The sequence below is a fragment of the Saccharothrix luteola genome, assembly GCF_020859565.1.
Classification (GTDB): Bacteria; Actinomycetota; Actinomycetes; order Mycobacteriales; family Pseudonocardiaceae; genus Actinosynnema; species Actinosynnema luteola.
The window spans coordinates 335,671-391,189 of sequence record NZ_JAJHUO010000005.1 but is presented as its reverse complement, the minus strand read 5'-3'; the positions used below and the strand labels follow the sequence as shown (position 1 = coordinate 391,189).

Annotated in this window: 62 protein-coding genes (1 of these 62 cut by a window edge); 8 read left to right on the top strand and 54 right to left on the bottom strand. The window is 70.3% G+C overall.

Features of this window, described 5'->3' with window-relative positions:
- From LNK82_RS09360 to eccCa, 11 genes are all read right to left on the bottom strand, one after another.
- A protein-coding gene (locus LNK82_RS09360; RefSeq protein ID WP_230566520.1) for a hypothetical protein crosses the window boundary here: on the bottom strand, nt 1–133 show its start. It extends 335 nt beyond the left edge of the window; only the first 133 of its 468 coding nucleotides appear in the window; it begins with the start codon at nt 131–133; its stop codon lies beyond the left edge, outside the window.
- 42 nt (nt 134–175) lie between these two features.
- Complete coding sequence (glmM, locus tag LNK82_RS09355; protein ID WP_230566542.1) at nt 176–1,510, bottom strand: phosphoglucosamine mutase; 1,335 nt, start codon at nt 1,508–1,510, stop codon at nt 176–178.
- Between the two features lie 117 nt (nt 1,511–1,627).
- On the bottom strand, nt 1,628–2,215 hold the full coding sequence (gene rpsI, locus LNK82_RS47625; RefSeq protein ID WP_372470447.1) for a 30S ribosomal protein S9: 588 nt from the start codon (nt 2,213–2,215) through the stop codon (nt 1,628–1,630).
- A 26-nt stretch (nt 2,216–2,241) separates the two neighbouring features.
- On the bottom strand, nt 2,242–2,685 hold the full coding sequence (gene rplM, locus LNK82_RS09345) for a 50S ribosomal protein L13 (protein ID WP_033436749.1): 444 nt from the start codon (nt 2,683–2,685) through the stop codon (nt 2,242–2,244).
- 291 nt (nt 2,686–2,976) lie between these two features.
- Nucleotides 2,977–3,273, bottom strand: a complete 297-nt coding sequence (locus tag LNK82_RS09340; protein WP_230566518.1) for a WXG100 family type VII secretion target — start codon at nt 3,271–3,273, stop codon at nt 2,977–2,979.
- Between the two features lie 77 nt (nt 3,274–3,350).
- Nucleotides 3,351–3,662: a WXG100 family type VII secretion target gene (locus LNK82_RS09335; protein ID WP_053718448.1), complete on the bottom strand. Its 312-nt coding sequence runs from the start codon at nt 3,660–3,662 to the stop codon at nt 3,351–3,353.
- A 146-nt stretch (nt 3,663–3,808) separates the two neighbouring features.
- Entirely contained in the window at nt 3,809–4,231 is a 423-nt protein-coding gene (locus LNK82_RS09330; protein ID WP_230566517.1) for a hypothetical protein, read from the bottom strand.
- 16 nt (nt 4,232–4,247) lie between these two features.
- Entirely contained in the window at nt 4,248–6,059 is a 1,812-nt protein-coding gene (locus LNK82_RS09325) for a type VII secretion-associated protein (protein ID WP_230566516.1), read from the bottom strand.
- Nucleotides 6,060–6,163: 104 nt separating this feature from the next.
- The gene (locus LNK82_RS09320) at nt 6,164–8,956 is read right to left on the bottom strand and encodes an AfsR/SARP family transcriptional regulator (protein ID WP_230566515.1); all 2,793 of its coding nucleotides are present in this window, start codon (nt 8,954–8,956) and stop codon (nt 6,164–6,166) included.
- Between the two features lie 339 nt (nt 8,957–9,295).
- Nucleotides 9,296–12,040, bottom strand: coding sequence for an AfsR/SARP family transcriptional regulator (locus LNK82_RS09315; protein ID WP_230566514.1), 2,745 nt, complete (start codon nt 12,038–12,040; stop codon nt 9,296–9,298).
- 161 nt (nt 12,041–12,201) lie between these two features.
- Nucleotides 12,202–16,206 carry a type VII secretion protein EccCa gene (gene eccCa, locus LNK82_RS09310; protein WP_230566513.1) on the bottom strand — a complete coding sequence of 1,335 codons (4,005 nt, stop codon included), beginning with the start codon at nt 16,204–16,206 and terminating at the stop codon, nt 12,202–12,204.
- Between the two features lie 307 nt (nt 16,207–16,513).
- Between eccCa and eccD the strand changes: the two genes are divergently transcribed.
- Both eccD and mycP read left to right on the top strand, forming a co-directional pair.
- Nucleotides 16,514–17,908, top strand: a complete 1,395-nt coding sequence (eccD, locus tag LNK82_RS09305) for a type VII secretion integral membrane protein EccD (RefSeq protein WP_230566512.1) — start codon at nt 16,514–16,516, stop codon at nt 17,906–17,908.
- 4 nt (nt 17,909–17,912) lie between these two features.
- Nucleotides 17,913–19,352, top strand: a complete 1,440-nt coding sequence (gene mycP, locus LNK82_RS09300; RefSeq protein WP_230566511.1) for a type VII secretion-associated serine protease mycosin — start codon at nt 17,913–17,915, stop codon at nt 19,350–19,352.
- 213 nt (nt 19,353–19,565) lie between these two features.
- On the opposite strand, the gene LNK82_RS09295 is transcribed toward mycP, so the two are convergent.
- The 3 genes from LNK82_RS09295 to eccB form a co-directional block, all read right to left on the bottom strand.
- Nucleotides 19,566–20,621, bottom strand: coding sequence for a WXG100 family type VII secretion target (locus LNK82_RS09295; RefSeq protein ID WP_230566510.1), 1,056 nt, complete (start codon nt 20,619–20,621; stop codon nt 19,566–19,568).
- The gene (locus tag LNK82_RS09290) at nt 20,621–20,977 is read right to left on the bottom strand and encodes a hypothetical protein (protein ID WP_230566509.1); all 357 of its coding nucleotides are present in this window, start codon (nt 20,975–20,977) and stop codon (nt 20,621–20,623) included. The genes LNK82_RS09295 and LNK82_RS09290 overlap by 1 nt, the downstream gene beginning before the upstream one ends.
- Nucleotides 20,978–21,049: 72 nt before the next feature.
- Nucleotides 21,050–22,690, bottom strand: coding sequence for a type VII secretion protein EccB (gene eccB, locus LNK82_RS09285; RefSeq protein ID WP_230566508.1), 1,641 nt, complete (start codon nt 22,688–22,690; stop codon nt 21,050–21,052).
- 172 nt (nt 22,691–22,862) lie between these two features.
- Here eccB and eccE point away from each other — a divergent pair, with 172 nt between their 5' ends.
- The 4 genes from eccE to LNK82_RS09265 all read left to right on the top strand — a co-directional run bounded on the left by eccE (nt 22,863) and on the right by LNK82_RS09265 (nt 27,434).
- Nucleotides 22,863–24,158: a type VII secretion protein EccE gene (gene eccE, locus LNK82_RS09280; RefSeq protein WP_230566507.1), complete on the top strand. Its 1,296-nt coding sequence runs from the start codon at nt 22,863–22,865 to the stop codon at nt 24,156–24,158.
- Nucleotides 24,159–24,223: 65 nt separating this feature from the next.
- On the top strand, nt 24,224–24,877 hold the full coding sequence (locus LNK82_RS09275; protein WP_238598838.1) for a hypothetical protein: 654 nt from the start codon (nt 24,224–24,226) through the stop codon (nt 24,875–24,877).
- Nucleotides 24,878–25,124: 247 nt separating this feature from the next.
- Entirely contained in the window at nt 25,125–26,687 is a 1,563-nt protein-coding gene (locus tag LNK82_RS09270) for a S8 family peptidase (protein ID WP_230566505.1), read from the top strand.
- A 147-nt stretch (nt 26,688–26,834) separates the two neighbouring features.
- On the top strand, nt 26,835–27,434 hold the full coding sequence (locus LNK82_RS09265; protein ID WP_230566504.1) for a Uma2 family endonuclease: 600 nt from the start codon (nt 26,835–26,837) through the stop codon (nt 27,432–27,434).
- Nucleotides 27,435–27,438: 4 nt separating this feature from the next.
- Here the strand turns inward: LNK82_RS09265 and LNK82_RS09260 are convergent, their stop codons facing one another.
- The gene (locus LNK82_RS09260; protein ID WP_230566503.1) at nt 27,439–28,506 is read right to left on the bottom strand and encodes a glycosyltransferase family 4 protein; all 1,068 of its coding nucleotides are present in this window, start codon (nt 28,504–28,506) and stop codon (nt 27,439–27,441) included.
- Nucleotides 28,507–28,555: 49 nt separating this feature from the next.
- Between LNK82_RS09260 and LNK82_RS09255 the strand changes: the two genes are divergently transcribed.
- Nucleotides 28,556–29,293, top strand: coding sequence for a PIG-L deacetylase family protein (locus LNK82_RS09255; RefSeq protein WP_230566502.1), 738 nt, complete (start codon nt 28,556–28,558; stop codon nt 29,291–29,293).
- The gene (locus LNK82_RS09250; RefSeq protein ID WP_230566501.1) at nt 29,290–30,228 is read left to right on the top strand and encodes a lysylphosphatidylglycerol synthase transmembrane domain-containing protein; all 939 of its coding nucleotides are present in this window, start codon (nt 29,290–29,292) and stop codon (nt 30,226–30,228) included. Before LNK82_RS09255 ends, LNK82_RS09250 begins: the two co-directional genes overlap by 4 nt.
- Here LNK82_RS09250 and truA read toward each other — a convergent pair.
- The 39 genes from truA to rpsL all read right to left on the bottom strand — a co-directional run bounded on the left by truA (nt 30,194) and on the right by rpsL (nt 54,989).
- Nucleotides 30,194–31,009: a tRNA pseudouridine(38-40) synthase TruA gene (gene truA / locus LNK82_RS09245; protein ID WP_230566500.1), complete on the bottom strand. Its 816-nt coding sequence runs from the start codon at nt 31,007–31,009 to the stop codon at nt 30,194–30,196. The two genes, LNK82_RS09250 and truA, sit on opposite strands and share 35 nt — an antisense overlap.
- Nucleotides 31,010–31,068: 59 nt before the next feature.
- Complete coding sequence (gene rplQ / locus LNK82_RS09240) at nt 31,069–31,653, bottom strand: 50S ribosomal protein L17 (protein WP_230566499.1); 585 nt, start codon at nt 31,651–31,653, stop codon at nt 31,069–31,071.
- A 58-nt stretch (nt 31,654–31,711) separates the two neighbouring features.
- The gene (locus tag LNK82_RS09235; RefSeq protein WP_230566498.1) at nt 31,712–32,764 is read right to left on the bottom strand and encodes a DNA-directed RNA polymerase subunit alpha; all 1,053 of its coding nucleotides are present in this window, start codon (nt 32,762–32,764) and stop codon (nt 31,712–31,714) included.
- A 142-nt stretch (nt 32,765–32,906) separates the two neighbouring features.
- Nucleotides 32,907–33,512 carry a 30S ribosomal protein S4 gene (gene rpsD / locus LNK82_RS09230; protein ID WP_053718426.1) on the bottom strand — a complete coding sequence of 202 codons (606 nt, stop codon included), beginning with the start codon at nt 33,510–33,512 and terminating at the stop codon, nt 32,907–32,909.
- Between the two features lie 23 nt (nt 33,513–33,535).
- Nucleotides 33,536–33,943: a 30S ribosomal protein S11 gene (gene rpsK, locus LNK82_RS09225; RefSeq protein ID WP_033436732.1), complete on the bottom strand. Its 408-nt coding sequence runs from the start codon at nt 33,941–33,943 to the stop codon at nt 33,536–33,538.
- A 37-nt stretch (nt 33,944–33,980) separates the two neighbouring features.
- On the bottom strand, nt 33,981–34,361 hold the full coding sequence (gene rpsM / locus LNK82_RS09220; RefSeq protein ID WP_230566497.1) for a 30S ribosomal protein S13: 381 nt from the start codon (nt 34,359–34,361) through the stop codon (nt 33,981–33,983).
- A 222-nt stretch (nt 34,362–34,583) separates the two neighbouring features.
- Nucleotides 34,584–34,697 carry a 50S ribosomal protein L36 gene (rpmJ, locus tag LNK82_RS09215; protein ID WP_010148647.1) on the bottom strand — a complete coding sequence of 38 codons (114 nt, stop codon included), beginning with the start codon at nt 34,695–34,697 and terminating at the stop codon, nt 34,584–34,586.
- A 53-nt stretch (nt 34,698–34,750) separates the two neighbouring features.
- Complete coding sequence (infA, locus tag LNK82_RS09210) at nt 34,751–34,972, bottom strand: translation initiation factor IF-1 (RefSeq protein WP_005166804.1); 222 nt, start codon at nt 34,970–34,972, stop codon at nt 34,751–34,753.
- A gap of 161 nt (nt 34,973–35,133) precedes the next feature.
- On the bottom strand, nt 35,134–35,586 hold the full coding sequence (locus LNK82_RS09205) for a DUF1707 SHOCT-like domain-containing protein (RefSeq protein ID WP_230566496.1): 453 nt from the start codon (nt 35,584–35,586) through the stop codon (nt 35,134–35,136).
- A 41-nt stretch (nt 35,587–35,627) separates the two neighbouring features.
- Nucleotides 35,628–36,101 (bottom strand): DUF1707 SHOCT-like domain-containing protein, encoded by a 474-nt coding sequence (locus LNK82_RS09200; protein WP_230566495.1) that lies wholly within the window; start codon nt 36,099–36,101, stop codon nt 35,628–35,630.
- Between the two features lie 826 nt (nt 36,102–36,927).
- Nucleotides 36,928–37,701 carry a type I methionyl aminopeptidase gene (gene map, locus LNK82_RS09195; protein ID WP_230566494.1) on the bottom strand — a complete coding sequence of 258 codons (774 nt, stop codon included), beginning with the start codon at nt 37,699–37,701 and terminating at the stop codon, nt 36,928–36,930.
- Nucleotides 37,702–37,751: 50 nt separating this feature from the next.
- The gene (locus tag LNK82_RS09190) at nt 37,752–38,303 is read right to left on the bottom strand and encodes an adenylate kinase (protein ID WP_230566493.1); all 552 of its coding nucleotides are present in this window, start codon (nt 38,301–38,303) and stop codon (nt 37,752–37,754) included.
- Complete coding sequence (secY, locus tag LNK82_RS09185) at nt 38,303–39,613, bottom strand: preprotein translocase subunit SecY (RefSeq protein WP_230566492.1); 1,311 nt, start codon at nt 39,611–39,613, stop codon at nt 38,303–38,305. The genes LNK82_RS09190 and secY overlap by 1 nt, the downstream gene beginning before the upstream one ends.
- Before the next feature lie 254 nt (nt 39,614–39,867).
- Nucleotides 39,868–40,467, bottom strand: coding sequence for a LysE family translocator (locus tag LNK82_RS09180; protein WP_230566491.1), 600 nt, complete (start codon nt 40,465–40,467; stop codon nt 39,868–39,870).
- Between the two features lie 185 nt (nt 40,468–40,652).
- A complete protein-coding gene (gene rplO, locus LNK82_RS09175; protein ID WP_230566490.1) occupies nt 40,653–41,096 on the bottom strand; it encodes a 50S ribosomal protein L15 in 444 nt (147 codons plus the stop codon).
- Nucleotides 41,093–41,278: a 50S ribosomal protein L30 gene (gene rpmD / locus LNK82_RS09170; RefSeq protein WP_053715223.1), complete on the bottom strand. Its 186-nt coding sequence runs from the start codon at nt 41,276–41,278 to the stop codon at nt 41,093–41,095. The genes rplO and rpmD overlap by 4 nt, the downstream gene beginning before the upstream one ends.
- A 2-nt stretch (nt 41,279–41,280) precedes the next feature.
- Nucleotides 41,281–41,886: a 30S ribosomal protein S5 gene (gene rpsE / locus LNK82_RS09165; RefSeq protein WP_037329520.1), complete on the bottom strand. Its 606-nt coding sequence runs from the start codon at nt 41,884–41,886 to the stop codon at nt 41,281–41,283.
- A 34-nt stretch (nt 41,887–41,920) separates the two neighbouring features.
- A complete protein-coding gene (gene rplR, locus LNK82_RS09160) occupies nt 41,921–42,319 on the bottom strand; it encodes a 50S ribosomal protein L18 (protein ID WP_230566489.1) in 399 nt (132 codons plus the stop codon).
- Nucleotide 42,320: 1 nt separating this feature from the next.
- Nucleotides 42,321–42,860: a 50S ribosomal protein L6 gene (gene rplF / locus LNK82_RS09155; protein ID WP_053715225.1), complete on the bottom strand. Its 540-nt coding sequence runs from the start codon at nt 42,858–42,860 to the stop codon at nt 42,321–42,323.
- A gap of 17 nt (nt 42,861–42,877) precedes the next feature.
- On the bottom strand, nt 42,878–43,276 hold the full coding sequence (gene rpsH, locus LNK82_RS09150; protein WP_033428586.1) for a 30S ribosomal protein S8: 399 nt from the start codon (nt 43,274–43,276) through the stop codon (nt 42,878–42,880).
- 127 nt (nt 43,277–43,403) lie between these two features.
- On the bottom strand, nt 43,404–43,589 hold the full coding sequence (locus tag LNK82_RS09145; protein WP_033436724.1) for a type Z 30S ribosomal protein S14: 186 nt from the start codon (nt 43,587–43,589) through the stop codon (nt 43,404–43,406).
- Nucleotides 43,590–43,591: 2 nt separating this feature from the next.
- A complete protein-coding gene (gene rplE / locus LNK82_RS09140) occupies nt 43,592–44,155 on the bottom strand; it encodes a 50S ribosomal protein L5 (RefSeq protein WP_123745278.1) in 564 nt (187 codons plus the stop codon).
- Nucleotides 44,155–44,469, bottom strand: coding sequence for a 50S ribosomal protein L24 (rplX, locus tag LNK82_RS09135; protein ID WP_230566488.1), 315 nt, complete (start codon nt 44,467–44,469; stop codon nt 44,155–44,157). Before rplX ends, rplE begins: the two co-directional genes overlap by 1 nt.
- 2 nt (nt 44,470–44,471) lie before the next feature.
- Nucleotides 44,472–44,840, bottom strand: coding sequence for a 50S ribosomal protein L14 (gene rplN, locus LNK82_RS09130; protein WP_033436721.1), 369 nt, complete (start codon nt 44,838–44,840; stop codon nt 44,472–44,474).
- Between the two features lie 67 nt (nt 44,841–44,907).
- Complete coding sequence (gene rpsQ / locus LNK82_RS09125) at nt 44,908–45,189, bottom strand: 30S ribosomal protein S17 (RefSeq protein ID WP_230566487.1); 282 nt, start codon at nt 45,187–45,189, stop codon at nt 44,908–44,910.
- A complete protein-coding gene (rpmC, locus tag LNK82_RS09120; RefSeq protein WP_033428581.1) occupies nt 45,186–45,434 on the bottom strand; it encodes a 50S ribosomal protein L29 in 249 nt (82 codons plus the stop codon). Before rpmC ends, rpsQ begins: the two co-directional genes overlap by 4 nt.
- Complete coding sequence (gene rplP, locus LNK82_RS09115; RefSeq protein WP_053715230.1) at nt 45,434–45,853, bottom strand: 50S ribosomal protein L16; 420 nt, start codon at nt 45,851–45,853, stop codon at nt 45,434–45,436. Before rplP ends, rpmC begins: the two co-directional genes overlap by 1 nt.
- 3 nt (nt 45,854–45,856) lie before the next feature.
- A complete protein-coding gene (gene rpsC, locus LNK82_RS09110; protein ID WP_053715231.1) occupies nt 45,857–46,675 on the bottom strand; it encodes a 30S ribosomal protein S3 in 819 nt (272 codons plus the stop codon).
- A complete protein-coding gene (gene rplV, locus LNK82_RS09105; protein WP_053715232.1) occupies nt 46,675–47,091 on the bottom strand; it encodes a 50S ribosomal protein L22 in 417 nt (138 codons plus the stop codon). Before rplV ends, rpsC begins: the two co-directional genes overlap by 1 nt.
- Before the next feature lie 35 nt (nt 47,092–47,126).
- Nucleotides 47,127–47,408, bottom strand: coding sequence for a 30S ribosomal protein S19 (gene rpsS, locus LNK82_RS09100; protein WP_033384221.1), 282 nt, complete (start codon nt 47,406–47,408; stop codon nt 47,127–47,129).
- 18 nt (nt 47,409–47,426) lie between these two features.
- On the bottom strand, nt 47,427–48,263 hold the full coding sequence (gene rplB, locus LNK82_RS09095; protein ID WP_053715233.1) for a 50S ribosomal protein L2: 837 nt from the start codon (nt 48,261–48,263) through the stop codon (nt 47,427–47,429).
- 22 nt (nt 48,264–48,285) lie between these two features.
- Nucleotides 48,286–48,585 (bottom strand): 50S ribosomal protein L23, encoded by a 300-nt coding sequence (gene rplW / locus LNK82_RS09090; RefSeq protein WP_053715234.1) that lies wholly within the window; start codon nt 48,583–48,585, stop codon nt 48,286–48,288.
- Nucleotides 48,582–49,274, bottom strand: coding sequence for a 50S ribosomal protein L4 (gene rplD / locus LNK82_RS09085; protein WP_230566486.1), 693 nt, complete (start codon nt 49,272–49,274; stop codon nt 48,582–48,584). The genes rplW and rplD overlap by 4 nt, the downstream gene beginning before the upstream one ends.
- A 2-nt stretch (nt 49,275–49,276) precedes the next feature.
- The gene (gene rplC / locus LNK82_RS09080; protein ID WP_230566485.1) at nt 49,277–49,927 is read right to left on the bottom strand and encodes a 50S ribosomal protein L3; all 651 of its coding nucleotides are present in this window, start codon (nt 49,925–49,927) and stop codon (nt 49,277–49,279) included.
- Between the two features lie 52 nt (nt 49,928–49,979).
- A complete protein-coding gene (gene rpsJ, locus LNK82_RS09075; RefSeq protein WP_003938093.1) occupies nt 49,980–50,285 on the bottom strand; it encodes a 30S ribosomal protein S10 in 306 nt (101 codons plus the stop codon).
- 326 nt (nt 50,286–50,611) lie between these two features.
- The gene (gene tuf / locus LNK82_RS09070; RefSeq protein WP_230566484.1) at nt 50,612–51,805 is read right to left on the bottom strand and encodes an elongation factor Tu; all 1,194 of its coding nucleotides are present in this window, start codon (nt 51,803–51,805) and stop codon (nt 50,612–50,614) included.
- Nucleotides 51,806–51,944: 139 nt separating this feature from the next.
- Complete coding sequence (fusA, locus tag LNK82_RS09065) at nt 51,945–54,047, bottom strand: elongation factor G (RefSeq protein WP_230566483.1); 2,103 nt, start codon at nt 54,045–54,047, stop codon at nt 51,945–51,947.
- Nucleotides 54,048–54,144: 97 nt separating this feature from the next.
- Nucleotides 54,145–54,615, bottom strand: a complete 471-nt coding sequence (gene rpsG / locus LNK82_RS09060; RefSeq protein ID WP_053715239.1) for a 30S ribosomal protein S7 — start codon at nt 54,613–54,615, stop codon at nt 54,145–54,147.
- Entirely contained in the window at nt 54,615–54,989 is a 375-nt protein-coding gene (rpsL, locus tag LNK82_RS09055; RefSeq protein WP_030473471.1) for a 30S ribosomal protein S12, read from the bottom strand. The genes rpsG and rpsL overlap by 1 nt, the downstream gene beginning before the upstream one ends.
- Between the last annotated feature and the right edge of the window lie 530 nt (nt 54,990–55,519).

Genomic DNA, 55,519 nt, shown 5'->3' with positions numbered 1-55,519 from the left:
GGCCGTAACCGGGTGGCGGGTAGCCGCCGGGTTGGTGCGGGTGGCCGGGCGGCCGGTTGCGCTTCTTCGTGGTGACCACGATCAGGACCACCACCCCGGCGACGAGCACCAGGAAGATGATGATCAGCTCCATCGGTCCGATGTTCACCACCGGCACACCCCCCCGCGTCTTCGGTCAGTGCACCGAGGAAACCACACCGGCGAGCCGCTGCGCCGCGGACTCCGCGAGCTCGGGCGTGGCCGCCTCGACCATGACCCGCACCAACTGCTCGGTGCCGGACGGTCGCAGCAGCACCCGGCCCGTGTCGCCGAGCTCGGCCGTCACGGCGGCGACCGCCTCGTTGACGGCCGCGTCCTTCGCCACCGCCGCCTTGTCGCCGACGACCACGTTGATCAGCACCTGCGGCAGCCGGTGCATCACGCCCGCCAGCTCGGCCAGCGGCTTGCCGGTCTCCGCCATCCGCGACATCAGCCGCAACGCGGTCAGCAGGCCGTCGCCGGTGGTGGCGTGCGCCGGGAGGATCACGTGCCCGGACTGCTCGCCGCCCAGCGCGAACCCGCCCGCGCGCAGCTCCTCCAGCACGTAGCGGTCGCCGACGGCGGTGGTCTTGAGGGCGATGCCGTGCTCGCGCATCGCCAGGTGCAGGCCGAGGTTGCTCATCACGGTCGCGACCAGCGTGTTGTCGGTCAGCTCGCCGGCTTCCTTCATGCCGAGCGCCAGCACCGCCATGACCTGGTCGCCGTCGAGGTCGTTGCCGTCGGCGTCGACCGCGACGCAGCGGTCCGCGTCGCCGTCGTGGGCGATGCCCAGGTCGGCGCCGTGCTCCACCACGGCGGCACGCAGCTTCGCGACGTGGTTGGAGCCGCAGGCGTCGTTGATGTTCAGCCCGTCGGGCGCGGTGTGGATCTCCACGACCTCGGCACCCGCGCGGCGGTAGGCGTCCGGGGCGGCCACGGACGCGGCGCCGTTCGCGCAGTCCACCACGACTTTCAGGCCGTCCAGGCGGTGCGGCGTCACCTTCAGCAGGTGCTGCACGTACTGGCCCTCGGCGTCCTCGATGTCGTGGACGCGGCCGATGCCCGCGCCGGTCGGCCGGTGGTCGCGGTCGCCCAGCTTCTGCTCGATCTCGTCCTCGACCGCGTCGGGCAGCTTGTGCCCGCCCGCGGCGAACAGCTTGATGCCGTTGTCGGGCATCGGGTTGTGCGAGGCGGAGATCATCACGCCGACGTCGGCGCCGAGCGCCGACACCAGGTAGGCGACCGCCGGTGTCGGCAGCACGCCCGCGCGCAGCACGTCCGCGCCCGCCGATGTGAGGCCGGCCACGACGGCCGCCTCCAGCATCTCGCCGCTGGCCCGCGGGTCGCGGCCGACGACCGCGACCGGCCGGTGCGAGCGGTCGTGCTCGGCCAGCACCCGTGCCGCCGAGGCGGCGATGGACAGCGCGAGTTCAGGGGTCAGGTCCGCGTTGGCGAGACCGCGTACGCCGTCAGTGCCGAACAGCCGAGCCATGATCGCCGTGACCTCCATGCACACAGGACGATGAGGGGGGAAAAACACTGCGGGAGCAGCAGTTCGACGAAGAACTGACTGCTCCCGCAGGATGGTGCTCGCTCGACCCGGGAAAGGTCAGCGCTTGCTGTACTGAGGCGCCTTGCGGGCCTTCTTGAGACCGTACTTCTTCCGCTCCTTGACCCGGGGGTCACGGGTGAGGAAGCCGGCCTTCTTCAGCACCGGGCGGTCCTCGGAGTCGACGGCGATGAGCGCACGCGCGATCGCGAGGCGCAGCGCACCGGCCTGGCCGGTGGTGCCGCCGCCACGCAGGGTCGCGATGACGTCGAACGTCTCCGGCTTCTCCGTCGTCACCAGGGGCTCGCGGATGAGCTGCTGGTGCACCTTGTTCGGGAAGTAGTCGTCCATCGACTTCCCGTTCAGGGTGAACTTGCCGGTGCCGGGGAGGAGACGCACGCGGACGATGGCCTGCTTGCGCCGGCCGACCGTCTGCGCGAGGTGGTGCGCACCCGCGTTGAGGGTGTGCCGCACGACGGGCGTGCCCTCGACCTCGGCGTCCTCGGCTTCGGGGGTCTCGCCTTCGGTGGCGTCGGCTTCGGCGGCTTCCGCCTCCGGGGCCTCGGCCTCGGTGGCCTCCGCCTCGACGGCGTCGGTCTCCACGGCGTCGGTCTCGACCGCGTCGAGCTCGGCCTCAGGGGTCGTCACGTCGATGTCCTCGGTCTGGTGCTCGGTCACTGGGCGACCTTCTTGATCTCGAACGGCTGCGGCTGCTGCGCAGCGTGCGGGTGGTTCGGGCCCGTGTAGACCTTGAGCTTGCCCGCGATCGCGCGGCCGAGGCGGTTCTTGGGCAGCATGCCCTTGATCGCCTTCTCGACCAGCCGGTCGGCGCGGGTGTCGAGCACCTCGCCGAACGAGCGCTGGCTCAGGCCGCCCGGAAAACCGGAGTGCCGGTACACGAACTCCTGATCACGCTTCTTGCCGGTCAACGCCACCTTGTCCGCGTTGATGACGATGACGAAGTCACCGGTGTCAACGTGAGGTGCGTAAGTCGGCTTGTGCTTGCCGCGCAGCAGCGTCGCGGCCTGGGTGGCGAGCCGACCGAGCACCACGTCCTGGGCGTCGATCACGTGCCAGGTTCGGGTCACCTCGCCGGGCTTCGGGCTGTACGTGCGCACGGGTCTACCTCGTCGTCACTTGCGTCTGGGGTCATTGCGGCGGCTGCTCAGGCCAGAGACCCCAGGTGGGCAGAGGACCAGAACACGAGGTACGCATAGTGCGCACCAGTTACCGCACAACAACGTAGGAAGATACCGGTTGGGGTCGGCGCGGGTCAAAACGACCCCTCCCGAACCCCTCCGGACCTGCCTCGACCGACCCGGACCGCACCCTGGCGGACCGGCCGAAACACGTACGCGGGCCCCGGATCCTCGAGGATCCCGGGGCCCGCGGGGGGTCGTGCGGCCGAATCAGGCCCAGCGGCCCTGGTTCTTGGCCTCAGCGGCCTGGTACGCGTCGGTCGCGGACTGGACGGCCGTGCCGATCTGGGCCAGCACCTGCTGGAGACCCGCGGCCGACTCGTCCCACGCGCGCTGCGCCTCCTGGTAGCTCGCCGACGCGCCACCGTCCCACTGCGCGATGACGGGCGTGAGGCGCGACTTCAGGTTGTCGAGCTCGGACTGGATCTTGCCGGCCTGGCTGCTGATGTCGCCCGCTGCGCTGCTCAGCTGCCCGAAGTCAACCTTGATGTTGTTGGCGTCGACCATGATCTCCCCTTGGAAGTGAAGTCAGAAAGAAGAAAGAAAGCGAAAAGATGTGGAACGCGACCTGAATTCGGGATGGATCAGCCGCCGAGCCGGTTGGTGATGGCCGACATCTCCTGCGCCTGCTCCTCTTCCTGCTGGATGTAGGTCGCCGCGCTGCCGTCCATCTGCTCGGCGATGTCCATCAGGGCCTTCTGCAGCTTGTCGGCGTCCTCGCGGAAGCGCTCCATCAGCTTGTTGAAGGCGATCGCCGCGCCACCCTGCCACGCGCTCGACAGGCCGTCGATCGTGTTGCCCAGCTGCCCCAGGACGCCCTGGACGTTGCCGTTGGTGCTGACGATGTCCTTCGCTGCGCCGACGAGCTCTTCATGTCCGGTCGAGTAACCAGCCATTGGGTGCGACCCCCTTGGTCGAAGTGATCAGGCGTTCTCGGTTCGTACGCCTGTTACGACGCAGACCTTGCCACGTCCGGTTCCACGCTGTCGCGACTTCTCCGGAAGTAGTTGCGGTTGTAAACGCGACGGGTCCCGGAACGGGGTCAGTAGAGGATTCGCGCTTGCGAAAAGTCCTCGTCATCGCCCCTTTCGGGGGGAAGTTGGCCGCTCGGGCCGGCCACCGCGCGGGAACCGAGCGCCGGGCGTGGCGGAACTGCATTTGCATTCGCGTCCGTTTGCTCTCGCGATTTCTCCGGCGCGAGCAGTTCCTGCGCGGGGGGCAACTCCTCCACGGGCAGGCCGCGGTGGTGGCGGAACCCGGTGGCGACCCGCTGGACGTCCGGTGACGTGGGCGCGTGCCGGTCGGGCTGGACCTGCCCGGCCTTGGCCTGCTCGGCGAGCCGCTTGTTGCGGTCGCGCTGGGCCGCGTTCTTCGCGCCCGCGGCGTCCGCCGCGCGCCGGCCCCTGGTCACGGCGGCGTCGAGGTCCGAGCGGAACCGGGCGAAGGCCTCCGGGATGCCGGTCATCACATTCCCCACAAAGTCAGCTGGTCACGGTCAGCGTGCGGACGACCTGCTCGCACGCGGGGCGGACCCGGTCGTGCCCGTCCTGCGGGTACTGGCACCCCACGCTGACCTGCACGTCGTCCTGGAACAGCACGTACCAGTCGATGACGGCCGACTCCACCACTTCCCGGTAGTAAACGACATCCTTGGTGGCGAAGTCGGCGGAAGCGTCGAAATCGGACACGTTCGCCCGCTGGTCGTACTGCTCGCGCAACTCGGTCTCGGCCCGTGCCGGGTCCTGGGTGGCGTTGTAGTTGAGCCGCCGCTCCTCCACCGCGATGACGTCCCGGGTCGACTCGGGCGCCTCGGGCTTGAGCAGCACCTTGCGGCTCTCGACCTGGCCGCCGGTCTGCTGCCACCCGCCCGGCACGGTGAAGCTGTAGTCGTACTGCGCGATGATCTTGCCCTCGGTGTCGCCGGACGTGGTCGTGGAGGACGGGGCGGGTGTGGTCGGGTCGCCCGTCGTGGCGTCGCCCCGGCTCAGCACGTACGCCGTGGACGCGGCGACGGCGACGGCCACGACGGCGGCCGCCACGAGCAGCGGCACGCGGCTGCGGCGCGGTGGGGCCTGCACGGGCGCGGGGGTGGGCGGCGGGAAGTACGGCGGCTGGGGGAACCCGGCGGGCGGCGACGCCGTGATCCGCCGGGTGATCTTGCGGGTGTGGTCCTCGGTGATCTTGCGGGTGACGTCGCCCGTGCCGGTGGGCAGCGCGCCGGTGCGCAACGGGTCCACGCTCACCGCTCTGAGCGCGCCGCGGGCCACCACGGTCTCCGGCTGGTCGATGCTCGTCGGCACCACGCCGGACTGCTCCAGCACCAGGCGGGCCACCAGCGGGATGCGGCTGGACCCGCCGACCAGGAACACGCCGGCGAGGCCGCGCGGGTCGAGCCCGGCGTCGCGCACCGCCGTCACCACCAGCGCGGCGGCCCTGGTGAGCGGCGTGCCGATCAGGCGTTCCAGGTCGGTGCGGGTGACGTGGGCGTCGGGGAACGGCGGCGGCATCGGCACGTCGGTGTAGGCGTGCCGGGACAGGGTCTCCTTCGCGCCGCGCACGTCCTGGCGCAGCACCCGGCGCTTGCGGCGGTCGGACAGCTCGCGGCCCTCCACGAGCTGCCGCCACGCGTCCGGGTCGCCGGGCGAGACCAGCGAGCCGACGTGCTCCAGCAGCGCCTGGTCGACGTCCGCGCCGCCGAAGCCGGGGTCGCCCTTGGTGGCCAGCACGCGGAACGTGCCGCCCTGGCGGGCCACCACGCTGGCGTCGACCGTGCCGCCGCCGAGGTCGAGCACGGCCAGCGCCGCGCCGTCCGGGATGGCGTGGGTCGCCGAGTGGAACACCGCCGCCGCGACCGGCTCGGGCACCAGCCGCAGCTCCTGGCCGAGCCCCCGTGCCGCGTGCAGGAGCACCCTGGTGCGGATCGCGCCCCAGTCGGCGGGGTGGGTGAGCACGAGCAGGTCGACCCGGGCGCCGCCGGCCACGCGCCGCGCCTCGTCCACCGCCCTGGTCAGCACGGCCCGGACGACGTCGACCACCGGCAGCACGCTGGTGCCGAGCAGCAGTTCGCCCTCGTCGACGCGGCGCTTGGGGTGCGGCTCGTAGCGGGACGGGTCCACCGCGGCCTGCCGTTCGGCCTCCTGGCCGACGAACAGCGTGCCGTCGGCGGCGGCGAACACCGCGGAGGGCACGATCGGCTGGCCGTCGACCACGACGACCTGCGGTTCCCGGCCGTGCAGCGACATCGCGACGCAGGTGCTGGACGTGCCGAAGTCCACCGCCACGTGCAAGCTCATCCGTCATCCCCCTCGTCGGCCGGGGCGGGCCTGCATATGCATACCTCACCGGACCGACGATCCGCCGCCGGGTCGCCGAGCCGATACCCGATGCCCGGCCGGGGTCAGCCGCCGTCCCCCGCCAGGGCCCTGAGCTCCGCCGCGCGGTCGCTGCCGAGCCGTTCGTAGAGGTCGATCGCCCGCCTCCGGTGCTCGGCGGCCGTCACCCGGTCGCCCCGGCGGTCGAAGACGTCCGCCAGGCCGGCCAGCGCGGCGGCGTGCTCCCACGGGATGGTGGCCTGGTCGAGGATGCCGAGCGTGCGCCGGAAGTAGTCCAGCGCCTCGTCCAACCGTCCTGCCTTCAGGTGGATCTCCGCCGCGACGATCGCCGCCTCGGCGGTGCCGGTGGCGTCGGCCAGCCGCTCCAGGACCGCCAGCGCCCTCATGGCGCTGTCGAGCGCTTCGTCCTCCCGGCCGAGCGCGCTCAACGGCCGGGCGACCTCCATGAGCGCGGCGGCCTCGGTGTGCTCGTCGTCGACCTGCGCGCACGCCTCGATCGCTTCCCCGTAGCGCTCGATCGACTCCTCGTACCGACCCAGCTTCATCAACGACGACGCCGTGTTGCACAGGGTCAGCGCGAGGTGCCCCGTGAAGCCGCGCTCCCGCTGGATCCGGACGCCGCGCTCCCCGTGCTCCAGCGCCTCCTCGTGCCGCCCGAGGTGGTCGAGGCAGGCGCAGATGTTGCCGAGCAGCACGGCAGCGGGCGCGTGCTCGCCGGCCGCCTCCATCAGGGCGTGCGCCTGGCGGAACTGGTCGAGCGCCTCCTCGTTCCGCCCGCACGCCCAGTAGCCGCCGGCCAGCCCGCTGAGGATGCGCGCCCGCGCCCGGTCGTCGCCCCGCCGCAGGGTGGCGTCGAGGGCGATCTCGTGGGTGGAGATCCAGTCCGAGACGTGACCGCCGTGGTAGTAGAAGCCCCAGAGCAGGTACGGGAGCTGCCACGCGTGCTCGTCGAGCCCGGTGCGGGCGGCGTGGCGCACGGCGGCGGCGATGTTCTCGCGCTCCGCCTCGAACCACTCCACGGCCGGGCCGGCGGTGTCGAACCCCGGCAGCTCCAGCGACCCGTCGGTGGTGCGCACCGGCAGCCGCGGCCGGTGCGGGTAGAGCGCCTCATCGCCGGCCTTCACCACGGCGAGGTAGTAGTCGAGCAGCCGCACGATCGCGGCGTCGTCCGGTTCGGCGGTGCCCTGCGCGTACTGGCGGACCAGGTCGTGCAGCCGGAACCGGCCCTGGCGCGGTTCCTCGACCAGGTTCACCTCGACCAGCGCGCCGAGCACCTCGTCCACCACGTGCGCGGGCAGGCCCGACAGCGCGGCGCCGGAGTAGCGGTCCACGTCCTCGCCGATGTGGCGGCCCAGCGCCCGGAACACGCGCCGCTGCACGTCGTCCAACGTCCGGTAGGACACGGCGAACGCGGACGCGACGTCCCGGTCGCCCGCGGCGAACTCGCGCAGCCGCCGCCGCTCGTCGCGCATCCGGTCGATCAGGTACTCGGCGGTCCACGACGCCCGGTGGTTCAGCCTGGCCGCCGCGAGCCGGATCGCCAGCGGGAGGTGGCCGCACAGCTCCACCAGCCGGGTCAGCGCGGCGGGGTCGAGCGTGGTCCGGCCCGCCACCTGCCGGAAGAGGTCGACGGCGACCGGTCCGGGCAGGACCGGCAGCGACAGCGCGTGGCTGCCGTCCAGGCCGACGAGCCTGCGCCTGCTGGTCACGATCACCAGGCAGCCGGGCGTCGACGGCAGCAGCGGCCGGACCTGGAGCGCGTCGAACGCGTTGTCCAGCACGACCACCGCGCGCAGCCCGGCCAGCTCCGAGCGCCACAACGCCACCCGCTCGTCCAGCCCGACCGGCACGCGCTCGCGCGGCACGCCCAGCGAGTACAGCAGCACGGCGAGCGCGTCGAGCGGCTCCCGCGGCTCCTGGCCCTCGGTGTAGCCGTGCAGGTCGATGTAGAACCGGCCGTCGGGGTACCGGTCGGACAGCAGGTGCGCGGCGTGCACCGCGAACGCCGTCTTCCCGACGCCGGCCATCCCGTCCACCGCGCAGACCAGTCCGCGTTCGGCGACCCTCGCGACCGCCGCCAGCTCGTCGGCCCGCCCGGTGAAGTCGGGCAGGTCGCGGGGCAGGTGGTCGCGCAGGCGCACGGCCGGCGAGCCGCCGTCGTCCTCGGTCAGCAGGGCCGCGTGCAGCGCCCGCAGCTCCGGCCCCGGCTCGACGCCCAGCTCGGTGGTGAGGACGGTCCTCATCTCCGCGTAGGCGGTCAACGCCTCGGCACGCCGGCCGGACGCACGCAGCGCCGTCATCAACTGCGCCCAGAACCGCTCGCGCAGCGGGTGCTGCTTGGTCAGCGACCGCAGCTCGCCCACGAGACCGCCGCCGCGACCGGCCGCCAGCTCGGCGTCGAAGCGGCGCTCCAGCACGCCGAGGCGTTCCTCCAGCAGAGGTTCGACCTCGTCCTGGTGCAGGGAGTCCGACGACACGTCCGACAGCGGCGTGCCGCGCCACAGCTCCAGCGCCTCGGCGAACCGGCCCTGCGCGGCCAGGTCGCGGAACTCGTGCAGGTCCAGCGCGTGCGGCTGCAGCTCCGCCAGGTAGCCGCCGGTGGTCGTGCGCACCACGTTGGCCTCGCCCAGGGCTTGGCGCAGGCGCCGCACGACCATCTGCAACGTCGCCTTGGCGCGGTCCGGGTTGGGCGCCTCGCCGTCCCACAGCCGGTCGACCAGCTCGTCGGCCGTCACCGGCTGGTTCGCCCGCAGCAGCAGGACCGCCAGCAGCACCCTGGCCCGCCCGGCGGGGATCGGCACCTGCTCGTCGCCGTGCCACACCTCGATCGGTCCGAGCACCTTGAACTCAGTCCTCACCAGGCTCCCCCTGCACGGTGACGAGTGTACGGCTCGATCACGCGCCGTGACGTGGCGGCGACCGTCGCCTGAACCGGTTCTCGGTGAGCAGGTAGTGAGGGGACTGTGAGGCGCTTCTTGCACAGTGGGGTCGTTCACCGCCGCGACCCCCAGCGGGCGCGGGGCCGGAGGTGCGCCAGGGGGGATCCGGTCCCGGTGGTGGGTGCTCGTCGAGGGGGACGACGCCTGCCCGGCCCACGCCGCGGTGACGACCGGACCCGCGGGCTCCTCCGCTCTCCCCGCCGAGGAGCCCGCGGTGTCGGCCGGCCCATCACCGGCGGCGAGCCCGGTCACCGCCCGTCACGGTAAACCGGCCGCCTTCGCCCGCAGCGCCTCGGCCGCGCCGTGGCCGAGCTCGTCCAGGATGTCCAACGCCGCCTGCCACACCTCGCGTGCCGCGTCGTGGTCGCCCGCCAGCACGTGCGTGTCGCCGAGCCGTTGCAACGTCGCGGCCTCCTCGTAGCGGTCGCCGCTCTCCCGGTACCGCGGCAGCGCCTCGCGGTAGCAGCGGACCGCCTCGTCCAGGTCGTGCAGGCGGTGGTGGACGTAGCCGAGGCTGTCCCACGTCGCCGCCTCCGCCAGCACGTCGTTGACCTCGCGGAACACCACCAGCGCCCGGCCGCAGTCGGCCAGCGCCCGGTGCAGGTCCTCGCCGAGCATCGCGCGGGCCCAGCCGACGGCGTTGAGCGCGCGGGCCGTGCCCGCCCGGTCGCCCAGCTCCTCGAACAGCGCCAGCGCCCGTTCGGCGTGGTGCAGGGCCTCGGGCAGCATCTCCCAGCCCTCGTACAGCCCCGCCAGGTGGCGGTGGATGTGGGCCCGGCTCTGCCGGTCGCCCAGCTCGCTCGCCAGGTCGAGCGCGGCGGTGAGGTAGGCCGCCGACTCGGCGAACCGCCGCAGCGTGATCAGGATCCGGCCGAGGGCCCGGTTGGTCGTGGCGAGCGCGACCCGGTCGCCCAGCCGCCGGGCCGCGGCCAACGCGATCTCCAGGCACCGCGCCTGCTCGTGCCAGAACGACCGCAGCCGGGCGAACGCCGTGGTCGTCCACGCCAACTGCCAGGCGTGGGTGTCGAAACCGTGCGCCGCGGCGTGCCCCACCGCGGCGAACAGCGAAGCCTGCTCCAGGCCGAACCAGGCCAGCGCGTCGACCCGCTCGGTCAGCTCCGTGACCACCGCGCCGGGGGCCGGCTCGGCGATCGGCACCTCCTCGCGCTGCGAGTACAGCAGCCGGTCGGCCGTGTTCGCGGTGTGCAGGTAGTGGTCGAGCAACCGCCGCAGGGCGTCGCGCAGGCCGGCCTGGTCCTCGTGCGCCGCGACCAGGTCGCGCGCGAAGGCGTGCACCAGGTCGTGCAGCGTGAAGCGGCCCGGCACCGGCTCCGCGACCAGGTGCAGCCTGCTCAGCTCGCCCAGGTTCCGGCGGGCGACGCGCAGCGGCACGCCGGCCAGGCTCGCCGCCGCCGGGATCGACACCTCCGGCCCCGCGTGCACGCCCAGCAGCAGGAACATCCGGGCCGCGGCCGGGCTCAACCGCTCGTAGGACCAGGAGAACACCGTCTTGACGCTGGTCGTCGCCTCACCCGTGTCGAGCGCCTCCAGCCTGGTCCGCTCGTCGGCCAGCTCACCGGCCAACGCCCGCAGCGCGAAGTCCGGGTGCGCCGCCGCACGTGCCGCGACCACCGACAACGCCAGCGGCAGCCCCGCGCAGTGCCCGATCAGCTCGCGCACCGCGTCCGGCTCGGCGCCGACCCTCCCCGCGCCGAGCTGCCGCTCCAGCAGCGCGGTCGCCTCACCGTCGGTCAGCACGCCGAGCGGCAACGGCTGCGCGCCCTCGCGCACCACCAGCCCGTCGAGCTGGTTGCGGCTGGTCACCAGGGCCAGGCAGCGGGGGCCGCTGGGCAGCAGCGGTCGGACCTGCTCGCTGTCCGCCGCGTTGTCCAGCACCACCAGCACCCGGCGCTCGGCCAGCAGGCTGCGGTACAGGCCTACCTGCTCGTCCAGCCCGGACGGCACGCGCTCCGGCGCCACGCCCAGCGCGCCGAGGAAACCGCGCAACGCCTCGTCCGGGCTCATCGGCTCGCCCGTCGGGTCGAACCCGCGCAGGTTGACGTAGAGCTGGCCGTCCGGGAAGCGGTGCGCGCTCTGGCTCGCCCAGTGCAACGCCAACGCCGTCTTGCCGACGCCGGCCGCGCCGTTGATCGCCGCGATCACCGCCGTGCCCGCGGCGGCCGAGTCGAGCAGCGCCCACAACGCGGCCAGCTCGCCGTCACGTCCGACGAAGAACCGGGTGTGCGGCGGGAGCTGCCTCGGCGTGCTCAGGGTGTCCTGGGTGTCCGTGCGCACGGCGACCGGCGCGGCGGTGAGGATCCGCTGGTGCAGCTCCTGCAAGCGCGGGCCCGGGTCGACGCCGAGCTGCTCGGCCAGCAGCCGGCGCACGGACCGGTAGGCGGCCAGCGCCTCGGCCTGCCGGTCCGATCGGGACAGCGCTTCCATCAGCTGACCCCAGAACCGCTCGCGCAACGGGTGCTCGCGGGTCAGCGACCGCAGCTCGGGCACCACCTCCGCCGGCCTGCCCGCCGCCAGGTCCACGTCCAGGCGCCGTTCCAGCGCGTCGAGGCGTTCCTCCAGCAGGGGCGCGACGTCCTCGCCGTGCAGGACGTCGGACGGCACGTCCGACAACGGCGCGCCACGCCACAGGTCCAGCGCCTCCGCCAGCCGGTCGCGGTCGACCAGCTCGCGGAACCGGTGCAGGTCGAGCGCGTCCGGCGGCACGTCCGCCACGTACCCGCCGGTGGCGGTGCGCACCACGTTCGCCGGGCCGAGCGACTGGCGCAGCCGGGTCACCACCATGTGCAACGTCGCCCTGGTGCGGGCCGGGTTCAGCGACCGGCCGTCCCAGAGCCGGTCGACCAGGAGGTCCATCGGCACCACGCTGCCCGCGCGCAGCAGCAGGCTGGCCAGCAGCACCCGCGCCTTGCCCGTCGGCAGCGCCACCTGCCTGCCGTCGTGCCAGACCTCGAGGGGCCCGAGCACCTTGAACTCAGTCTCCACGCCACCCCCAATTCGTGCGGGGCGAAGCATAGGACAGCGCACCGACACCGCCCGGACACCGAGAGTCAACTCCCGCTGCCGGCGGACACGCGGAAGGCCCCGCCGGAGCGAGGCCCTCTGCGTCGTTCACGTCGCCGTCTGCGGAGCAGCGGCAATCCGACTCAGTCCGGGTCGATCCACGCCAGCTGGATGCGCTGCTGCCCCAGCTTGCGGGTGACCAGCGTGCCACGGCCGGGAGGCTGCGGCGACGCCTTGAGGTTGCCCACGATCGCCCCTTCCTCCTTCGAGCCGGAACCCACCATGATCGGCGCCGAGATCTCCTTCAGCTTGCCCAGGATCGGGTCGTACATCGCCCGCGACGCGCCACCCATGCGCCGCACCGCGACGATGTGCAGACCCACGTCCTTGGCCTGCGGGATGAACTCCGCCAGCGGCTGCAACGGGTTCTGCGAACCCTGCGGCGCGACCAGGTCGTAGTCGTCCACGACCACGAACAGCTCCGGGCCCTTCCACCAGGACCTGTTCTTCAACTGCTCCTGGGTGACGTCCGGGCCGGGCAGGCGGTTGGCCATCGAGCCGCGGACGTCCTTGATCATGTCCGTGAGCTGCGCCGAGGACACCGCGTAGGACAGCAGGTGGTCGGTCTCGATGTAGCCGAGCATGGTGCGCCGGTAGTCGACCAGCATGATCAGCGCCTCGGACGAGGTGTAGCCGGTCATGATGCCGCGCACGATGGTGCGCAGCAGGTTGGTCTTGCCCGCCTCGCCGTCGGCCAGCGCCATGAAGTGCGGGTCGGCGTCGAAGTCCAGGTACACCGGCGCCAGCTCGTCCTCGTTGACGCCGATCGGCACCAGGTGACCACGGTTCGGCCGCTGCTGCTGCACCTGGGCCATGAAGTCGTGGTACGGCAGCAGGTCGGGCAGCAGGCGGACCTGCGGCGCGCGCTGGCCGCGCCACGCGGCGCTCACCTTCGCGATCATGTCCTGCACGCCCGCCGCCACGTTCTCCGCGTCCGACGACGCGTCGATGCGCGGCAGCGCGGTCAGGAAGTGCAGCTTCTGCGGCGACAGACCGCGACCCGGACGGCCCGGCGGCACGTTGACCGCGACCTTCCGGTCCACCTCGGACTCGCTGACGTCACCGAGGCGCAGCTCGAACCGCGTGCCGAGCAGGTCCTTCATCGCGGGCCGGATCTCCGCCCACCGGTTCGCCGCCACGACCACGTGCACGCCGTAGGACAGGCCCTGCGCGGCCAGCGCCTGGACCATCGGCTCCAGCGCCTCGAACTCCTGCCGGAAGTTCATCCAGCCGTCCACGATCAGGAACGCGTCACCGAAGTCGTCGTCGCGGATCTCGCCGCGCCGCCTGCGGTTGCGGAACTCGACCATCGAGTCGATGCCCTGCGCGCGGAACCGCTGCTCGCGCTCGGTGATCAGGCCGGACAGCTCGGCCACCATCCGTCGCGCCTTGTCCACGTCCAACCGGCTGGCGAACCCACCGACGTGCGGCAGGTTCTCCAGCGACGCGAGCGTGCCGCCACCGAGGTCGAGGCAGTAGAACTGCACTTCCTGCGGCGTGTGCGACAACGCCATGGACGTGATCAGCGTCCGCAGCATCATCGACTTGCCCGACTGCGGACCGCCGACGATCGCGCCGTGGCCCGCGGCGCCGGAGAAGTCCGCCCACAGCAGGTCGCGCCGCTGCTCGAACGGCTTGTCGACCACGCCGAGCGGCACCTGGAGCTTGCCGTTGGAGAAGAAGCCGGGCGCGGTGAGGCCGCGGTCCTCGGTCGCCTGCAACGGCGGCAGCAGCGTGTCCAGCGACGGCGGCTCGTTCAACGGCGGCAGCCACACCTCGTGCGCCGGCGGGCCCTGGCCCACCAACCGCTCGACGATGACCTCGAGCTCCGAGGGCTCGTTGGAGTCCTCTTCCTTCTTCGCCTGCTTGACCGGCTCGACCGGCTTGATCGGCTCCTTGGGGATCTCGATGTAGTCCGGCACGAAGTAGCGCGGTCGCTTGTCGCTGGTCACCGGCGCGGACGGGCCCGCGACCTGCAACCCGGCGGGCCGGTACGGACCGGACACGTACAGCGCCTTGAACCGGGTCAGCGGCGAGCCCTGCACGCCCAGGTAGCCCGAACCCGGGATGGGCGGCAGCTCGTAGGCGTCCGGCACGCCGATCGCGGCGCGCGACTCGGCGGCGGAGAACGTCTTCAGACCGATCCGGTAGGACAGGAACGTGTCCAGGCCGCGGAGCTTGCCCTCCTCCAGCCGCTGCGACGCCAGGAGCATGTGCATCTGCAGCGACCGGCCGACGCGGCCGATCTGGAGGAAGATGTCGATGAAGTCCGGCTTCGCCGTCAGCATCTCGGAGAACTCGTCGATGCAGATGAACAACGCCGGCAGCGGGTCGAGGTCGGCGCCGTTCTCGCGCGCCTTCTCGTAGTCCCACACGTTCTTGTAGTTGCCCTTGGCCAGCACTTCCTGGCGACGCGACACCTCACCGGCGATCGCGTCCTTCATGCGGTCGACCAGGGTCAGGTCGCCCGCCAGGTTGGTGATCGTCGCGGCGACGTGCGGCGCCTTGTCCAGGCCGAGGAACGTCGCGCCACCCTTGAAGTCGACCAGGATCATGTTGAGCGAGGTCGACGAGTGCGTGGCCAGCATGCCCAGCACGAGCGTGCGCAGGAACTCGGACTTGCCGGAACCGGTCGCGCCGATGCACAGGCCGTGCGGGCCCATGCCCTCCATCGCCGCTTCCTTGATGTCCAGCTCGACCTGCTGACCGAACTCGCCGATGCCGAACGGCACCCGGTAGCGGTCGCGCACCGGCCGTGGCCGCCACGCCGCCTGCACGTCGAAGGTCATCGGGTCGCCGGGGATGCCCAGGAACTCCAGCAGCGGCGGGTTGTTGCTCATCGACAGCGGGTCCTCGTCGCTGCCGCCCGCGTCCACGCCGCCGATCCGGTACGGCGACAGCCGCCGGGCCAGCGCCTCGGCCTCGACCACGCTCAGCCAGTCCGGCGCGCCGAACCACTCCACGCCGCTGGCGCTGCGCGCGCCGAGCTTGCCGTCCTCGATCACCAGCCGCAGGCCGCGGCGGGCGGTGAGGTTGCCCAGCGACTCGGACAGGTCGAACAGCGTGACGCCGACCAGGCCCTCTTCCAGGATGATCTGCTCTTCCCGGGTGACGTCGCCGTCGTCGATCAGGATCACGATGTGCGGCTGGTCGGCGGGCGGCGGCGCGTTGCGGGTGAACCGCTGCCGGTCGCGCAACTGCTCGTCCAGCATCTGCTCGACCTCGGCCAGCGAGCCCGCCATCATCCGCATCTGCCCGATGCCGTCGACGATCGCCGGGTGCTGCACGTGCGGCAGCCACTTCATCCACTCCCACTCGGCCTTGGTGCGGCCGGTGGTGACGACGGCGACCAGCAGGTCGTCCGGCGAGTGGAAGGTGACCATCTGGGCCAGCAGGGCGCGGGCCAGGCCGCGCTTCTCCTCGATGTCGCCGAGCAGGCCGACGGCGGCGAAGCCGCGCAGCGCGATCGAGATCGGCAGGTCGGGCACCAGCGAGTGGGCGCGCACGAACCGGCGCAGCGCCAGCGTCGCGATCGGCTCCAACTCCTCGACGGGACCGGTCTGCGGCGGCACGAGCCGCGTGGCCAGGCGCTGCGAGCCGCGGCCCGCGCGCAGGTGGCAGAAGTCCGGGTCGTTCTGCCGGCGCTCCCACATGCGCCGGGTGGTGGCCAGCGACCACAGCATCTGCGGGTCGGGGTGGACCCACTCGCGCTCGGCGCGCTGCTCGTTGGCGGCCTCGCGGGCGCGGTCGCGCATCTGGCCGAGGTAGCGCAGGTAGTCCTTGCGGTCCTCGTTCATCTCGGCCTTCTTCTGGCCGCGGCCACCGCCCATGCCGCCGGCCATCATCCCGATGGTCGAGACCAGCATCATGCCGGGCATGATCATCGCAGCGGGGCTGCGCCCGCTGTAGCTGAACATCAGCACCATCATGCCGACGGACGACACGATCATGACGACGGGCATCGCCTTCATCATGATGTTGCCGGGGATGACCCGCGGCACCTCGGGTGGCGGTTCGAGGTGGACCTCACCGCCGGGTGGGCGGGGAGCAGCGAGGCGTGCCGTGCGCTTGAACTGCAGCGTGCTCACCTAACAGGCACCTCTTCAGCGTCGATCCGTAAACGATCAGCCCGACTGCGCTCGAATCCCGATCCGGGCGTGTGGGCCCGCCACAGTCGCACCGACACTATGGCGCATCGGAACCCCGAACGACGGGGGGTCGGGCAAATCCGCGGCCAACGTGTTGCGACGTGTTGCGCGGAACAGCCCAGCCGGGACGCCCGCTGCCCCCATACTGGGTCCGCTCCTCTCCAGGGGCGGGCCGAAGCGCGTCCGACCGGACCAATAGGGTCGGGACGGACCACAGCACACACTCATCAGGACTTAGGGGGCGCTGGTGGCGACCGGAACGACGGTGTTCAGCCGGGTGACGGTGGTTGCGCCGCGAACGCGTATCGACGTCGCGCTGCCCGCCGACGTCGCGGTGGCCGACCTGCTGCCGATGCTGCTGGACATGGCCAAGGAGGCCACTCCGGACGGTGGCGTGCGGCACGGCGGCTGGGCGTTGGCCAAGCTGGGTGAGGGCCCGCTGGACCCCAGCCGCACGCTGGCCTCGCTCGGCGTGGTCGACGGCGAGCTGCTGCAGCTGCGCAAGCGCAACGAGAACCCGCCGCCCCCGCTGTACGACGACGTGGTCGACGCGATCGCCGAGTCCGATCCGGACAGCTTCCGGCCGTGGACCAAGGACACCGCACGCCGCTACGGCCACCTCGCGGGCGCGTTGGCGCTGATCACGGCCGCGATCGCGGTGCTGATGGCGGGTCCGCTCGCGGGCGGCGGCAACCTCGTGCCGGCGATCTGCGCGGGCGTGGTGGCCATCGCGTCGCTCATCGCGGGCGCGGTCGTGGCGCGGTCCTACAACGCCGTCGGCACGGGCGTGCTGATCGCCTCGGCGGGCGGGCTGCCGATGGCCTACGTCGCCGGCCTCTACATCGTGCCCGGCGAGATCGGCCGGCCGAGCCTGCTGCTGGGCAGCGTGCTGGTGCTGATCTTCGCCTCGGCCTCGATCATGCTGATCGGCCGCGGCATCACGGTGTTCATCGCCGCCGCCACGGCGGGCGCGCTGAGCGGCCTCGCGTTCCTCATCGGCATCTTCGTGGACCACCCGGTGCAGGGCATCGCGGCGGCCACCGCGGCGGTCTCGCTCGCCGCCCTGTCCGTGCTGCCCCGGTTGACGATCCAGCTGGCCAAGCTGCCGCTGCCGACCGTGCCGGGCAGCGCCGAGGACCTCAAGGAGGACACCGGTTTCCCGGAGTACTCCGTGATCGAGCGGCGCACCGCCAACGCGCACGAGTACCTGACCGGCATGATCATCGGCTGCGGCGGCGTCGCCGCCCTGTTCGCCGTGATCGCGGCGGGCGACGGCTCCATCTGGGGCCCGCTGCTGGCGATCGTGGTGACGCTGGTGCTGCTGCTGCGCGGCCGGGCCTACGCCAACGGCGCGCAGGCGGTGGCGCTGCTGGCCAGCGGCATGGTCGCGGGCACCGGCGTGCTGCTCGGGTGGCTGGTGCAGTCCTCGCCCGGCGACCGGCTGCTGTACGTGTTCGGCACCCTCGTGGTGGTCGGCGCGGGCGCGCTGGTGCTCGGCGTGATCTTCCCCAACCAGAAGTTCTCCCCGGTGCTGCGCCGGACGGTCGACGTGCTCGAGGCCATCCTGATCGCCGCGGTGCTGCCGCTGGCGCTGGCGGTGATGGACCTCTACGTGGCCATGCGCCAGCTCATCCCCGCGTGAGGCGATGATGCGCATCCGCAAGATCGCCGCGCTCACCGCGGCGGCCGTGACCCTGCTGACCGCCCCGGGCGCGTACGCCCAGCCGGCGTCGACCACGACGACCCCGAACACGCGGCCGAACTCGCAGCCGCCGCCGGTGGACCGGTCGTTCCTGCGCCCGCCCGAGGCGCCGAAGGAAGACGTCGACTACAAGCCGAAGCAGCTGTGCATCTCCTCCAGGACCGAGGACCGCCCCATCCCGAACAAGCCGTGGGGCCAGATGCAGCTGCGGCTGGAGGAGGCGCACCGGTTCGCCACCGGCAAGGGCATCAAGCTCGCCATCATCGACACCGGGGTCAACAAGAACCACCCGCGACTGGAAGGCCGGGTCGTGGAGGGCGGTGACTACGTGGAGACCGAGAAGCGCGGTGTCCACGACTGCGACGGCCACGGCACCGAGGTCGCGGGCGTCGCGGCGGCCAGCCGGGACGAGGCGACCGGGTTCGTCGGCGCCGCGCCCGAGGTGACGGTGCTGGCGTTCCGGCAGACCAGCAACAGCTTCGAGTTCGACGACCCGACCAACCAGGACGACCGGCAGTCCGCGGGCAAGGTCGGCACCCTGGCGAAGGCCATCGTCTCCGCGGTGGACCAGGGCGCACGCGTGATCAACATCTCGCTGACGGCGTGCGCGCCGCCGGCCGAGCCGAGCAACCAGGAGCGCGAGCTCCAGGCCGCGATCGACTGGGCGGTGAACGACAAGGACGTCGTCATCGTGACCGCCGCGGGCAACATCGACGCGAAGAGCGGCTGCCAGGCCCAGAACGACGGCCAGGCCACGGCCAACGTCAACGTGGTCGCGTCACCGCCGTGGTACGCCGACAACGTGCTGTCCGTGGCGTCGATGAACGCGGAGGGCGGTGTCTCGCCGTTCTCGGTGTGGGGCCCGTGGATCAGCGTGGCCGCGCCCGGCGAGAACATCGTGACGCTCGACCCGGCGGGCAAGGGCCTGACCAACGCGAACTTCGAGAACAACCGGCCCGTCGCGATCCAGGGCACCAGCTTCGCCTCGCCGTACGTCGCCGGTGTGGTCGCGCTGGTGCGCGAGCGGTTCCCGAAGCTGACCGCGAGGCAGGTGATGGACCGCATCAAGGCGACCGCGCAGCACCCGGGCAACCCGAACGGCCGGGACCACAAGGTCGGCTACGGGATGATCAACCCGGTGGCCGCGCTGACCGCCGAGCTGCCGTTCGAGCAGCCGGGCGCGAAGCCGGTGGAGCCGGAGCAGCTGATGACCAACCTGGGTCCGCTGAACCCGCCGAGCAGCACGCCGATGATCGTGGCGCTGTCGGGCACGGGCGCGGGCGTCGGCCTGCTCCTGCTGACGATGTTCATCGTCCACACCGTGAACCGCAACCGCGCCAGGCGGGGCGCTTTGATCGCACCGCCGAAACGCTCAGTCATCTAGCGCCACCACACGACAAGGGCCGCCCTCCGGGGCGGCCCTTCGCTTTCCTCGTCGTGACGTCCGCGTCGCGAGCACACTCGCGAGGTCGCGTCGGTCATCCGGTGCTCATCCCGCGGCAATCACGCTTTTCGATTGTCGCGGGATCAGCGGCGGATGACCGACTTCCAGGCGACCGAGCCGCCGTCTGCGGAGCAGCGGCAATCCAAAACCGCCTCAGTCCTCGCCCAGCACCGGTGGGGCGGACTTCTTGGGCTTGCCGAAGACCTGCTCGGTCGAGCCGGCCAGCTGGACCTTCGACTTGTGCTCCTTGTCGCCGCCCTGCTGCCCGCCGGCGCCCATGCCACCCATCATCCCGGCGCCCATCATCCCCGCGCCGCCCGCCGCCGGACCGGACGGACCGCCCGCCGCCGCGGCAGCCGCCGGACGCGGGCCGGGCTCCGCCGGGCGCGGCTCGGACACACCCGTCGACCCACCCGGCTGCATCCGCTCCGGCGACTCACCGCCGGGGATCCCACCGGGCACACCGCCACCGCCACCCGGCACGCCGCCACCTGACCCACCGGACCCACCGGACCCACCGCCGGACGCGGCCGGCTTCGTCTCGGCGGGCGGAGCGGCCGGCGGCTCCGGCGCGACCGGCTTCACGGGCGCGGTGAACGACCAGTTCTGCTCCGGGTACTTGTGCTCCATCTTCACGTCGGCGAAGTCGTCCGAACCGGACACGCCGTCGCACAGCCGCAGGAACGCCTCCAGCACGTCCCGCACCGACTCGTGCAGCTCCTTCGCCGGGTCGTGCAGCTCGTCCAGCGCCTCCACCACGCGCCGGTCGCCGTCCACCGGCAACGCCGCCGCACCCGACACCGCGTCGGCCGCCTCGGCGAACACCCGGGACATGTCCTCCACGATCCCGCGGATGCCCTCGGCGGTCTGGTCCAGCGCCTCGCCCATCGCGTGCATCGCGTCGGACATGTCGTGCCCGGCCAGTCCGACCTTCTGCATGTGCTCGACGAACGCGTCCGCGTCCTTGCCCTGCCACGCCGAGTCCAGCTTGCCCAGCGGCTTGGTCAGGTCGCGCGTCACGTGCTCGGCGACGAGCCCGGCCCTGCGCCAGCGCTCGGCCTCCTCGTCCAGGTCGGTCCAGTCGCCCAGCACGGGCGCGAAGTAGTCCGCCACGAGGTCGCGCACGCCGAGCCGCCGGCTGATCCCGGACAGGTAGTCCAGCTCCGGCCCCACCTCGGCGGCGATCTGCTTGCCGTCCTTGCCCCGCATCAGCCCAACCCCGCCCGCCGGTCGACCGCCTTGATCAACGCCACCGCGTCGTCGTCCTGGGCGCCGTAGTGCTCGGCCACGTCGTGCAGGCCCTTCGCCGCGGACGCCAGCACCTCGCACGCCCGGTCGAGCTGCTGGTTGAGCAGCCCGGCGGCCCGGCCGTACGCCTCCGCGGTGCGCAGCGTCCGCCCCAGCTCGCCGAAGCTCTGGGGGCGCATCGGCGCCTCCCGCAGCTCGGACCGCGCGCGGGTCAGCTCCTCGGCCGCCTCGTCGACGCGCTTCGCGTACAGCTCCAGCCAGCGCGGGTCGACCGAAACCTGCCGCCCGCCCGCCGGCCCGCGTGTGACCTCGTTCACCCGGACACCTCCTGCACCCTCTGACGGGAACCGGCCCACGCCGGTTCCCCCAAAGGGCTCAGCATTGCGGGCTCAGCTGCCCTGCTTCTTGGCCTTCTCCTCGGGCAGCAGGCCGCTGTCCTTCGGCACCGGGATCGCGTCCCAGCTGCGCGCGGCGTCGTTGCGGTTGAGCTGCGGCCCGTTGGGCAGCAGCCGCAGGATCGACTCCGGTCCGGGCGAGAACCCGTCCGCGCCCAGGCCGAGCGCGCCGCTGGTGGTGACGTCCGGGATGCCGTACTTCACCCCGCGGCCGGTGATCAGGTGGATCGGGCCGCTGTCGAAGTCCTGGGTGGACGTCGCGCTGCGCACCACGGCCGACTTGCCCGGCGCCATCACGAACTGGCTGACGACCTCGCGGGTCGCGCCGACCTGGTTGATCTCCACCGGCACCACGCCCGACGGGATCGGCAGCGACGGCGCGAAGGTCACCTTGGTGTGCTGCGACTTGTTGTCCGAGGTCACGTTCTGCGCCTGCCAGCCGAGGCAGATCACCCGGTTGTTCTGGTTCGGGTCCAGGACCTCGGGCACGTCCGGCGGGTAGTCGGCGAAGTCGAGCTGCTCGACGGTCGGCGCGCTGTTGGTCCGCGCGATGTCGACCAGCTTCGGCTCCGCGCCCTGCGCGTAGGCCGCGCGCAGCAGGTCGGCCGCGGCCCGGCTGATCTTCTGCAGGCCGTCCTTCAGCGCCACGTGGAACTCGGACTCCGCGCCGGAGCGGCGGACCTCGATCACGGCGCCGATCTTCAGGGTCTCGCCCTGGACGTAGGTCACGTTCTGGCCGCGGCCCGGGATGTCGGGCGCCACCAGCGGCTTCGCCTCGGGGATCGCGTTGAGCAGGCCGGTGCTGATCGCGCGCGGCTTCTTCTGGCTCAGGTTCAGCGCGGTGCGGACCTCGGCGTTGGTGAGGTCGACCTTGGCGCGCACGGTGGACGTCGAGGTGATCTTGGAGTTCACCGGCGCCTTGTAGATCAGGTACGCCTGCTTGTCGTCGGTGCCCGCGCGCACCAGCAGGGCGCGGTTGTCGTCGAGCAGCTCGCCGCCGCCGCTGTACCCCGCGAGGACGGTGGTGGTGAACTTGCCCGGCGCGGACGGGTCGTTCAGCGACTCGTCCAACGTCAACGTGTCGCAGACCGACCAGTCCGCCCCGATCCGGTCGGCGGGCTTCGGCAGCACGTCCGGCCCGTCGGGGATGCCGGTCAGCCGACCCTTGGGCAGCTTGGCCAGTGCCTTCTCGCTGACCAGCTTCGGGTCGCCGCCCGCGACCTGCGGCCCGGCGTTCACCTGGCCCGCCGCCGCGTCACCGCCCGCGACCGCCGCCTGGCCCGTGTCCGGGTTGGACCGCTGCAGCAGCAGCAGCCGCGCGGACGCGAGGTTCGTCATCGGGATCAACGTCTTCGTCGTGCCGACCGTGTGCACGACGTAGACCTGGCCGGTCTCCTTGGAGATGGCGATCTGCGTCTGGTCGTCGACCTGCGGGTCCGGCGAGAAGAAGCCGAAGATGAGGAAGCCGAGCAGTCCGATGACGCCGAGCAGGACGCCCACCGCGGTGGCACGCGAGTGCGTGCGCATCGGGTCGTGCAGCATCACCGCGTCCCGGCGCACTAGGGCGGACTGCATCCTGCGCAGCACGAAGCGGTAGGCCTGGACCTGTGACTTGGTGGTGGGTGTTGATGCCATTCTCGGCTCGCTGCTCTCCCAGTCGCGGTACGGTCTGCACGATAGCCGGACGGCGGGTGGTCCGTGTGCGGGTTGGTCAGACCCGGTCGGTCCCACCCGGCGCACGCCGACGGAAAGAGAACCAGAGCGGATGTCCGTGACCACCCCACATCCGGGCCAGCCCAATCCCGCCATGGCTCGCGCGCAGGCAGCGGGCGGTGCCGTGCGCGCCGCACTGCTCCGGGCGCGTCGCCGCACGGCGGGTGCGAGCCTCGGCTCCCTGCCGGTCGCCAACCTGGTTGTGCTCGAGGTCGGCGTCGCCATCGGCCTGGTCCTGCTGGCCGTCGGCGCCACCGGCGACGAGGTCGCACCCGTGCCGATGTACGTCGCCGGCGGCATCGTGCTGATCGCGTTGATCATCGCGTTCACCAGGTCGCGGGGTCGCTGGCTGACCCAGTGGATCGGCCTGGTGGTGCGCTACAGCTTCCGCTCGCACGGTCGCACGGCCAAGCGCACCGGCCCGGTGGAGATGAAGCCGCCGTCGGAGGAGGAGTCCTCGGTCATCGGCCCGGACGACCCGCGGGTGGCGTTGCTGCGCCTCGCGGTGCCGGACCTGGTGGTGGCCCGGGGCGTCGACCACGAGCGCCGTCCGCTCGGCATGGCCTGGCACCAGGGCGCGTGGACCGCCGTGCTGCTGGTCGACCCGGCGCCGGGTCTGATCACCGCGGTGGGCAGCGCGCCGTCGTTGCCGCTGGGCGCGCTCGCGCCGACGCTGGAGGACCGCGGCGTGGTGCTCGACGCGATCTCGGTGATCTGGCACTGCTACCCGGGCAGCGCGGCGCTGCCGACGAACTCGCCCGCGCTCAACTCCTACATGGAGGTGCTCGGCCCGCTGCCCGCGGCGGCCCGGCGGACCACGTGGATCGCGGTGCGGCTCGACCCGCGGCGGTGCGCGGCGGCGATCCGGGAACGCGGCGGCGGCGTCGTCGGCGCGCACCGGGCGTTGATCGGCGCGCTGTCCCGCGTGCGCAACGCGCTGGAGTCGACGGGTGTGTCGATCCGGCCGCTGGACCCCGACGAGCTGATCCGGGCGGGCATCTCGGCGGCCGAGCTGACCTCGGTGGCCGGGTCGAACAACTCGGTGTCGTTGCGGGAGAAGTGGTCCGGGGTGACGGCGGGCGGCGTCGGCCACGCCAGCTACGCGATCACCGGCTGGCCGTCCAAGGGCATGCGCAACAACCTGAACGCGCTGACCGGAGTGCGGGCCCTGTCCTCGACGCTGTCCATGACGATCTCGCCGAGCAGCGAGCAGGGCCAGGTCGGCCTGCGCGGCATGGTGCGGGTGAGCGCGCGGACGCCGTCCGAGCTGAACCGCGCCGACGACCGGCTCAAGGCGCTGGCCGACAAGCTGGACATCACGCTGACCCCGTTGAACGGCTTGCAGGTCGCCGGGCTGGCCGCGACGCTGCCGCTCGGAGGTGTGGCGTGAGCAACTCCCGCTTGCTGGACTCGCAGGGCAAGGGCGTGGCGCCGGAGTTCCTGGTGTCGCCGCAGATGCTGGACGTGGTGAGCCCGTCGGGCGACCGCGGCGGCATGGTGCTCGGCTCGGGTCTGCAGGGCGAGCCGCTGACGATCTCCGTGCTGCGGTCCGCGCCGACCCGCATGGTCGTGGTCGGCGGGCTGTACCTGGCGCGGCAGATCGCGTTGCGGGCCATGGCGACCGGCGCGTGGATCACCATCGCGACGGGTCGCCCGGCGGCCTGGCAACCGGTGGTGCGCGCGGCGGGCGCGGGCGCGGACGGCCGTCCGTCGCCGTTGGTGCAGCTGCGCAGGCTGAGCCCGGTCGAGCTGCCGCGCCCGTCGGAGGACAGCCCGCTGCTCGTCGTGCACGACGGCGGCCACGTGCCGCAGGAGTTGTTCCCGCCGCGGTCGCCGTGGCAGACCACGATGTACGTCTTGCCGTATTTGCACCCCCAGGCGGCGACCACCGCGAATTCCGCGGACCTCGTGCTGCTGCAACGGCTGCCGGTCGGGCAGGCCCAGTTGGCGTCCCAGATCTGGCGGCTGCCGCCGCAGATGGCGCACCAGCTCACCACTCTCAAGGACGACCAGGTGATCGCCCTCGGCACGAACCTGTGGCGGCCGTTGCGACTGGTCACCACCCCCGGTGAGCAGCAGATCCTCGGTGCGGTCCGGCGCGGCGACTGACCGGCCCGCCACCACGCGTGCCCCTGGACGATTGTCCGGGGGCATGTTTTCTGTCCGGGGTCCAGTCACCCTCGGCAACGATTCGTTCACAGCACGAATAAAACTGTGTACGAGCCGTTCGTCGGTTATTCCGGGCAAATTCTTGCGCCTCACCCGCGAGGCGAACTAGGAACAACTCACCGTGTCCGTTCGGTCTCGGGGGCGACGCCGACCGGACACCCACCCTGCGAAGAGGAGACCCCCTGCCATGGGAGACGTTCGCGCGTCCTGGACGAAACGGTTGGCCGGTGTCGGGCTGGCCACGGGCACGGCGTTCGCGGTCACGGCCGCACTGACCACCTTCACCTCGGCCGCCGCCGAGGGCGAGATCATCGGGTACGCCGCGCCCAACGCGGTCAAGGACAGCTACATCGTCGTGCTGAAGGACGCGAGCACGAGCAGCGTCGCCGCGTTGAGCGACAAGTACCGGGCGAACGTCAAGCACACGTACACGAACGCGCTGCGCGGCTTCTCGGCGACGATGACCGAGCTGCAGGCCCGCAGGCTGGCCGCCGACCCGTCGGTGTCCTACGTGCAGCAGGACGGCGAGGTGAAGATCTCCGCCACGCAGGCGCCGACCCCGTCGTGGGGCCTGGACCGGATCGACCAGGGCGCGCTGCCGCTGGACAACTCCTACACCTACCCGAACGAGGGTGAGGGCGTCACCGCCTACATCATCGACACGGGCATCCGGTTCTCGCACAGCGACTTCGGCGGTCGCGCGGTGACCGGTCGCGACACCGTCGACAACGACAACGACGCCACCGACTGCAACGGCCACGGCACGCACGTCGCGGGCACGGTCGGCGGCACGAAGTACGGCGTGGCCAAGAAGACCAAGCTGGTCGGCGTCCGGGTGCTGAACTGCGCGGGCTCCGGCACGTACGCGGGCGTCATCGCGGGCATCGACTGGGTGACGGCGAACGCGGTCAAGCCGGCGGTCGCGAACATGTCGCTCGGCGGCGGCGCGGACGCCACGGTCGACCAGGCCGTGCGCAACTCCATCGCGTCGGGCGTGACCTACGGCCTCGCGGCGGGCAACGAGAACGGCGCGAACGCGTGCAACGTGACGCCCGCGCGCACCCTGGAGGGCATCACGGTCGGCTCCACGACCAACACCGACGCCCGGTCGTCGTTCTCCAACATCGGCACCTGCCTGGACATCTTCGCGCCGGGCTCGTCCATCACGTCGGCCTGGTACACCAACGACACCGCCACCAACACCATCAGCGGCACGTCCATGGCGACGCCGCACGTGGTCGGCGCGGCGGCCGTCTACCTGGCCGCGAACCCGACCGCCACGCCGGCGCAGGTCCGCGACGCCCTGGTCAACGGCGCGACGAACGGCGTGGTCGGCAGCCCCGGCACCGGTTCGCCGAACAAGCTGCTGCGCCTGGTCGGCTCGACCACCCCGCCGCCCGGCGGCTGCGCGGCCAAGACCAACGCGACCGACGTGGCCGTGCCGGACCTGGGCACCGCGTCCAGCCCGATCTCGGTGACGGACTGCGCGGGCAAGGCCGGCACGTCGGCCACCGTCGAGGTGCACGTCAAGCACACGTACCGGGGTGACGTCGTGGTCGACCTGATCACGCCGAGCGGCGCGGTCAAGCAGCTGAAGGTGCAGTCCGGTTCGGACAGCGCGGACAACGTCGACGCCACGTACACGGTGAACCTGTCGGCGGAGAACGCCAACGGCACCTGGCAGCTGCGCGTGCGTGACGCGTACAGCCAGGACACGGGCTACATCGACAGCTGGACCCTCGACCTGTAACCGGTCACCTGCTCCAGTCGCGACACCGCGGCCCCTCACCACTTCGGCGGTGAGGGGCCGCTTCGCGTTTCACCTGATCAGGCACTGCGTCGCCCCAGTGGGACTGTGCCAGGGTCATAATCAAGTCGATCGTGGAGGTTGGAAGCCATGTCCGCAGCGCTGAAGGAAGAAGTCCTGCCGAACCCGATGATCGGCCCGCACACCATCGAGGAATGGCTCGACCTGCCCTCCCCGGAGGACGGGTCGAGCGTCGAGCTGATCTTTGGACACTTCCACGTGAATCCCCCACCTTCCGGTGAACACCAGGTCGCCACCTACCGGCTGACGAGGCTGATCGACGACGCGATCCGAGCCGCAGGGCGAAAGGACCTGCACATCGCCCCTGGTGTCGGTGTGAAGATCTCCTCCACCCTGCGCACCGGTCTCATCCCCGACGTGGTGATCATGGACAGGATCCCGGCGGGCGCGTCGTTCCCCGCCGAGGCGCTGGTCCTCGCGGTCGAGGTCTGGTCGCCGGGCAACACCCGGAACGAACGGGAGGCGAAGATGATCGCCTACGCCGCCGGCGGCGTGCCGTTCCTCTGGACCATCAGCCGCAAGGGGAACGACCCCGGACTGGAATTGACCGCACACCGGCTGCACGGCGACCGCTATCTGGTGGAGAACACCGTGAAGTCCGCCGGACCCACGACCGTCACCGCCGCGCCGGCCCCGGTCACGCTCGACCTGGCAGACCTGGTCTTCTGACCCGTCACACCCGAGCCGCGCACGACCGGAGCGCCTCCAGCACCCGCGGCCACGTGCAGTGGGTCGGCTCCGTGGTCCGGTTGTGCGCGGCGATCCGCAGGCGTTCCTCCCGGTCGTTCACCAGGCGCGCGATCCCCGCCGCCAGGTCGTGCGTCAGCACCCCCTCCACCCCGTCACGCACGAAGTCCGCCACCCCCGTCCCCGGCCGCGCCACCACCGGCACCCCCGCCGTCCGCGCCTCCAGCGCCGCCAGCCCGAACGCCTCCTGCGACGCCGGGTTCACGAACACGTCCGCACCGGCCAGCAGGTGGGCCACCCCCTGCCGGTCCAGCCGCCCCGGCAGGCTCACCGACCCCATCCCGTGCCGCTCGGCGTACCGCCGCAGGACGGCCATCTCCGGCCCCGCGCCCGCCAGCGTCGCCCGCAGCGGCACGTCGGCCGACACCGAGCGCAACGCCCGCAGCAACGCCATCGGCTCCTTCCGCGCCGCGAGCCGACCCACAGACACCACGTGCACCGCGTCGTCCCGCCGCTGCGTCGGCATCCCCCGCCACGCCGACGGCACGATCCCGTTCGGCACCACCCCCACCGACAGCCCCGGCACGACCGCGCGCACCCGTTCCGCCGCCGCACGGCTCACCGCCGCCACCGCCACCGGCGCGGAACTCCACGACGCCAGCCGGTCCAGCGCCCGGTAGCACCACTGCACCACCGGGTCCCACATGCTGTGCACGACGACCACCGTCGGCAGCCCCAGCCGCGCCGCCGACCGCACCCCCGACCACGCGAACGGCGAGATCGCGCCGACGTGCACGTGCACCACCGACGGCGACAGCGAGGCGATCACGCGGTCGAGGTGCGACCCCGCCCGCGGGTGCACGGGCACGTCCCGCGGCAGCCGCACCGCGATCCGGTGCACCGAGTACGCGTCACCCGGCGACGCGCTCCTGGTGGCCGTCACCACGTGCACGTCCTCACCGGAGCGAGCCTGCTCCGCGGCCAGTCCGGCGACTTGCACCTCGATGCCGCCCAGGCGCGGCAGGAAGCAGTCGGTCACGTGGATGATGGACAAGTGCGCTCCCGTCAAGCCGCCGAACGGACCAACTGACACTCTTGCACCCGTGAGCCGAACGTGCGTCTTCTTCCACGCCCACCCCGACGACGAAGCCCTGCTGACCGGCGGCACGATGGCGCGCCTCGCGCGGGAGGGGCACCGCGTCGTGCTGGTCGTCGCCACCGCCGGTGAACGAGGTCTGAGCGCGCACCGGTCCGATCTCGGCGCCGTGCGCACCAAGGAGGCGCACGCGTCGGCCCGCGCGCTCGGCTGCGCCCGCGTGGAGTTCCTCGGCTACCCGGACTCCGGCCTGGACGGGCGGCACGGGTTCGCCCGCGCCGACGTGGGCGAAGCCGCCGAACGGCTGGCCGAGCTCCTGCACGAGGAACACGCCGACCTGCTCACCGCGTACGACCCGCACGGCGGCTACGGGCACCCCGACCACGTCCAGGTCCACCGCGTCGGCACGCTGGCCGCCGAACTCGCCGGCACACCCCGCGTCTGGGAGGCGACGGTCGACCGCACGTGGCTGCTGCGCGGCCTCCGGCTCGCCCGGCTCGCCCGCCGGTTCGACCTGACCCCGTTCGAGCAGGCCTACACCGCCCGCACCGAGATCACCCACTCGGTGGACGTCCGGCGGTACGCGCACGTGAAGCGGGCCGCCATGGCGGCGCACGCCACGCAGGCCACGGGCGGCGAGTCGACCCGCACCCTCGCCGCGCTGCTGAAACTGCCGCCGCCGCTGTTCAAGGTGGTCCTGGGCACCGAGTGGTACGTCGAGCGCAAACGGTTGCGGGCACGATGAACCGCTGGTCGCGCACCGCCGCGTCGCTGGCGTCGCTCGGGCTGGCGGCGTGGCTGGTGGTCGCGCTCGTGCCCGCGGTGGGCGGCGTGGCGTGGTCGGCGGTCGGCGCTCAGCTGCGCGCCATCGGACCCGGCACGGCCCTCTGGCTGACGGCGCTGTGGCTGGCCGGCCTCTGGGCCTACACCTACGTGCTCACCGGCTCCCTGCCCGGTCTGCGCCACACCCAGGCGTTCAGCCTCAACGCGGCGGGCAGCGCGATCAGCAACGTGCTGCCGTTCGGCGGGGCGGCCGGGGTGGCGGTGACCGCGGTGATGGCGTCGAGCTGGGGCCACTCCGCGCGGGCGATCACCGCCTCGGCGCTCGTCAGCGGGCTGTGGAACGCCCTGTCCCGGGCCGCCCTGCCACTGGTCGCGCTGGCCGTGCAGGGCGCGGTGGTCGTCGGTGACGGCGTGCTGATCGCGGCGCTGGCGAGCGCGGTCGGGTCGGGCCTGGCCGTGGTCGTGGTCGTGCGGCTGCGGTGGCTCTGCAAGCTCCTCGGCCGCCGGGCCGCCCGGTTCCTGCTGCGGCTGCGCCGGCAGACCGGCCAGGTCGTCCGGACCGGCTGGCGGCGGATGACCCTGGGCATGCTCGCCTACCTGCTGCTCCAGGGCGTCCTGCTGTGGTGGTGCCTGGCCGCCGCGGGCGTCCACCTCGGACTCGGGCCGGCGGTGGCGGCGTTCGCGGTGAGCAGGCTGCTCACGCTGGCCGTGGTCACGCCCGGCGGTGTCGGCGTCACCGAGAACGGCACCATCGCGCTGCTGATCGGCCTGGGCACGCCCGCCGCACCGGCCGTCGCGGGCGTGCTGCTGTTCGCGTTCTTCACGTACCTGGTGGAGATACCGCTGGGCGGCGCCGCCTGGCTCAGCTGGTCGGCGCGGCGCGCTCGGGTGCGGTGACCGCGGAGCGCACGTTCCGGGTGACGGCGGCGCGGGCGGCGAGCTCGTCGTCGGCCGGGTAGTCGACCCGGACCAGCGACAACCCGTGCGGCGGCGCGACGGTGACCTCGCTCGACCGCGCGGTCAGCGACAGCAGCGACGCGGGCCAGCCCACCGGCTTGCGGCCCTCGCCGACGGCCAGCAGGGCGCCGACCAGGCTGCGCACCATCGAGTGGCAGAACGCGTCCGCGGACACGTGCGCGGTCAGCACGGTGCCCTCCCGCACCCACTCCAGGCGTTGCAGCTCGCGGATCGTGGTCGCACCCTCACGGCGCTTGCAGAACGCGCAGAAGTCCCGTTCCCCCGACAACAACCGCGACGCGGCGTTCAACGCGTCCAGGTCCAGCGGACGCGGCCAGGCCAGCGTGTCCAGCCGCCGCAACGGGTGCGCCCCGAAGGCGGCGTCGGTGACCCGGTACTCGTAGTGCCGGCGCAACGCGGCGAACCGCGCGTCGAACTCGGCGGGGACCACCCGTGCCGAGAACACCCGGACGTCGGCGGGCAGCGCGCGGGCCAGGCGCTTCGGCAGGCCCGCGACGTCCACCGCGGACGGCAGGTCGACGTGCGCCACCTGCCCCGAGGCGTGCACGCCCGCGTCCGTGCGGCCGGCCACGGTCAGCTGCACGTCCTCGCGCAGCACCGTCGACATCGTGTCCTCCAGCACGCCGCACACCGTGCGGCGGTCGGGCTGGCGGGCCCACCCGGAGAACTCCGTGCCGTCGTAGGCCAGGTCGAGTCGCACACGAACGAGCCCGTCGTCCCCAGCGGGAACGACGGGCTCGTCGGTGAAGTTCGCGTCCGTCAGGACTCGTCCTTCTTGTCTGCCTTCGGGGCCTCGGCAGAGTCGTCTGCGGCGGCCTCGTCCGAAGCGCCCTCGGCGGGCTCCTCGGCGGCGTCCTTCGTGGCGGACTCGGGCGCGTCGGCGTCCTGGTCCTGCACGTCCTCGACCTTGGTCTCCTCGGTCGTGGCCTTGGCCTCGTCCTTGGCGAACTTGGTCTTGCGGGCGCGCTCCGCCTCGGAGGTGACGGTGGACTCCGCGACCAGCTCGATGACGGCCATGGGCGCGTTGTCGCCCTTGCGCGGCATCGTCTTGGTGATGCGGGTGTAGCCACCGGGGCGGTCGGCGAACTGCGGACCGATCTCGGCGAACAGCTTGTGCACGATGTCCTTGTCGCGGATCACCTTGAGGATCTCGCGACGGTTGTGCAGGTCACCGACCTTCGCCTTGCTGATCAGCTTCTCGGCGTACGGGCGCAGCCGCTTCGCCTTGGCCTCGGTGGTCGTGATCCGACCGTGGGTGAACAGGGACGTGGCCAGGTTGGCCAGCATCAGCCGCTCGTGGGCCGGCGAGCCCCCGAGACGCGGTCCCTTGGTGGGGGTGGGCATCGAATTGCTCCTCGGATTTCTTTCTGATCCTCTGCTCCGGCCCGGCCGCTAAGCGACCTCAGAGCTGCTCGGTCTCCGCGTAGTCCTGGCCGTCGTCGTGGGTGTCCACGGCGGTGTCCGTGCCCCAGCCTTCGGCGGGGTAGTCGGACGCGGCGGCCGACGGGTCGAACCCGGGAGGGCTGTCCTTCAGCGCGAGGCCGAGGCCGACGAGCTTCATCTTGACCTCGTCGATCGACTTGGCGCCGAAGTTGCGGATGTCCAGCAGGTCCGCCTCGCTGCGCGAGACGAGCTCGCCCACGGTGTGGATGCCCTCGCGCTTGAGGCAGTTGTAGGACCGGACGGTGAGGTCCAGGTCCTCGATCGGCATCGCGAACGCCGCGATGGTGTCCGCCTCGGCGGGCGAGGGGCCGATCTCGATGCCCTCGGCGTCGACGTTCAGCTCGCGAGCGAGGCCGAACAGCTCGACCAGCGTCTTACCGGCCGACGCGACGGCGTCGCGCGGCGTGATGGACGGCTTGGTCTCGACGTCGAGGATCAGCTTGTCGAAGTCGGTCCGCTGCTCGACACGGGTGGCCTCGACCTTGTAGGTCACCTTCATGACGGGCGAGTAGATCGAGTCGACCGGAATGCGGCCGATCTCGGCGCCGGCCTGCTTGTTCTGCACGGCGGGGACGTAGCCGCGACCGCGCTCGACCACGAGCTCGATCTCCAGCTTGCCCTTGCCGTTCAGGGTGGCGATGTGCAGGTCGGGGTTGTGCACGGTGACACCGGCCGGAGGCACGATGTCGCCCGCGGTCACCGCGCCCGGCCCCTGCTTGCGCAGGTACATGGTCACCGGCTCGTCCTCCTCGGAGCTGACGACCAGCTCCTTGAGGTTGAGGATGATGTCGGTGACGTCTTCCTTCACACCGGGGACGGTCGTGAACTCGTGCAGCACACCGTCGATGCGGATGCTGGTCACGGCCGCGCCGGGGATGGACGACAGCAGGGTGCGGCGAATCGAGTTGCCGAGGGTGTAGCCGAAGCCCGGCTCCAGCGGCTCGATGACGAACCGGGAGCGGGTCTCGTTGACCGATTCCTCGCTGAGCGAGGGACGCTGGGAAATCAGCACTGGGTTCTTCCCTTCTAACCCCGACGCCCGCTATTTGACGTCGTGGAAGCCGGTCGCGGAGACCGGCAAACGCATGCGGCACACCATTTCGTGCCGCCGCGGGACCCGACTGGAGGGGCCGCGGACGGCCCCTCCAGGAGGATCACTTCGAGTAGAGCTCGACGATGAGCTGCTCGGTGACGGGCGTGTCGATCTGCGCCCGCTCCGGCAGCTGGTGGACCAGGATGCGCAGGTTGCTCTGCACGACCTGGAGCCACGCCGGGATCGGCCGGTCGCCGAAGGAAGCACGCGCGGCCTCGAAGGGCAGCGTGGGCAGCGACTTCGGCTTCACGTCGATGATGTCGAACTTCGACACCCGGAAGCTCGGGATGTTGACCTTCTGGCCGTTCACGATGAAGTGACCGTGGCTGACCAGCTGGCGGGCCTGACGACGGGTGCGCGCGAGACCCGCGCGGTACACCACGTTGTCGAGCCGGGACTCCAGGATCTGCAGCAGGTTCTCACCGGTCTTGCCGGGGCGACGAACCGCTTCCTCGTAGTAGCGCCGGAACTGCTTCTCCAGGACGCCGTACGTGTAGCGGGCCTTCTGCTTCTCCTGCAACTGCAGCAGGTACTCGGACTCCTTGATCCGACCGCGGCCGTGCTGGCCGGGCGGGTAAGGACGACGCTCGAACGCCTGGTCCCCGCCGACGAGGTCGACCTTGAGACGGCGCGAGATGCGAGTGGCCGGTCCGGTATAGCGAGCCATGTTGTCTTACTCCTCCCCGTGCCTCAGACCCGGCGCCGCTTGGGCGGGCGGCAGCCGTTGTGGGGCTGCGGGGTCACGTCCTGGATGGTGCCGACCTCGAGGCCGGCGGCCTGCAGCGAACGGATCGCGGTCTCCCGGCCGGAGCCGGGACCCTTCACGAACACGTCCACCTTGCGCATGCCGTGCTCGGCGGCCTTGCGGGCGGCGTTCTCGGCGGCCATCTGCGCGGCGAACGGCGTGGACTTGCGGGAGCCCTTGAAGCCGACGTGGCCAGCGGACGCCCAGCTGATCACGTTGCCCATCGGGTCCGTGATGGACACGATGGTGTTGTTGAACGTGCTCTTGATGTGCGCCTGGCCGTGCGAGACGTTCTTCTTTTCCTTGCGCCGGACCTTCTTGACCCCGGCGCCCGTACGGGACTTGGGTGGCATGTCTGGGTGAACTCCTACTTGCTAGAGACGCGAGGTCTTACTTCTTTCCGGCCTTCTTCTTGCCGGCGACGGTCTTCTTCGGACCCTTACGAGTGCGCGCGTTCGTCTTGGTGCGCTGCCCGCGGACGGGCAGGTTCCGACGGTGGCGCAGCCCCTCGTAGCAGCCGATTTCCATCTTCCGGCGGATGTCGGCCTGAACCTCGCGGCGGAGGTCACCCTCGACCTTGAAGTGGTTCTCGATGTAGTCCCGCAGCTTCGCCAGGTCGTCGTCACCGAGGTCCTTCACCCGGATGTCCGGGGAGATCTCGGTGGCGGTCAGCAGCTCCTTCGAGCGCGTCCGACCGATGCCGAAGATGTAGGTGAGCGCGATCTCCAACCGCTTTTCGCGGGGGAGGTCGACGCCAGCGAGTCGTGCCATACGGCGCTTGCTCCTAACAGTGGTGTCGCTCCAGGTCTGCTCCTCGCCCGATCCCGGGACTGACTCGCTGTGTCAGTTCCGGTCGCTCTCGCGACCGGTGTCCCGGCCCCGGCCTGGAGTCCGGGGGTGTGCCGCGCGCGGTGCTCGTTGCGCGGCAGGTGCGAGGAGGCTTACTCGTGGTCGCGTCCGGTGAAGACTCGACTCGTGCTGGTCGTGCTCCGCTCAGCCCTGGCGCTGCTTGTGGCGCAGGTTCTCGCAGATCACCATGACCCGACCGTGGCGGCGGATCACCTTGCACTTGTCGCAGATCTTCTTGACGCTCGGCTGGACCTTCACGCCTGAGCTTCTCCTGCGTCAGCCGACGCGCCCGTGCTGGGGCGCGTCGGAGGTCACTTGTAGCGGTAGACGATGCGCCCGCGGGACAGGTCGTAGGGCGAGAGCTCCACGACAACCCGGTCCTCAGGGAGGATGCGGATGTAGTGCTGACGCATCTTGCCGCTGATGTGTGCCAGGACCTTGTGACCGTTCTCCAACTCGACGCGGAACATCGCGTTGGGGAGCGGCTCGACTACGCGGCCCTCGACCTCAATGGCCCCGTCCTTCTTGCCCATGTCCTCCGCGTTTCGTGACGGTGGGTGTTACTTCTGGAGTGCGGGCACGCGGCACCCCGACTCCTCCAGGCCCTTGCGAACCCTGGCCACCCTCGGGGAAGAGATCCCCGGGCATGGCGGAACCGGCGCGACGTGTGCGCCACCTGTCCATAGTACGCGGGTCAGCTCGAACGCCCAAATCGGGCCAGGTGGCCGGCCAGCAGGACCAGGCCCCACGGTCCCGCGACCCAGATCCACCAGGGGTGGAGCGCCTCGCCCACGGAGAGGCTGATGACGCCCCAGATGAGGAAGTTGACGGAGCTCGCGGCGAACCAGGCGCCGGACATGACCTTGGCCGCCGTGCCCGTTCGGCTTCGGGCCGGCGGTGGTGACGGTGGTGGTGCGTGGGGCGCGTGAAGGGCGTCGCGCGGGAGGTCCGCGGTGAGCGGGGCGAGGTCGGCGTACGTGCGGGCCTGGTAGGCGGCGCGGGTGCGCTCGTCGAACTCGGCCAGGGTCAGCCTGCCCTCGGCGTGGGCTCGGGACAGCTCCTCGGCGACGGCGGCGCGGTCGTTGTCCGCCGCCCGGAAGGACCCGGCGGTCTCGAAGGGCCCGAAGGACTCGAAGGGCTTGCTCACGTCGCCACCTCCCGGTCCGTCGGCGTGTAACCGTAACGACGTTACCGTTGCGGGTCCGTGCTCCACCACAGGACCCCCAGCACGGCGCCCGGCGGCACCGCGACCCAGAGGAACCACGGGTGCACCAGGCCCTCGCCACCCAGGAGGCTCACGAGCAGCCAGAGGGCGAAGTTCAGGACGCTGACGCTCAGCCAGATCGTGCCGAGCACCTTCAGCGCCTTGCGCCCACCTCCCGTTTTCACCGGTTTGGGTGCCGGCAGCAGCGGTGTGGGCAGCAGCGGTGGCGGCACGACCGGGGTCGGTGACTGGGCGGACGCGTGTGCCACGTTCGGCAGGTCGATGGTGAGGGCGGCCAGTTCGCCCCTGGTCTTGGCCTCCCAGGTGCGCACCACGCGGGCGTCGAACTCGGCGAGGTCGAGGCTGCCGTCGGCGTGCGCGCGGTGCAGCCACTGCTGGACCAGTTCGCGTTCGGCGTCGGAGGCCCGCATGTCCTCGGGCCGCACAGGCTGGGTCACGCCGTCAATCGTGGCGGGAAGGTCGGGGTCGGAACAGGGGGCTAGCCCCCGTTTGCCTGCCGCCGAACGGTAGATCGGCTGGGTGGGGGTGCCGGGGTGGGAACCTTCAGGACTCGAAAAGCTCAAAGGCCTTGAAAGCATGTCCTCGCCGGACGGGCAGATCAGCAGGATGACCCCTGGTTTGGCGGTCCTATGCCGGGTCCGTCGTTGGTCCGGGGCCCGTGTCAACCCACCGACCTCCCTCCGGGCTACCACACGTATCAAGGGGGCCGACATCAGTGAACGACCAGGCAGAGGACCCACAGCCCCCTTGACACGCGCGGTAGGGCAAAGCCAGGTCGGCGGGATGACACGAACCCCTCGTTTTGCAGAAAAGGCCGGCACCGAGCCCATGGTGACGCCGCTCCACACGACCCGCGCCAGGCCCGCCGCTCCCGTCCACTGACAGGCTCTTCCCGAAAAGAAGGGCTTCGTGTCATCCCGCCGACCTGGCAGAGCCCTACCGCACGGGTCAAGGGGGCACCTACCACCCCGACAGGAACACTGGGCTGGAACCGCCCCCTTGACGCGTGTGGTAGCCCGGAGGGAGGTCGGTGGGATGACACGAAACCCGGACCGACAACGGACCCGCAGCCTGACCGCTCTCCCCGTCATCCTGCTGATCTGCCCGTCCGGCGAGGACATGCTTTTCAAGCTTCTGATCTTTACGCCCTCGAACCCCTCGAACCCCTCAAGCCCTGGAACGCCAAACGCCGGTGGCCCCGAGTACGGGCCACCGGCGCAGGCAGGCGGTTCTACAGGATTTCAGTCAGCTACCCGGCCAGAGTCAGTCGTCCAGAGCCGTGAGCACCCAGGGCCCGTCGTCGGTGATGGCCACCGAGTGCTCCCAGTGCGCGGCCCGCGAACCATCAGCCGTGATGACGGTCCAGCCGTCGTCCAGCTCGACCGTCCGCTCGGTGCCGAGCGTGAGCATGGGCTCGATCGCGATCGCCATCCCCACCTTGAGGCGTGGCCCCTTGCCGGGCTTGCCGTGGTTCGGCAGGAACGGGTCCATGTGCATCTTCGTGCCGATGCCGTGGCCGCCGTAGCCCTCCACGATGCCGTACTCGATCCCGTGCTCCTCGCCGGCAAGGATGGTGGCCGACTCGATCGCGAAGGAGATGTCGCCGAGTCGCCCACCGGCGACCGCGGCCTCGATGCCGGCCAGCATCGACGCGCGGGTCGCCTCGGACAGCTTCAGCTCCGCGTCCGTCACCTCGCCGACCGGCAGGGTGATCGCCGAGTCGCCGTGCCAGCCGTCCAGGATGGCGCCGCAGTCGATCGAGATCAGGTCACCCTCGGCGAGCACCTGGGTCCGGCTGGGGATGCCGTGGACCACCTGCTCGTTCACCGAAGCGCAGATCGACGCGGGGAACCCGTGGTAGCCCTTGAACGACGGGATGGCGCCCGCGTCGCGGATGCTCTGCTCGGCCAGCTCGTCCAGCTCGCCCGTGCTGACGCCGGCCTTCGCGTGCGACGCCAGCAGGGCCAACGTGCGCGCCACGACCAGCCCGGCAGCCCTCATGGCTTCGAGCTGGCCGCGGCTCTTGATCTCGATCATGCGGTCCCGACCGGGGACGACCCGACGCAGCGCATCGACAAGTCCACCGCTCACTTCAGGTCGCGCAGCGCGCGGAGGGCGCGCTCGCTGATCTCGTCGACCTCGCCGACGGCGTCGATGCTCACGACGATGTCGGCGTAGTAGTCGAGCAGCGGCGCGGTCTCCGTCCGGTACACCTGCTGGCGGTGCCGGATCACGTCTTCCTTGTCGTCCGTGCGACCCCGGGCGAGCAGGCGCTCGACCACGACGTCCTCGTCGATCCGGAACTCCAGCACCGCGTCCAGCTTCTGGCCCTCGGCCGCCAGCATCCCGCCCAGCACACCGGCCTGGGCGGTGTTGCGCGGGAAGCCGTCGAGCAGGAAGCCGCCGGCGGCGTCCGGCTGCGAGAGCCGGACGCGCACCATCTCGTTGGTCACCTCGTCCGGCACCAACTCGCCCGCGTCCAGGTACTCCTGGACTTCCTTGCCCAGATCGGTCTGCTCGCTGATGTGGGCGCGGAACAGGTCCCCGGTGGAGATGTGCGGCACGCCGAGCTCGCGGCTGAGCGTTTTGGCCTGGGTGCCCTTGCCCGCACCGGGCGGGCCGACGAGAACGAGTCGCACTAGCGGAGGAACCCTTCGTAGTTGCGCTGCATGAGCTGGCTCTCGATCTGCTTCACGGTGTCGAGACCGACACCGACCATGATCAGCACCGCCGTGCCGCCGAACGGGAAGTTCTGGTTCTGGCCCTGACCGGTGAGGTCGAGGAACAGGTTCGGCAGGATGGCGACGATGCCCAGGTAGAGCGAGCCCGGCAGCGTGATCCGCCCCAACACGAAGCGGAGGTACTCGGCGGTGGGACGCCCCGGCCGGATGCCCGGGATGAACCCACCGAACTTCTTCATCTCGTCCGCGCGCTCGTCCGGGTTGAACGTGATGCCGACGTAGAAGTACGTGAAGAAGACGATCAGCAGGAAGTAGAGCGCGATGTGCACCGGGCTGGACTGGCTCACCAGGTGCGTCGCGACGAAGCTCTCCCACCAGTTCGGCGCCGCCCCGTCGGTGGACGCGGTCAGGCGCGAGATCAGGTCGGGCAGGTACAGCAGCGACGAGGCGAAGATGACCGGGATGACACCGGCCTGGTTCACCTTCAGCGGCAGGTAGGTCGACGTGCCGCCGTACATCCGGCGGCCGATCATCCGCTTCGCGTACTGGACCGGGATGCGGCGCTGCGCCTGCTCCACGTAGATGACGCTCGCGATGATCAGCAGGGCCGCGACGCAGACGAGGAAGAACGTCAGGCCACCGCGGTCGAGGATGATCTTGCCCTCGATCGGGATGCGCGCCGCGATGCCGGTGAAGATCAGCAGCGACATGCCGTTGCCGATCCCCTTCTCGGTGATGATCTCGCCGAGCCACATGATCACGCTGGTGCCGGCGGTCATCACGACCACGAGGACGACCAGGTTGAAGATGCTGTCATCGGGGATGACGGGCACTTCGCAGTTCTGGAACAGCTGCCCGCGCACGGCCAGGGCGATGATGCCCGTGGACTGCAGGACCGCCAGCGCGATGGTCAGGTAGCGGGTGTACTGGGTCAGCTTGCCCTGTCCCGCCTGGCCTTCCTTCTTCAGCTGCTCGAACCGCGGAATCACCACGGTGAGCAGCTGGATGATGATGCTCGCCGTGATGTACGGCATGATGCCGAGCGCGAAGATCGACAAGTTCAGCAGCGCGCCACCGCTGAACAGGTTGATCAGGGAGTAGATCCCCTGCTGGTCGACCGACTCGACACACTGTTTGACGTTCTTGAAGGAGACGCCCGGCGCGGGCATGGTGGCGCCCAACCGGTACACCACGACGATCCCCAGTGTGAAGAGGATCTTCTTGCGTAGGTCCGGCGTCGCGAGAGCCGAGCGGAATGCGCCGAGCACGCGAACCTCCATCAGCGTTGCCGCCCCACTGGGGTCGGCATCCTGCGGTGCCGGCTGTGTTGCCGGCACAGTCTTGCGGACATGCCGTCGACCCATCGCCGACGGTGGCGGAAGCGACGGATAGCCGCGACCGACCCGGAGGGCATCCGGGTTCAGCCCGCGACTTTAACAGTCGCTTGGCCGATCGCCGTAGTCAGTCTTCCCTCACACTTCGTACCCGATCGACTACGGTCGCCGGCAAGCCCCCGAATGGATCAAGTTCGGCTGGTCGCCAGCACCCCTGCCATGCCGAGCAGGACCGCCGCCGTGCCCCTGTCCAGCCGGGCCTTGGCACGCCTGGTCAGCCCCGCCTTGCGGATACCCGCGCCCAGCGCCACGTACGCCGTGCCCGCCAGCGCCTCCGCGGCCAGGTAGACCGCGCCGAGGGTCACCAGCTGCACCGGGATCGGGCCCCGCGCGGGGTCGACGAACTGGGGCACGAACGCGGTGAAGATCAGCAGCGCCTTGGGGTTGGTGATCGCCACCAGGAACTCCTTGCGCAGCGGGGTGCCGTTGCGGACCTGGCTCTCACCACCGGTCTCCTTGGTCGTCAGGATGCGCACGGCCAGGTAGACGAGGTAGGCGACGCCGGCCCACTTGATCACCGTCAGGGCGGTGTGGCCGGCGGCCAGGACGGGACCGAGCCCCGCGACGACCGCGCCGACCATCAGGGAGAAGGCCGCAAGGCGGCCCAGGAGCGCCACCACGGCCCGCAACGGCCCGTGGTGGACCCCGTGGTGCATGCCCAGGAGGTTGTTGGCGCCCGGGGTCAGTGCGACCAGCACCGAGGCGCCGAAGAAGACGGCGAGCCACATGGGTGCACGCTAACCCCGCCGCCAACCGGTTTTACGCCCTGCGCGAACAGCGTCTCATCAGCGTCGCGAGGGCCCTTCCCGCTCGGCGGGACGCCCCGCCCGGCGGCCGGCAACCGTCAAAAACCCGGGCACGCGAACGGCCCCGGAGCGGGAGGCTCCGGGGCCGTTCGGCAGTGCTTCGCGCGTCAGAGCACGGTGGTGGTGCCACCGGCGGCGGCGATCTTCTCGACCGCGCTGCCGGAGAACTTGTTCGCCACGACGTCGAGCTTGACGCCGTCCAGGTCACCGTTGCCGAGGACCTTCACGAGCTCGTTCTTGCGCACCAGGCCCGCGTGGATGAGTGCGTCCACGTCCACCCGACCGCCGTCCGGGAACACCCGGGCGATGTCGCCCACGTTCACGACCTGGTACTCGGTGCGGAACGGGTTGCGGAAGCCCTTCAGCTTCGGCAGGCGCATGTGCAGCGGCATCTGGCCACCCTCGAAGCGCGGGGAGACGTTCTTCCGCGCTCCGGTGCCCTTCGTGCCGCGACCGGCGGTCTTGCCCTTGGAGCCCTCACCGCGACCGACACGGGTCTTCGCGGTCTTGGCGCCGGGGGCCGGACGCAGGTCATGGATCTTGATGGTCACGACTGGACCTCCTCGACGACCACCAGGTGGCGCACGGTGTGGATCAAACCGCGCACCTGCGGCGTGTCCTCGCGGACCACCGACTGGCGGATCTTGCGCAGACCGAGGGTCCGGAGGGACTCGCGGTGGTTGCGCTTGGTACCGATGCTGCTCTTGACCTGCGTCACCTTGAGCTCAGCCATGGTCACACCGCCCCTGCGCGGGCGCGGAGCATGCCGGCGGGAGCCACGTCCTCCAGGGGCAGACCGCGACGGGCGGCCACCTCCTCGGGACGCTGGAGGCCCTTCAGGGCCGCCACGGTGGCGTGCACGATGTTGATGGCGTTGTCGGAGCCCAGCGACTTGCTCAGCACGTCGTGGACGCCGGCGCACTCCAGCACCGCGCGGACCGCGCCACCGGCGATGACACCGGTACCGGCCGAAGCCGGGCGGAGCAGCACCACACCGGCAGCCTTCTCGCCCTGGATCGGGTGAGGGATCGTGCCCGCGATGCGGGGGACGCGGAAGAAGTTCTTCTTCGCCTCCTCCACACCCTTGGCGATCGCCGCCGGAACTTCCTTGGCCTTGCCGTAGCCGACACCGACCATGCCGTCACCGTCGCCGACCACGACGAGCGCGGTGAAGCTGAAGCGACGACCACCCTTCACGACCTTGGAGACGCGGTTGATCGCAACCACGCGCTCCAGGTGCGGGGTCTTCTCCTGGGCCGCTCCGCCGCGGCCACCGTCACGGCGGTCGCGGCGCTCTCCGCGCTCGCCCCCGCCGCCTTCGCGACGCGTGCGTCCTGGCATCAGGCGTCCCTCTCAATTCGGTTCATGTGCATTGTCAGAACTCCAGCCCAGCCTCGCGAGCGGCATCGGCCAGAGCGGCGATCCGACCGTGGTAGGCGTTGCCGCCCCGGTCGAAGACCACCTTGCTGATCCCGGCGTCCTTGGCGCGGGCGGCGGCCAGCTGGCCGACCTTCGCCGCACGGGCCTTCTTGTCGCCGTCGATCGACCGGACGTCCGCCTCGACGGAGGACGCCGCCGCAAGGGTGTGGCCGGTGAGGTCGTCGATGATCTGCACGGTGATGTGCTTCGACGAACGGTGCACGACCAGGCGCGGGCGCTCCGCCGTGCCGCTGACCTTCTTGCGGAGACGGAAGTGACGGCGCGTCTTGGCGATGCGGCGAGTGGTCGAGATGTCCTTGCCGACCGTCTTCCGCTTGGTTGCAGTCTCGCTCATGTCACTTACCCGTCTTTCCGACCTTGCGGCGGATCTTCTCGCCCGCGTACCGCACGCCCTTGCCCTTGTACGGGTCGGGCTTGCGGAGCTTGCGGATGTTGGCGGCGACCTCGCCCACGAGCTGCTTGTCGATGCCGGCCACGGAGAACCGGGTCGGGGTCTCCACCGCGAAGGTGATGCCCTCGGGGGCCTCCACCTTCACCGGGTGGCTGTAGCCCAGCGCGAACTCCAGGTCGGAACCCTTCAGCGCCACGCGGTAACCGACGCCGTGGATTTCCATCTTCTTCTCGTAGCCCTGGGTCACGCCGACGACCATGTTCTGCACCAAGGTGCGCGACAGGCCGTGCAGCGAACGGCTGCGACGCTCGTCGTTCGGGCGCTTCACCTCGAGGGTGCCGTCGTCGGCCTTCTCGATGATGATCGGCTCAGCGATGTTGAGCGACAAGGTGCCCTTGGGCCCCTTCACGCTCACAGCCTGGCCATCGATGTTCACGTCGACCCCGGAGGGGACGGTGATCGGCAGTTTTCCGATGCGCGACATTGCCTAGTCCCCCTTCCTCACCAGACGTAGGCGAGGACTTCTCCGCCCACGCCCGACTTGTTGGCCTGGCGGTCGGTCATCAGACCGCCAGAGGTCGAAATGATCGCGACGCCCAGACCGCCCAGCACCTTCGGCAGGTTGGTCGACTTCGCGTACACGCGCAGGCCCGGCTTCGACACGCGGCGGAGGCCGGCGATGCTGCGCTCCCGGTTCGGGCCGTACTTCAGCTCGATAACCAGGTTCTTGGCCACGTCGCCCTGCTCATCGCGGTAGCTCGCGATGTAGCCCTCGCGCTTGAGGATCTCGGCGATGTTGGCCTTCAACTTCGAGTGCGGCATCACGACCTTGTCGTGGTAAGCCGAGTTCGCGTTCCGCAGACGCGTCAACATGTCTGCGATCGGGTCGGTCATCGTCATGGTGACCTGGTCAACCTTTCTCGCTGCGGTTCCCCAGCCAGGGTCCGAGCCGGCGTTGCGGCCGGCTGGTCGTGGACGGGCCTACAGCGAAGTGATGAGACTAGAAAAACCTGCCGCCGAGCCGGACTTACCAGCTGGACTTGTTCACACCGGGCAGCTCGCCCCGGTGCGCCATCTCGCGGAGGCAGATCCGGCACAGGCCGAACTTGCGGAACACCGAGTGCGGGCGACCGCAACGCTGGCAGCGGGTGTAACCCCGCACCTTGAACTTCGGCTTGGCCGCGGCCTTGTTGATCAGCGCCTTCTTGGCCATGATCAGTTCTCCTTGAACGGGAAGCCCAGGAGCTTCAGCAGCGCCCGGCCCTCTTCGTCGTTGGTCGCGGTCGTCACCACGGTGATGTCCATACCGCGGGGGCGGTCGATGGCGTCCGGGTCGATCTCGTGGAACATCGACTGCTCGTTGAGGCCGAACGTGTAGTTCCCGTTGCCGTCGAACTGCTTGCCCGACAGACCGCGGAAGTCGCGGATGCGGGGCAGCGCGATCGTCAGCAGGCGGTCCAGGAACTCCCACATGCGGTCGCCGCGCAGCGTGACGCGCGCGCCGATCGGCATGCCCTCGCGCAGCTTGAACTGCGCGATGGACTTGCGGGCCCGGCGGACCTCGGGCCGCTGGCCCGTGATGATCGACAGGTCCTTGACGGCGCCCTCGATCAGCTTGCCGTCGCGGGCGGCGTCGCCGACACCCATGTTGACGACGACCTTCACCACGCCCGGGATCTGCATGACGTTGGCGTACTCGAACTGCTCGCGCAGCGAGGCGACGATCTCCTCGCGGTAGCGGACCTTCAGCCGCGGCAGCGTCTTCTCAACGGTGGTCATCAGATGTCCTTCCCGTTACGACGGGAAATGCGGACCCGCTTGCCCTCGTCGTTCGTCCGGTAGCCCACACGGGTCGGCTTGCCGTCCGCGTCGACCACCATCACGTTGGACACGTGGATGGGGGCCTCCTGCGTCACGATGCCGCCCGACTGCGCGCCGCGCTCGGTCTGCGAGATCCGGGTGTGCTTCTTGATGCGGTTGACGCCCTCGACCAGGACGCGGCTCTCAGCGGGGTAGGCCTGGATGACCTTGCCGCGAGCGCCCTTGTCCTTGCCGGCGATTACGACGACCGTGTCGCCCTTCTTCACCTTCATGGTCAGAGCACCTCCGGCGCCAACGAGATGATCTTCATGAACTTCTTGTCGCGCAGCTCCCGACCGACCGGGCCGAAGATGCGGGTGCCCCGCGGCTCGTTGTCGTTCTTGATGAGCACCGCGGCGTTCTCGTCGAACCGGATGTAGGAGCCGTCGGGACGACGCTTCTCCTTCACGGTCCGGACGATGACCGCCTTGACGACGTCGCCCTTCTTGACGCCGGCACCCGGGATGGCCTGCTTCACCGTCGCGACGATGATGTCCCCGATGCCCGCGTAGCGGCGGCCCGAGCCACCGAGAACACGGATGCAGAGGATTTCCTTCGCACCGGTGTTGTCGGCGACGCGCAGCCGCGACTCCTGTTGGATCACTTACCTGCTCCTTGACCATTCCTGGCCCGCCAGATTTCCGACCTGACGGGCTCGGTCGTACGACTGGCTACTTGGCCTTCTCGAGGACCTGCACGAGGCGCCAGCGCTTGGTGGCCGACAGCGGCCGCGTCTCCATCAGCAGGACGCGGTCGCCGACGCCGGCGGTGTTCTGCTCGTCGTGCGCCTTCACCTTGGTGGTGGAGCGCATGACCTTCGAGTACCGGCGGTGCTTCTTGCGGTCCTCGACCGCCACCACGATCGTCTTGTCCATCTTGTCGGACACGACGTAGCCCTCGCGGACCTTGCGGTCGTTGCGAACCTCGGTAGTCACTTCGTTGTTCTCGCTCATGCCGCACCCTCACCAGTGGAAACCGCGTCGGGAGAGGCCGAGAGGCCCAGCTCCCGTTCCCGCATCACGGTGTAGATCCGGGCGATCTCGTGCCGGACCGTGCGCAGGCGGCGGTTGTTGTCGAGCTGCCCGGTGGCCATCTGGAAGCGGAGGTTGAACAGCTCCTCCTTCGCCTCCCTCAGGCGCAGCACGAGCTCTTCCTCGGTGAGCTCACGCAGCTCGGAAGCGGTGGTACCCGCTGCCATCAGAACTCACCACCCTCACGCGTAACGATGCGGCACTTCATCGGGAGCTTGTGGATCGCGCGACGCAGCGCCTCGCGGGCCACAGCCTCGTTCGGGAAGCTCATCTCGAAGAGCACCCGACCCGGCTTGATGTTGGCCACCCACCACTCCGGCGAGCCCTTGCCGGAACCCATGCGGGTCTCGGCGGGCTTCTTGGTCAGCGGGCGGTCCGGGAAGATGTTGATCCAGACCTTGCCACCACGGCGGATGTGCCGGGTGATCGCGATACGAGCCGACTCGATCTGCCGGTTGGTCACGTAGGCGGGCTCCAGAGCCTGGATGCCGTACTCGCCGAAGGTGACCCTCGTGCCGCCCTTGGCAGCACCGGACCGTCCGGGGTGGTGCTGCTTGCGGTGCTTAACCCTGCGCGGGATGAGCACGACTCAGCCCTCCGTCTTCTCTTCGGTCGGCGCGGCGGCCTGGTCGCCCGCAGCGGCCCGGCCGGCCTCGGTGCTCGTCGCGGTGGTGCCGCTGGCGCCGGAACGACGCGCCCGGTTCGGGCGGTCGGCGCGGTCGCGGCGCGGTGCGCGGTCGGCCGCCGGAGCGGCGTCACGCTCGCGCTTGGCGCTGATGCCACCGACGATGTCGCCCTTGTAGATCCACACCTTCACGCCGATGCGGCCGAACGTGGTGCGGGCCTCGAAGAAGCCGTAGTCGATGTCGGCGCGCAGCGTGTGCAGCGGAACCCGGCCATCGCGGTAGTGCTCGGAGCGGGACATCTCGGCACCGCCGAGACGGCCGCCGCACTGCACGCGGATGCCCTTCACCTGGGGCGAGCGCATGGCCGACTGGATGGCCTTGCGCATCGCGCGGCGGAACGCCACGCGGTTGGACAGCTGCTCGGCCACGCCCTGCGCGACCAGCTGGGCGTCCGACTCCGGGCTCTTCACCTCGAGGATGTTGAGCTGCACCTGCTTCTTGGTGAGCTTCTCCAGCTCACCGCGGATGCGGTCGGCCTCGGCGCCGCGGCGGCCGATGACGATGCCCGGCCGGGCGGTGTGGATGTCGACGCGGACCCGGTCACGGGTGCGCTCGATCTCCACCTTCGAGATGCCGGCCCGCTCCATGCCCTTGGAGAGCAGCTTGCGGATCTTGACGTCCTCCGCCACGTACTCCGCGTACTGCTTGTCGGCGTACCAGCGGGACTTCCAGTCCGTGGTGATACCAAGTCGGAAGCCGTGCGGGTTGATTTTCTGGCCCACTACCGAGCCCCCTTCCTGTCAGCGCCGGCCTTCGCGCTGGTCTTCTTCGGACGGCTCTCCACCTCGACGGTGATGTGGCTCGTCCGCTTGCGGATCCGGTAGGCGCGGCCCTGGGCGCGCGGGCGGAACCGCTTGAGGGTCGGGCCCTCGTCCACGTAGACCTTCGACACCCAGAGGGTGTCGGGGTCGAGGGACAGGTTGTTCTCGGCGTTGGCCACGGCGCTCTGCAGCACCTTGCGGACCGGCTCAGATGCCGCCTGCGGCGCGAACTGGAGCACGGCCAGGGCCTCGCTGGCGCTACGACCCCTGATGAGCTCGACGACGCGACGCACCTTCATGGGCGTGTCACGGACGTAGCGAGCCCGAGCCACGGCGCGCGGGAACTCCGGCGCTTCGGCTTCGTTACGGGCGTTCATCGCTGCTTCCCCTTGCTCTTCCTCTAGTTCGTCGCCTAGCGACGGCGCGACTTCCGGTCGTCCTTGATGTGGCCCTTGAACGTGCGGGTCGGGGCGAACTCGCCGAGCTTGTGCCCGACCATCGCCTCCGAGACGAACACCGGCACGTGCTTGCGGCCGTCGTGCACCGCGATCGTGTGGCCCAACATGTCGGGGATGATCGTCGACCGGCGGGACCAGGTCTTGATGACGGTCTTCTTGCCCGATTCGTTGAGGGCGTCCACCTTCTTGAGCAGGTGGTCGTCCACGAAGGGGCCCTTCTTAAGGCTGCGAGGCATCCTTCACTCCCTCCCTGCTCAGCGCTTCTTACCGGTGCGACGACGCCGGACGATGAGCTTGTCGCTTGGCTTGTTGCGGCGGCGGGTGCGACCCTCGGGCTTGCCCGCCGGGTTCACCGGGTGGCGACCACCGGAGGTCTTGCCCTCACCACCACCGTGGGGGTGGTCGACCGGGTTCATCGCGACACCACGCACCGTGGGCTTGCGGCCCTTCCAGCGCATGCGGCCGGCCTTGCCCCAGTTGATGTTCTGGTGCTCGGCGTTGCCGACCTCGCCGACCGTGGCGCGGCACCGGACGTCCACGTTGCGGATCTCGCCCGAGGGCATCCGCAGCTGGGCGTAGGGGCCGTCCTTGGCGACGAGCTGCACGCTCGCGCCCGCGGACCGGGCGATCTTCGCGCCGCCGCCGGGGCGGAGCTCGATCGCGTGGATCACGGTGCCGACCGGGATGTTGCGCAGCGGCAGGTTGTTGCCCGGCTTGATGTCAGCCTTCGGGCCGTTCTCCACCATGTCGCCCTGCTGCAGCTTCGACGGGGCGATGATGTAGCGCTTCTCGCCGTCGAGGTAGTGCAGCAGCGCGATGCGCGCGGTGCGGTTGGGGTCGTACTCGATGTGAGCGACCTTGGCCGGCACGCCGTCCTTGTCGGTGCGGCGGAAGTCGATGAGGCGGTACGCCCGCTTGTGGCCGCCGCCCTTGTGCCGCGTCGTGATCTTGCCCGACGCGTTGCGGCCACCGCGGCCGTGCAGCGGGCGGATCAGCGACTTCTCCGGCGTCGTCCGAGTGATCTCGGCGAAGTCGGAGACGCTCGCACCGCGACGACCGGGGGTCGTCGGCTTGTACTTGCGAATGCCCATCTCTACGCAGTCCTCGTCGTCATCAGGCGGCCGGGCCGCCGAAGATCTCGATCGGCTTGCTCTCGGCGGACAGCGTCACGATGGCGCGCTTGGTGTCCTTGCGCTTGCCATAACCGGTCCGGGTCCGCTTGCGCTTGCCCTGGCGGTTGAGCGTGTTGACGCTGACGACCTTGACGCCGAAGACCTTCTCCACGGCAATCTTGATCTGGGTCTTGTTCGAGCCGGGAGCCACCACGAAGGTGTACTTGTTCTCCTCGAGCAGCCCGTAGGACTTCTCGGAGATGACCGGCGCGAGCAGGATGTCCCGGTGGTCGGGGATCACTTCGCGGCCTCCTCGTCACCCTCGGTGGACGTCGCGGTCGCCTCGGCGGAGCCCTGCCCGTGCTGGGCCTTGCTCGCCAGGAACACGTCGAGCGCGTCCTTGGTGAACACCACGTCGTCGTTGACCAGCACGTCGTAGGTGTTGAGCTGGTCCGGCGCGATGATGTGCACGTGCGGCAGGTTGCGCAGGCTGACCCACGAAACCTCGTCGGTGCGCAGCAGCACGGCCAGCACGCGGCGGGCCTCGGTCACCGACTCCAGCACCTTGCGGGCGGCCTTGGTCGACGGCGTGTCGCCCTCGACGAAGCTCGTCACCACGTGCACCTGCTCGGCGCGCGCCCGGTCGGAGAGGGCGCCACGCAGGGCAGCGGCCTTCATCTTCTTGGGGGTGCGCTGGCTGTAGTCACGCGGCTGCGGGCCGTGGACGACGCCACCACCGGCGAACTGCGGCGCGCGGGTCGAGCCCTGACGGGCGCGGCCGGTGCCCTTCTGCCGGTACGGCTTCTTGCCACCACCGCGGACTTCGCCGCGGGTCTTCGTGGCGTGCGTGCCCTGGCGAGCCGCAGCCAACTGGGCCACGACCACCTGGTGCAGCAGGGCCACGTTCGCCTGCGCGTCGAAGATCGCGGCAGGCAGCTCGACGGAGCCGTCGGCCTTGCCCGCCGGGGTGCGGATCTCAACGGAAGTCATGATCAGGCACCACCCTTCGCAGCGGTCTTGATGAACACGGTGCCGCCCTTGGGACCGGGCACGGCGCCCTTGATGAGCAGGAGGCCGGACTCGGCGTCCACGCGGTGCACCTTGAGGTTCTGGGTGGTCACCCGCACGTTGCCCATCCGACCCGCCATCCGCAGGCCCTTGAACACGCGGCCGGGCGTGGCGCAGCCGCCGATGGAACCCGGCGAGCGGTGCTTGCGCTGCGTGCCGTGGCTGGCGCCGAGGCCCTTGAACCCGTGGCGCTTCATGACACCCGCGGTGCCCTTGCCCTTGCTGGTGCCGACCACGTCGACCACCACGCCGGCCTCGAAGACCTCGGCGGTGATTTCCTGGCCGACCGTGTACTCGGCCGCATCCGTGGTGCGCAGCTCCGCCAGGTGGCGGCGGGGCGTGACGCCCGCCTTGGCGTAGTGGCCCGCGACGGGCTTGTTGACCTTGCGCGGGTCGATCGCGCCGAAGGCCAGCTGCACGGCCGAGTAGCCGTCGATTTCCTGGGTCCGAACCTGGGTGACCACGTTCGGCTCGGCCTTGACGACGGTGACCGGAACGATCCGGTTGTTCTCGTCGAAGACCTGAGTCATGCCGAGCTTGGTGCCCAGGAGGCCCTTAACCTGCCTGTCAGACATGGGTCTCGTTACTCTCCGCCCCAAATGGGATCAACACTGCCGCGTCCAACGCTTACTGGATGTTGACGTCGACGCTCGCCGGCAGGTCGATGCGCATGAGCGCGTCCACCGTCTTCGGCGTCGGGTCGAGGATGTCGATCAGACGCTTGTGCGTGCGCATCTCGAAGTGCTCGCGCGAGTCCTTGTACTTGTGCGGCGAGCGGATGACGCAGTAAACGTTCTTCTCAGTGGGCAGCGGCACAGGCCCGACGACCCGAGCGCCGGTGCGCGTCACGGTCTCGACGATCTTGCGCGCGGACGCGTCGATCGCCTCGTGGTCGTAGGCCTTGAGCCGGATGCGGATCTTCTGTCCCGCCATGATGGCTTGCCGTTCCTCTGCTTCTAGTACCGCTGCGGTGCGGGCACCTTGCACGAGGTCACGGGACCTCCGGCGCGCTCCGCCCCCTATTCAGGATTGACACCGAGCGGTGTCACGGTGCCCGGTCCACGCGGTCGGGCGTGTCGCGCCCCAACGCACAGACCGGTCCCACTGATGAAACCTGTGGGATTGTCTTGCTCGATCAAACCCCACTCGTGACGGGGCGGCCGAGTCCAGACTCGAACCGGCCGCCCCGACGAGCAACCCGTCAATGGTCGCACACGCGGGTGCGCAGACCAAATCGGGGGGTGAGAATTAGAGCCAGGTCACTTGATGATCTTGGTGACCGAGCCCGCGCCGACGGTGCGGCCACCCTCGCGGATGGCGAACCGCAGGCCCTCGTCCATGGCGATCGGCTGGATCAGCTTCACGGTCATCGACGTGGTGTCGCCCGGCATGACCATCTCGGTGCCCTCGGGGAGGGTCACGACGCCGGTCACGTCCGTGGTGCGGAAGTAGAACTGCGGGCGGTAGTTGTTGAAGAACGGCGTGTGGCGGCCACCCTCGTCCTTCGACAGGATGTAGACCTGCGCCTCGAACTCGGTGTGCGGGGTGGTGGTGCCCGGCTTCACGATCACCATGCCGCGCTCCACCTCCTCGCGCTTGATGCCGCGGAGCAGCAGCGCGGCGTTGTCGCCCGCGCGGCCCTCGTCGAGGAACTTCTTGAACATCTCGATCGAGGTGACCGTCGTCTTCTTCGAGGTCTCCTTGATGCCGACGATCTCGACCTCTTCGTTGACCTTGATGATGCCGCGCTCGATGCGGCCGGTCACCACGGTGCCACGACCGGTGATGGTGAACACGTCCTCGACCGGCATCAGGAACGGCCGGTCGACCTCGCGCTCGGGCTCCGGGATGTTCTCGTCCACGGCGTCCATCAGGCCGATGAGCTTCTCGCCCCACTCGGCGTCGCCCTCCAGCGCCTTCAGCGCGGAGACGCGGACGACCGGCAGGTCGTCACCGGGGAACTCGTACTCGGAGAGCAGCTCGCGGACCTCGAGCTCGACGAGCTCCAGGATCTCCTCGTCGTCCACCATGTCGGCCTTGTTCAGGGCCACCACGATGTAGGGCACACCGACCTGGCGGGCCAGGAGGACGTGCTCCTTGGTCTGCGGCATCGGGCCGTCGGTCGCCGCGACCACCAGGATGGCGCCGTCCATCTGCGCCGCACCGGTGATCATGTTCTTGATGTAGTCGGCGTGACCGGGGCAGTCGACGTGCGCGTAGTGGCGCTTGTCGGTCTGGTACTCGATGTGCGCGATCGAGATCGTGATGCCGCGCTGCTTCTCCTCCGGCGCCTTGTCGATCTGGTCGAACGGCGTGAAGGGGTTCAGGTCCGGGTACTTGTCGTGCAGGACCTTGGAGATCGCAGCCGTCAGCGTCGTCTTACCGTGGTCGATGTGACCGATGGTGCCGATGTTGACGTGCGGCTTCGTCCGCTCGAACTTCGCCTTCGCCACTGGAATGTCCTCCTGGACTTCTATTGCTCGGCCCGGCGGGTGGGTTCCCACCCGCCGGACTTCACGTCAGGGTCGGTTGTGCGGACCCCGGGGCATCCCCCCGGAGAGCCCGCGTGGTGCTGCGGTGCTCCGGTTGGGGTTACTCGCCCGTAGCCTTCGCGATGATCTCCTTCGCCACGTTCGCGGGAACCTCGGCGTAGGAGTCAAAGGTCATCGAGTAGTTCGCGCGACCCTGGGTCCTGGACCGCAGGTCGCCGACGTACCCGAACATCTCCGACAGCGGGACCAGTGCCTTGACGACACGGGCGCCGCTGCGCTCCTCCATGGCCTGGATCTGGCCACGGCGGGAGTTCAAGTCGCCGATCACGTCGCCCATGTAGTCCTCGGGCGTGGTGACCTCGACCGCCATCAACGGCTCGAGGATCGCCGGGCTCGCCTGGCGAGCGGCTTCCTTGAGCGCCATGGAGCCCGCGATCTTGAACGCCATCTCCGAGGAGTCGACCTCGTGGTAGGCGCCGTCGACCAGCGTCAGCTTGACGCCCACCAGCGGGTAACCCGCCAGCACGCCGTACTGCATCGCGTCCTGGGCGCCCGCGTCCACCGACGGGATGTACTCCCGGGGGATGCGACCACCGGTGACCGCGTTGACGAACTCGTAGAGAGCGCCGTCCTCGGTCTTCTCCAGCGGCTCCAGGTCGATGAGGACCTTCGCGAACTGGCCGGAACCACCGGTCTGCTTCTTGTGGGTGTAGGAGTACTTCTCCACCTTGCGGCGGATCGTCTCCCGGTACGCCACCTGCGGCTTGCCGATGTTGGCCTCGACCTTGAACTCGCGGCGCATGCGGTCCACCAGGATGTCCAGGTGGAGCTCGCCCATGCCGGCGATGATCGTCTGGCCGGTCTCCTGGTCCAGGTTGACCCGGAACGTCGGGTCCTCCTCGGCCAGCTTCTGGATCGCGGTGCCCAGCTTCTCCTGGTCGGCCTTCGTCTTCGGCTCGATCGCCACCTGGATGACCGGCTCGGGGAAGGTCATCGACTCCAGCACGATGGGCGCCTGCGGGTCGCAGAGCGTCTCACCGGTGGTGGTGTCCTTCAGGCCGATGACGGCGTAGATGTGGCCCGCCATGGCCTCTTCGACCGGGTTCTCCTTGTTGGCGTGCATCTGGAAGATCTTCCCGATGCGCTCCTTGCGGTCCTTGGTCGAGTTGATGACCTGGGTGCCGGAGGCCACCTTGCCCGAGTAGACCCGGATGTAGGTGAGCTTGCCGAAGAACGGGTGCGCGGCGATCTTGAACGCGAGCGCGGCGAACGGCTCGTCGGTCTTCGGCGCGCGGAAGGCCGGCGTCTCGCCGTCCTGCAGCGTGCCCTCGACCGGCGGGAGGTCCAGCGGGGCCGGCAGGTAGTCGATCACCGCGTCGAGCATGGGCTGGACGCCCTTGTTCTTGAACGCCGAGCCGCACAGCACCGGGTACCCGGCGCGGTTCTTGACGATCGCGCGGATGCCCGTCTTGATCTGCTCGACGGTCAGTTCCTCGCCCGCGAGGTAGGACTCCATCAGGTCGTCGTCGGTCTCGGCGACGGCCTCGATCAGCTGCTCGCGGTACTCGGCGGCCTTCTCGGCGAGGTCGGCCGGGATCTCCTCGACCGTGTAGTCCTCGCCCTTCTGGACCTCTCCGCGCCAGGTCAGCGCGCGCATCTCGACCAGGTCGATCACGCCGATGAAGTCGCTCTCCGACCCGATCGGGAGCTGGATCGGCAGCGGCTTCGCGCCGAGGCGCTCCTGGATGGTGCGGACGGTGAAGTAGAAGTCCGCGCCGAGCTTGTCCATCTTGTTGACGAAGCAGATGCGCGGGACGTCGTACTTGGTCGCCTGGCGCCAGACCTGCTCGGACTGGGGCTCGACGCCTTCCTTGCCGTCGAACACGGCAACGGCACCGTCGAGGACGCGGAGGTTGCGCTCCACCTCGACGGTGAAGTCGACGTGGCCCGGCGTGTCGATGATGTTGATCTGGTGGTTCTTCCAGAAGCAGGTCGTCGCGGCCGACGTGATCGTGATGCCGCGCTCCTGCTCCTGCTCCATCCAGTCCATCACCGCGGCGCCGTCGTGGACCTCGCCGATCTTGTAGCTGATCCCGGTGTAGAACAGGATCCGCTCGGTCGTCGTGGTCTTGCCCGCGTCGATGTGGGCCATGATCCCGATGTTGCGGACCTTGGCCAGGTCGGTGAGCACGTCCTGTGCCACGGGTGTCTTCCCCTGTCTTGAGCTAGCTGGTAGCAGGCTCACTAGGGCCGGGAGGCGCTCGGCGGGGCTGCTCGGGGCTGCCCCACCGGGCGGCACGTCACCAGCGGTAGTGGGCGAAGGCCTTGTTCGACTCGGCCATCTTGTGCGTGTCCTCGCGGCGCTTGACGCTCGCGCCCAGGCCGTTGCTCGCGTCGAGCAGCTCGTTCATCAGGCGCTCGATCATGGTCTTCTCGCGGCGCTGCCGGGAGAAGGTGATCAGCCAGCGCAGCGCGAGCGTGGTCGAGCGGCCCGGCTTCACCTCGACCGGCACCTGGTAGGTGGCGCCACCGACGCGGCGGGACTTCACCTCGAGGGCGGGCTTGACGTTGTCCAGGGCGCGCTTGAGCGTGACCACCGGGTCGGTGCCCGTCTTGTCGCGGGCGCCTTCGAGGGCGCCGTACACGATCCGCTCGGCCACGGAGCGCTTGCCGTCGACCAGCACCTTGTTGATGAGCTGGGTCACCAGCGGAGAGCTGTAGACCGGGTCGGAGATCAGCGGCCGCTTCGGGGCCGGTCCCTTGCGGGGCATCAGCTCTTCTCCTTCTTCGCGCCGTACCGGCTGCGAGCCTGCTTGCGGTTCTTCACGCCCTGCGTGTCGAGCGAACCGCGAATGATCTTGTAGCGGACACCGGGGAGGTCCTTCACACGACCGCCGCGCACGAGCACCATCGAGTGCTCCTGCAGGTTGTGGCCCTCACCGGGGATGTAAGCCGTGACCTCGATACCGCTCGTGAGCTTCACGCGGGCGACCTTGCGCAGCGCCGAGTTCGGCTTCTTGGGCGTGGTCGTGTAGACGCGGGTGCACACACCGCGCCGCTGCGGGCTGCCCTTGAGCGCCGCGGTCTTCTGCTTGGCGACCTTGTCCTGCCGGCCCTTGCGGACCAGCTGCTGGATCGTTGGCATACGCCGGCTGCTTCTTCCCTTTACGTGCCCGCCGCGTGGGCGACGAGCCCTGTTTACTTGGTCCCTCTCTGCACCCGAGGTCGGGCGTGTCGCCGCTCTCGGCGGTGCCGAAAGTGCTACACAGCGCCCCAGGTCCGCAGGCGACATCCCAGGATGCCCCTACGCGTGGAGGTCACCGCGGCCGGCTTTCCAGCACCACTGGCGCGTAGGCACGCGGAGCGGCCCGACATGGGTCGGGCACGAGTACCAAAGATACCCCGCCTGGTTCCCACGGGTCAAAACGGATCCGCTGCCGCGCCCGACCGAGCGGAGCGGCGCCGCGTGCCGATCAAGTCCGCGGGTTGATTTGTGACGGTCGTCGCAACCGTTCGCTCGGAGGACCGGCCGCAGAACCGAGGAGCGACTCACCGGTTATCACAACATGAATACGAGGAACGCGCAGGTCGACGTGACCGCCCATTCACTCGGACGAGTGGGAGTGCGGTCACGTCGACCACGGCCGGCGCCCGGCCGGGCGCCGGGCCCACAGG

What these genes read in the sequence shown, in the direction of transcription:
- glmM (WP_230566542.1), bottom strand. Translation starts at nt 1,510, where the DNA reads ATGGCTCGGCTGTTCGGCACTGACGGCGTACGCGGTCTCGCCAACGCG.
- LNK82_RS09340 (WP_230566518.1), bottom strand. Translation starts at nt 3,273, where the DNA reads ATGGTCGACGCCAACAACATCAAGGTTGACTTCGGGCAGCTGAGCAGC.
- LNK82_RS09335 (WP_053718448.1), bottom strand. Translation starts at nt 3,662, where the DNA reads ATGGCTGGTTACTCGACCGGACATGAAGAGCTCGTCGGCGCAGCGAAG.
- LNK82_RS09330 (WP_230566517.1), bottom strand. Translation starts at nt 4,231, where the DNA reads ATGACCGGCATCCCGGAGGCCTTCGCCCGGTTCCGCTCGGACCTCGAC.
- LNK82_RS09325 (WP_230566516.1), bottom strand. Translation starts at nt 6,059, where the DNA reads ATGAGCTTGCACGTGGCGGTGGACTTCGGCACGTCCAGCACCTGCGTC.
- mycP (WP_230566511.1), top strand. Translation starts at nt 17,913, where the DNA reads ATGATGCGCATCCGCAAGATCGCCGCGCTCACCGCGGCGGCCGTGACC.
- LNK82_RS09295 (WP_230566510.1), bottom strand. Translation starts at nt 20,621, where the DNA reads ATGCGGGGCAAGGACGGCAAGCAGATCGCCGCCGAGGTGGGGCCGGAG.
- eccB (WP_230566508.1), bottom strand. Translation starts at nt 22,690, where the DNA reads ATGGCATCAACACCCACCACCAAGTCACAGGTCCAGGCCTACCGCTTC.
- eccE (WP_230566507.1), top strand. Translation starts at nt 22,863, where the DNA reads ATGGCTCGCGCGCAGGCAGCGGGCGGTGCCGTGCGCGCCGCACTGCTC.
- LNK82_RS09275 (WP_238598838.1), top strand. Translation starts at nt 24,224, where the DNA reads ATGCTGGACGTGGTGAGCCCGTCGGGCGACCGCGGCGGCATGGTGCTC.
- LNK82_RS09270 (WP_230566505.1), top strand. Translation starts at nt 25,125, where the DNA reads ATGGGAGACGTTCGCGCGTCCTGGACGAAACGGTTGGCCGGTGTCGGG.
- LNK82_RS09265 (WP_230566504.1), top strand. Translation starts at nt 26,835, where the DNA reads ATGTCCGCAGCGCTGAAGGAAGAAGTCCTGCCGAACCCGATGATCGGC.
- LNK82_RS09250 (WP_230566501.1), top strand. Translation starts at nt 29,290, where the DNA reads ATGAACCGCTGGTCGCGCACCGCCGCGTCGCTGGCGTCGCTCGGGCTG.
- rplQ (WP_230566499.1), bottom strand. Translation starts at nt 31,653, where the DNA reads ATGCCCACCCCCACCAAGGGACCGCGTCTCGGGGGCTCGCCGGCCCAC.
- rpsD (WP_053718426.1), bottom strand. Translation starts at nt 33,512, where the DNA reads ATGGCTCGCTATACCGGACCGGCCACTCGCATCTCGCGCCGTCTCAAG.
- rpsK (WP_033436732.1), bottom strand. Translation starts at nt 33,943, where the DNA reads ATGCCACCCAAGTCCCGTACGGGCGCCGGGGTCAAGAAGGTCCGGCGC.
- rpsM (WP_230566497.1), bottom strand. Translation starts at nt 34,361, where the DNA reads ATGGCACGACTCGCTGGCGTCGACCTCCCCCGCGAAAAGCGGTTGGAG.
- infA (WP_005166804.1), bottom strand. Translation starts at nt 34,972, where the DNA reads ATGGGCAAGAAGGACGGGGCCATTGAGGTCGAGGGCCGCGTAGTCGAG.
- map (WP_230566494.1), bottom strand. Translation starts at nt 37,701, where the DNA reads ATGATCGAGATCAAGAGCCGCGGCCAGCTCGAAGCCATGAGGGCTGCC.
- LNK82_RS09180 (WP_230566491.1), bottom strand. Translation starts at nt 40,467, where the DNA reads ATGTGGCTCGCCGTCTTCTTCGGCGCCTCGGTGCTGGTCGCACTGACC.
- rpmD (WP_053715223.1), bottom strand. Translation starts at nt 41,278, where the DNA reads ATGGCTGAGCTCAAGGTGACGCAGGTCAAGAGCAGCATCGGTACCAAG.
- rpsE (WP_037329520.1), bottom strand. Translation starts at nt 41,886, where the DNA reads ATGCCAGGACGCACGCGTCGCGAAGGCGGCGGGGGCGAGCGCGGAGAG.
- rplR (WP_230566489.1), bottom strand. Translation starts at nt 42,319, where the DNA reads ATGAGCGAGACTGCAACCAAGCGGAAGACGGTCGGCAAGGACATCTCG.
- rplF (WP_053715225.1), bottom strand. Translation starts at nt 42,860, where the DNA reads ATGTCGCGCATCGGAAAACTGCCGATCACCGTCCCCTCCGGGGTCGAC.
- rpsH (WP_033428586.1), bottom strand. Translation starts at nt 43,276, where the DNA reads ATGACGATGACCGACCCGATCGCAGACATGTTGACGCGTCTGCGGAAC.
- LNK82_RS09145 (WP_033436724.1), bottom strand. Translation starts at nt 43,589, where the DNA reads ATGGCCAAGAAGGCGCTGATCAACAAGGCCGCGGCCAAGCCGAAGTTC.
- rplE (WP_123745278.1), bottom strand. Translation starts at nt 44,155, where the DNA reads ATGACCACCGTTGAGAAGACGCTGCCGCGGCTGAAGGTCCGCTACCGC.
- rplX (WP_230566488.1), bottom strand. Translation starts at nt 44,469, where the DNA reads ATGAAGGTGAAGAAGGGCGACACGGTCGTCGTAATCGCCGGCAAGGAC.
- rpsQ (WP_230566487.1), bottom strand. Translation starts at nt 45,189, where the DNA reads ATGAGCGAGAACAACGAAGTGACTACCGAGGTTCGCAACGACCGCAAG.
- rpmC (WP_033428581.1), bottom strand. Translation starts at nt 45,434, where the DNA reads ATGGCAGCGGGTACCACCGCTTCCGAGCTGCGTGAGCTCACCGAGGAA.
- rplV (WP_053715232.1), bottom strand. Translation starts at nt 47,091, where the DNA reads ATGAACGCCCGTAACGAAGCCGAAGCGCCGGAGTTCCCGCGCGCCGTG.
- rpsS (WP_033384221.1), bottom strand. Translation starts at nt 47,408, where the DNA reads ATGCCTCGCAGCCTTAAGAAGGGCCCCTTCGTGGACGACCACCTGCTC.
- rplB (WP_053715233.1), bottom strand. Translation starts at nt 48,263, where the DNA reads ATGGGCATTCGCAAGTACAAGCCGACGACCCCCGGTCGTCGCGGTGCG.
- rplD (WP_230566486.1), bottom strand. Translation starts at nt 49,274, where the DNA reads ATGACTTCCGTTGAGATCCGCACCCCGGCGGGCAAGGCCGACGGCTCC.
- rplC (WP_230566485.1), bottom strand. Translation starts at nt 49,927, where the DNA reads ATGTCTGACAGGCAGGTTAAGGGCCTCCTGGGCACCAAGCTCGGCATG.
- rpsJ (WP_003938093.1), bottom strand. Translation starts at nt 50,285, where the DNA reads ATGGCGGGACAGAAGATCCGCATCCGGCTCAAGGCCTACGACCACGAG.
- rpsG (WP_053715239.1), bottom strand. Translation starts at nt 54,615, where the DNA reads ATGCCCCGCAAGGGACCGGCCCCGAAGCGGCCGCTGATCTCCGACCCG.
- rpsL (WP_030473471.1), bottom strand. Translation starts at nt 54,989, where the DNA reads ATGCCAACGATCCAGCAGCTGGTCCGCAAGGGCCGGCAGGACAAGGTC.